Below are 56,778 nucleotides of genomic sequence, written 5' to 3'. Positions count from 1 at the left end.
CATCGAGCGGGCCGTCGAGGCCGTGTTCGCGGGCGGCGCCGTGCTGCCCTTCGAGTTCGGCGGCGGCGACGGCACGCGCGCGATCACCGAAGCGGTGCTGGAGCAGCTGCGCCATGCCTGAGGCGCGCGGCGGCACACGCCACCGGGTTGCAGTGGTCGGCGCCGGCTACTTCAGCCAGTTCCATCTGCGCGCATGGCAGGCGCTGCCCGGTGTCGAGCTCGTCGGGCTCTGCGATGCGCAGCCCGAGCGCGCGGCCGAGGCCGCCCGCAGCTTCGGCGTGCCCCGCGCCTTCTCGCGCCTCGACGAGATGCTCGACGCCACGGCGCCCACGCTGCTGGACATCGTGTCGCCGCCGGCCAGCCATGCGACGCTGCTGCCGCAGGCGCTCTCGCATGGCATCGCGACCATCTGCCAGAAACCCTTCTGCACCGACTACGCGCAGGCACGCGAGCAGAGCGAACGCTTCGCGCGAGCCGGCGTGCCCTTGGTCGTGCACGAGAACTTCCGCTTCATGCCCTGGTTCCGCGAGGCCCGGCGGCTGATCGACACGGGACGGCTGGGCCGCCTGCACGGCGCGAGCTTCCGGCTTCGGCCCGGTGACGGACAGGGGCCACGCGCCTACCTCGACCGGCAGCCCTACTTCCAGCAGATGCCGCGGCTGCTCGTGGCCGAGACCGCCATCCACCTGATCGACAGCTTCCGCTTCCTGCTCGGCGAGGTGGCCGATGTCTCGGCGCGGCTGCGGCGCCTCAACCCCGCGATCCAGGGCGAGGATGCCGCCACGATCGAACTGGGCTTCGCCGGCGATGCCATCGGCCTCATCGACGGCAATCGCCTCAACGAACACCCGGCCGCGAACCAGCGCCGCACCATGGGCGAGATGTGGCTCGAGGGCGAAGGCGGCGTGCTGCGGCTCGATGGCGATGCGCGCCTGTGGCTCAAGCCGCATGGCGAGCCCGAGGCCGAACTCGCCTACGACAGCGGGCCGTCCAGCGAATTCGGCGGCGGCGCGGTGGCCGCCCTGCAGGCCCATGTGCTCGACGCGTTGGAGCGCGGCATCGCGCCCGAGAACAACGCCTCGGACTATCTGCAGAATCTGCGCATCCAGGAAGCCGTCTACGAATCCCACCGCAGCGGCCGGCGCATCCGCATGAGCGACTTCGAGCCTGCGGCCGATGCGCATCTGCGGCCGGTCTTCTGATCCATCGAGAATCCATTCGCCATGCACATCGTCACCGTCCACTTCCACATCGCCCCCGAACACCGGGAAGACTTCCTCCGCGAGATCAAGGCCAACGCCTCGCGCTCGGTCGAGCACGAGCCCGGCTGCCGGCAGTTCGACGTCTGCGTGGCGCCCGAGGACGCGGGCCATGTCTTCCTCTACGAGGTCTACGACGACCGCGCGGCCTTCGACGCGCATCTGGCGAGCGCGCACTTCCAGAGCTTCAACAGCCTGACGACGGACTGGGTGGTCTCGAAGCAGGTGCAGAGCTTCGAGCGGGTCTGAGGCAGCGCCCTCAACCCTGCTTCGCGGCCGGCTCCTGGGCCGCGAGCACGGCCTTCAGCAGGCCGGGAAAGCGCTTGTCCACTTCCTTGCGGCGCAGCTCGTTCACATGCGCGGGGCCGTCGGTGCGCGTGCGCACGATGCCCGCCTCGCGCAGCACCCGGAAGTGATGCGACATGCTCGACTTCGCCCTGCCTCCGCCCAGCGCGGCACAGCTGGCCTCGCCGCAACCGGCCAGCTCGTGCACCACGCGCAGCCGCTCGGGATCGCTCAGGGCATAGAGGACCTGGGTCAGCGAGACATCGTCGAGGGCCGGATGGTTGAGGCTGCGCATCGCGCGACCATAGCACGGATCGCGATTTGTCCTATTGTTCGATATTTATCGAACTAGAGTACTATCGAATCCTGTCATTCACACGTTCACCGGGGATCCGATGTCAAGCCTCTTCTCGCCTTTCACCCTGAAAGACGTCACGCTGAAAAACCGCATGGTCGTCTCGCCGATGTGCCAGTACTCCGCCGTCGACGGCGTGGTCAACGACTGGCACCACGTCCATCTGTCGGGCCTCGCGCGCGGTGGCGCGGCCCTGGTCATCGCCGAAGCCACGGCCGTCTCGCCCGAGGGCCGCATCACGCCCGGATGCGCCGGGATCTGGACCGACGCGCAGGCCGACGAATGGCGCAAGATCGTCGCCTCGGTCAAGGCCGCCGGCGCCGTGCCCGGCATCCAGATCGCCCACGCCGGGCGCAAGGCGAGCGCCAACCGGCCCTGGGAAGGCGACGACCACATCGCCGCCGACGACGCGCGCGGCTGGCAGACCATCGCCCCCTCGGCCGTCGCGTTCGGCGGCGGCCTGCCGAAGGTGCCCGAGGCCATGACCCTGGCCGACATCCAGCGCGTCAAGGCCGACTTCGTGGCCGCGGCCCGGCGCGCGCTCGACGCGGGCTTCGAATGGCTCGAGCTGCATTTCGCGCACGGCTACCTCGCGCAGAGCTTCTTCTCGACCTGGTCCAACAAGCGGACCGACGCCTACGGCGGCGACTTCGAAGGCCGCGCGCGCTTCCTGATCGAGACGCTCGCCGCCGTGCGCGAGGTCTGGCCGGAGCGCCTGCCGCTCGCTGCCCGCTTCGGCGTGACCGAGTTCGCCGGCCAGGACGACCTCGAGGAGGGCATCGAGCTCGTGCGCAGGCTCAAGGCGGCCGGCCTCGACTTCATCGACGTCAGCATCGGCTTCTCGACGCCCACCGCGAAGATTCCGTGGGGCCCGGCGCTGATGGCGCCGATCGCGCAGCGCGTGCGCCGCGAAACCGGCCTGCCCGCCACCACGAGCTGGTTCATCAGCGAGCCCCGGCAGGCGGACGAGCTGGTCGCCGGCGGCACCGTCGACCTGGTCACGCTGGGCCGGCCGCTGCTCGCGAACCCGCACTGGCCGTACCGCGCCGCGCTCGAGCTCGGCGTGGACAAGGCGGCCTGGACGCTGCCGGCGCCCTACGCGCACTGGCTGGAGCGCTACCGGTCTTCGTGATTGCGGGGAGGATGGCCGCTGGCCGGGTTTGCGAGGGCGTGTTCGCGGCCATCAACGCGCCGACGAAGACAGCGCACGCATCCAGCGTTCGCGCTCTTCGTCCTCCAGCGCCAGCAAGCTCTCGGGCGAACCGCCTCCGCCGACCACCTGAAGGTCCTGCAGCTGCTTTCGCACCTCGGGCCTGGCGAGCACCTGGGCCACGGCTTCCTGCACGGTGCGATTGGACGCGGCATCCGAATTCGCCGGTGCCCAGAGGCTGAAATGGTCGTACGTTGCGTAGCCGCTCAAGGGCGCGCTCGAGGCCAGCGTCGGCCACGGCACACCGTCGAAGCTCTGCGGGCTCGCCGGATCGGCGGTGGTGCCGAGCACGCGCAACTGGCCGCGCCGCACCGCAACCGCCACGCCGTTCACGGGCGCGAACAGCAGGTCCACCGCATGCGCCTTCGTGATGACGTCCGAGTCGGGGTACATGCCCTTGAAGACCACGCGTTGCACGTCGACGCCGCTCAGCGCACGGAACTGGCCGAAGGCGAGATGACCGGTCCAGCCGTCCTCGCCCGTGCCGATGCGCAGGCTGCCGGGGTGGGCCCGCGCGTAGGCGAGCAGGTCATCGGTGCTGTGAATGCCCAGTGCGTCGGCCCTCGCGCTGTCGATGGCCAGCACCAGAGGCTGCGAAGCCAGCAGCGTGACGGGGCGAAGGGACTGCATCAGCGCATCGATCGGCGGGCCCTGGTGCACGCCTTCGATTCCTCCGCGCGGCAGCCTCAGCGCCGCGAGCAGAACCTTCTCGTTGCCGCCCTGCGTCATCAGCCGGCGGTAGTCGGCCTCGGTGGCTTGCGGCACATGATCGACCTGCACGCCGCGTCCCAGCAGCCTGGGCAGGTGACTCGCCAGCATCCCGGCATAGTGGCTGCTGCGGCCACCGGGCGGAAACGGCACGGTCACGTGCAGCGTGGGCTGCGGCACGACGGCCAGCCATTGCCCCGCATCGTCGAGCAGGCCGTAGCGAATCTCCCATGCACCGGCGGTGGACGTATTGCGCATCAGGGCTTCGGCCACCCAGTGGCGACCCATGCGATGGAATTGCCGAATGATCGGCTGCTCGTCCTGCCACCCGGGCGGCCGCCAGTCCTGGGGGAACGCGCCCGCGACGACGGCGTAGCCATGGCGGAACGCTCGCGCCTCCTGGAACTGCGGCGCGATCGCCCATTGGCCCTGCGCGTTCCGGTAGCCCCATCGACCGGTGTCCACGTCCTTGGCCGGCCGCAGTGCGGCGTCGGTGTTGCTGCCATGCAGCCGTTGCCAGCGGCACGCGCGCGGCGTGCTGGCGTTGCGCTGGCGATCGAGTCCGACGGCGGTGCACAGCCGGATGCGTCGCTGGGCCGTCGCGTCGGGCAGCCCGCCGAAGATGAACGGGATCACCATCCTGCCTCGCGCGTCGATGAGGCCCGAGCCTGTGGAGCCGGGTGTCGGCATCTGCCGCTGATAGTCCATCCATTGCGCGGTGGCGATGTCGCGCGGCGGCGGCGGCGTGCGCCACTGCCCCGCGGCATCGCGCAGGCCGGGCTGTGCGTAGACCGTGTCCACCTGCAGGTCGGAAGCCGCTGGCCTGGATTCGTCGGGCATCGGGTAGGAAAGAGCGGTGGGAGAGTCGATGGATGTCGTGTCCTTGCCATCGCAACTCACTGGCGGCACGGCCCACTGCCCTTGCGCATCGATGCGCCCGATGCCCACGGTGGTCCGTTGTCCGCCGCCGGGCTTTTGCTCCACCAGCCACACCTTGAACGCGGGCTGGAGCGCGGTGCCGACGCCGATGATGCCGATGCTTTCCAGCCACGCCGTCTGCCAGCGGCCATCGCAGAAGCTGCGCGCTGTCGGTGAAAGAAACAGCTCGCGCCCGTCGAGGGCGTCGAACAGCGCGGGCGCGCGCTCGCTGTTCTTTCCCGGATTCAGGCTCAGCCAGCGCACGCGTTCGATCCGGTCCGGGGCGATGCCGGTGGTGAACGCGAAGATGTCTTTCCAGGGCGGCGTTGATGCATCCACCGGCCGCAATTGCCAGGTCGGCTGCATCGGCACGGCGCCCGGATCGGCCTGCAGATCCTGGTAGCTCGGCGGCGCAGCGTTGGCCGAGCCGAGGGCGATGCAGAGCCACAGCAGGACTGCGAAGAGAGGCAGGCGCTTCATGAAGCTCACCTGGTCGTGGCAGACAGGGGGATCGGTCTTTCGCTCATGGCTTCCGGTTCTTTTACCGGTTGATTCTGCTTAAAAAACCAATGTATTCAACGCTTTATATGAAGTCCTTGCGTCATTCAGAAGGCTGGATTTTCCGGTTCGTTTTCCTGTTCGGTTGCCCCTGCCCGCCGCACGCGCTCCCCTCACCCATGCGTCCACCGCGCATGCAGCCACCGCGCCAACCCATCGAGCAGATAGCCCAACGCCCCGATCAGCACGATCACCGCCATCAGCTCCGAATAGGCAAGCCGGTCGCGCGTGTCGAGGATGAAGTACCCGAGCCCGGCCGACACACCGAGCATCTCGGCCGGCACCAGCACGATCCAGATGATGCCGATGGCCAGCCGCACGCCCGTGAGCAGGTGCGCGGTGATGCCCGGCAGGATCACGCGCAGCACGGTCTCGCGGCGCGTGGCCGACAGGCTGCGCGCGAGCGTGAGCCAGTGCGGGTCGAGCTGCGCCACGCCGGCCGCGGTGTTGAGCAGGATCGGCCACACGGCCGCGAAGGCCAGCAGGAAATACACCGGCAGGTCGCCCACGCCGAGCACCATCACGGCGATCGGCATCCACGACAGCGGCGAGATCATGCGCAGGAACTGGAACACCGGCGTGCTGGCTTGCGCGAAGCTGCGCCACAGCCCGGTGAGCACGCCCAGCGGCACGCCGAACACGATCGCCAGTGCGAGGCCAATGGCCACGCGCTGCAGGCTCAGCAGCGCGTGCTGCCAGATGTCGGGGCCAGCGACCAGGCGCACGAGCGCCAGCGCCGACGGCCCGGGCGCGAAGGCCGCGGCGATGGGCGTGCGCTGCGCGAGCCAGGCGCTGCCGGCCCACCACAGCACGAGCGCCAGCGCGAGGCCAGCCAGCGGCAGTCCGAGGCGGCGACCCACGTCAGACCGCGATGGTCTCGCGCCGCTGGTAGTCCGGCGCCACGCCGAACACCTGCGGCCCGCCCACGGCCTCGATCGCCTTGCGCACGAAACGGTCGTCGACCAGGTCGCGCGCCACGAACTTCGGATCGAGCGCGCGCAGGAAGGCGTTCTCGCCCTCGACCCGGGTGCCCTGCACGGCGCGCACCAGCTGCTCGGTGTAGGAGGCGAAGGGATAGGGCTGAAAATCGATGCGCCGCTGGCTCCAGCCCTTGTGGCGCACCACGCCGCTGGCCTCGTAGCTCGCGTAGTCGGTGGCGGCCAGCACCTTGGCCAGGGTCTGCGGCGGATGCGGCGTGTAGCGCCGCTCGCCAGCATTCGACAGCAGCCGCGCCGCGTCGAGCCGGTTGTCGCGCGTCCACAGCTGGGCCTTGACGATCGCGTGGGTCACGCGCTGCGCCCACTCGGGCTTCTCGGCGATGTCGCGCTCGGCCAGGAAGGTGACGCAGCAGGCATGGTCCTTCCAGACGTCGCCCGAGAAGCGCAGCACCTTGCCCACGCCCGCGATCTCGGCCGCCGCGTTGAAGGGCTCGGCCACGATGAAGCCCGCGATGGAGCGCGCGGCCAGTGCCGACACCATCTCGGCCGGCGCCAGCACCACGAGGTTGACCTCCTTCGAGCCCACGCCGCCGCCGGCGCCCGCGCCCTTGGTGACGGCGCCGAGGCCCTCGGCGCGCAGCATGTCCTGCAGCAGCACGTTGTGGATCGAATACCAGAACGGCACCGCCACGGTCTTGCCGCCGAGGTCGGAGAGCTTGCCGATCTCGGGCAGCACGGTGAGCGCCGAGCCGTTGATGTGGTTCCAGGCCACGATCCTGGCCGGGAACTTCGAGCCATAGCGCACCCACAGCGTGGCCGGCGTGAGCAGGTGGATCACGTTGACCTGGCCCGCGACGAAGGCCTCGACGATCTGCGCCCACGAACGGAACATGCGCGGCGCCTCGGCACGCAGTCCTTCCTTGTCGAACAGACCGCGCGCATGCGCGATCAACAGCGGCGTGGCATCGGTGATCGGCAGGTAGCCGATCTTCACGGGCTGGTCGTCGCCCTTGAAGCCTTGCGCCATCGCATCGCCGGCCGAGAGAAAGGGCGCCGCCACCGCCGCGCCGGCCAGGGCCGACAGCCGCAGCATGTCGCGCCGCGTGAGGCCGCAGTCGCAGGCGGACGAGGCGCAGACATGGGTGGCGCGCAACGCGGCGCCATGGGCGGGATTCGGGTCGGTCATTCGACGGGCTTTCTTTCTGGCATGCCGGGTGGCGATTCGATGGAGGAATGACGGCGCGTGGCCTGCAGCGCGGCGAGGATGTCTAGCCGCAGCGTGGTGAAGGCGGCGCCATCGCTGCGCGGGCGCGGCATGTCGACGCGCCACTCGCGCACGATGCGGCCGGGCCGCTCGCCCATCAGCAGGATGCGGTCGCCGACGAGGATCGCCTCGTCGATGTCGTGCGTGACCAACAGCGCGGCGGTGCGCCAACGGTGCACCACATCGACCAGCAGTTCCTGCATCTCGGTGCGGGTGATGGCATCGAGCGCCGAGAAGGGTTCGTCGGCCAGCAGCAGCACCGGCTCGCGCGCGAGTGCCCGGGCCAGCGCCACGCGCTGCGCCATGCCGCCCGACAGTTGCGACGGATAGAGCCCGCCCTGCCCCGCGAGCCCCACGGCCGCGAGTGCGTCGCGCACGCGGCGTGCGCGCAGCTCGCGTTCGAGCTTCGGCTGGCGCGCGAAGTCGAGGCCGAAGCCCACGTTGCGCGCCGCATCGAGCCATGGCAGCAGGCCCGGCTGCTGGAACACCAGTGCCGCGCGCGGATGCGGTGTGCTCGAGGCCTCGCCGAGAAATCGGATCTCGCCCTGGACATGGCCCACGCCGGGCACCTCGAGCCGCGCGAGCTGCCGCAGCAAGGTCGACTTGCCGCAGCCGCTGCCACCGAGCAGGCAGACAATCTCGCGCGGCGCGACCGCAAGCGACACGCCGCTGAAAACGGGTCGCGCCGCATCGAAGCCGAAGGCCAGATCGCGTGCCTCGAGCAACGGGTGCGGCGCGTTCGCGGCCTCGTCGAGGCCGATCTCGGCAGCCAGGGCGCTCACGATGCGGACTGCGCCGCGCGGCGCGCGAGTTCGCCACGCAGTTGCACCACGCTCGGCGTCACGATCGGCACGAACGCCACCTCGCGCCAGTGCCGCGCCAGGCTCAGCGGCTGGTCGCGGTGGTAGCCGCGGCCGCCGCTGGCCTGCAGCTCGAGCTGCACCGCGGCCTGCGCGATGTCGGCCAGCGCGAGCCGCGCGCGGAACAGCGCCTCGGGCTGGGTGCGGAAGCGGCCATCGGCGATGCCGGCATAGAGCCCGTCGACCGTGGCATCGAGCGCCTGCCGCTGTTCGACGAGCGATGCGTCGAGCACCGCGCGCCCGGCACCGCCGATCTGCGCCGCGGTCGCGAGCGCGGCGCGCGCAAGGCCGATCGACAGCCCGCACTGCAGGCCGAGGAACTCGGGCCGCGCCGTCGGCAGGAAGCGGTTGGCATCGTCGTGGATCAGTTCGTCGGCCGCGAGTCGCGCGCCTTCGATGCGCAGCGAGGCGGTGTTGCTGCCGCGCAGCGCGATCAGGTCGAGGTCGGCGCTGCGCTCCACGCCCGCCTGCTCACTCTGCAGCGCGGCCACGAGCGGCGCGCCGCCATCGGCACGCTGCACCACCACCGCAGCCACGAAGCCCTGCGGCCGCAGGTTGGTGCACCACGGCACGCTGCCGTCGAGCCGCCAGCCGGGCGCGCCCTCCTGCCGCGTGGCCGTGATCTGCAGCGCCTCGATGCCGCCGAGGAACTTCATCGCGTTCGACAGCCCCGAGGCACCGGCCAGCGAGCCGTCGAGCAGCGCGGGCAGCCAGCGCTCGCGCAGCGCCTGGTTGGGCGACTGCAGCAGGTATTCGATGAAGACGCGCTGGCCCCAGAAGGTGAAGGCCGCCGCCAGCGAATGGCCGGCCACGGCGGCGACGGCCTCGATGGCATCGCGCGTGTCGCCGCCCTGCCCGCCGATCGCGCGCGGCACGCCCAGGCCGAACAGCTGCGCGCCCGCGAGCCGCGGCAGCACCGCGTGCGCCTGCGCGTTGTCGCTGTCGAGCGCCTCGGCCTGCGCGTCGAGCCAGTGCCGGTCGGCCTCAGCCAGCATGGGCGGGCGCTGCGTCGGCGCGCAGGTTCTCGGGCAGGTAGGGCTGCAGCTGCGGGTTGACCGCGCTGCCGGCCAGGCTGTTGGCGAAGTTGCACAGCGTGGCCAGGCTCACGCCGAGTACCACCTCGAGCGCCTGGCGCTCGGAGAAGCCCGCGCCGCGGAAGGCCGCGAGCGCCTCGTCGCTCACCTTGCCGCGGCTCGCGATCACGGCCTCGGTGAAGGCGCGCACCGCATCGAGCCGGGCCTCGCCCGTGGCCTCGCCGCGCTGCAGCGCCACCACCGAGGAGGCCGGCAACTTGGCCTGCTTGAGCGCCGCGGCCGAATGGCCGGCCACGCAGAAGTCGCAGCCATGGATGCGCGCCGCCGTGATCTGCAGCACCTCGCGCTCGGCCAGCGTGAGTTCGCCGCGCGCGGTGGTCTGGGCCACGCCGAGGTAGGTCTCGAGCGCCTGCGGCGAATTGGCGAGGATGCCGATCAGGTTCGGCAGGAAGCCGTTGTTGGCGGCGGCGCGCGCCACCAGCGCGCGGCTGGCTTCGGGCGCGGAGGTCTCGGTGTGCAGGGTCAGGCGTGTCATGTCGGTGCGGCTCAGGTTGTGCGGAAACTGGCACCGATTCTTCGCGGCGCGCCCGCGGGCATCAATGACCGGGCGTCTCGGATCTGTGCCGGTTCGTCTCGCCGGCGGCTTCACTACGGTCGAGCCGGCGCGCACGCTGCCAGGCACCCGGCTGCTCGCCGATCACGCGCTTGAAGGTGCGCGAGAAGGCGGCATAGGAGTCGTAGCCCACGGCCTCGGCGGCCTGCGCGATCGACTCGCCCTGCGCCAGCTTGCGCGCCGCGATCTGCATGCGCAGCAACTGCAGGAACTGCAGCGGCGACTGGCCGCAGGCCTCGCCGAACTGGCGGAAGAAGGCCGCGCGCGAGAGATGCACGCGCTGCGCCATGTCGGCCACGCTCCAGGGCCGCTCGGGCGACTGCAGCAGCGCCGCCAGCAAGGGCGCGAAGCCGCGCCGGCGCAGCAGCCCCCAGAAGCCGCGCGCGTTCTCGTCGCTGCGCGCCACGTGGCGCAGGCCGTAGAAGAACAGCAGGCCGGCCAGCCGGTCCATCAGCACCGAGGGCTCGGTGCCAGCGCGCAGCGCCTCGCCACGCATCAGGTCGAACAGGGTGGCGGCCGAGGCCATCGCGAGGTCGTCGGCGCGCAGCACCAGGCAGTCGGGAAAGGACTGCGCGACCAGGTCGCGCAGCGGCCCGTCGAACGAGAAGAAGCCGCAGGCCAATGCCGTTTCGCCGAGCGCGGGGCTGGCCGACAGCGGCTGCATCGCGCGCGGCGCGCAGTCGATGCCGGGGTCGGCATAGGGCGAGAGGAAATGCGGCACGTCGCGCATCAGGAACACGCCGTCGCGCGGCGACAGCGCCACCGATTCGAGCCCCGGCCGGTGCAGCCAGCAACGGCCCTCGAGGATCAGATGGAAGCTCGCGCGCGCACGGCCCGCCGTCGAGGCGCGCCAGCGGCCGCAGTACTGGCCCACGTGGAACAGCGTGGCGTTCCATTCGAGGCTGCCGAGCAGCCAGTCGGCCACCCGGTCGGCCTGGGCATCGAACCCGGCATCGGCCGACGGGCTGGCAACGTCGGGAATGACGGAGAGGGAAGGCATGGGCCCGCCAGTGTGGCCGAGGCCGCGCGCGGCGCCAAAGAACGAATCGCTGTGAGCTTATGACCCGGAAACGATCCGTTCGCGCTCGTCCGCGGCCTGCGCCGTCGTCCGCGCACGACCGAGCTCCGCGCTCACCGCGCCGCTGAGCGTCTCGAGGTCGAAGGGCTTGCGCAGCACGGAATGCGAACCCACCACCTTCTGCACCTCCGCCATGTCGGCATAACCGGTCGCGACCAGCACCGGCATCTGCGGATAGAGCCGGCGCGCGGCCGCCACGAGCTCGGCGCCGTTCATGCCGGGCATCAGGTAGTCGACCATCAGCAGGTCGGGCCGGCGGCGCTGCAGCTCCTGCAGGCCGCTGTGACCATCGCTGGCCTCGCGCACGGTGTACTGCAGCAGGCGCAGGCCTTCGGCGATGCCCTGGCGGACCTCGGCATCGTCCTCCACCACCAGCACCTCGCTGCGCGGATCGTCCCGCGCGGGCGCGGCGCCCTCGCGCCCGGCCGGCGATGCGGCATCCTCCACCGGCTCGGGCTGCGACAGAGGAAAGCGCAGGGTCACGGTCGCGCCCTGGCCCGGCGTGCTGCGGATCTCGGCCTGGCCGCCCGACTGGCTCGCGAAGCCGTAGACCTGGCTCAGCCCCAGCCCCGTGCCATGGCCATTGGCCTTGGTGGTGAAGAAGGGATCGAACACCTTCGAGAGCACCGCGCTCGGTATGCCGCTGCCGGTGTCCCGCACGCTCACCAGCACCTGCGGGGAACCGTCGGCCGCGCTCGCCAATGCCGTGCCGATGACCAGCTTCCCGCCCTCGGGCATCGCATCGCGCGAGTTCACCGACATGTTCAGCAGCGCCATCTCGAGTTGCGCGCCGTCGAGCATCACCCAGAGTTCGCCGGGCCAGAGCTCGAAGCTCACCCGCACCTTCGAGCCCACCGAGACCTCGATGAGCTCGCGCAGGTTGGTGACCAGCGCATTCACGCCATGCAGCCGCGGCACCAGGCTGCGCGTTCGCGCGAACGACAGCAGCTGCCCGGTCAGGCGCGAGCCGCGCGCCACCGATTCCTTCGCGCGACGCGCGTAGTCGGCCAGCTTGCCCTCGGGCGCCAGCCGCGAGATGAATTCCAGGTTGAGGTTGACCACGTGCAGCAGGTTGTTGAAGTCGTGCGCGATGCCGCCCGTGAGGCGGCCGATGGCCTCGAGCTTCTGGCCCTGCACCACGTTGGCCTGCAGCCGTTCGCGCTCGGCGATCTCGCGCATCAGCCAGTCGTTGGCGCCCGCGAGCTCGGCCGTGCGGGTCGCGATGCGCCCTTCGAGCTCGGCGTTGAGCCGCTCGACCGTGGCCTTGGCGGCCTCGATGTCGTTCAGGTGGCGGCGCGTCACGTACTGCCGCTGGCGCGCGCGCAAAGCGGAGCGCGCGGCACTCGCGAGCGTCTCGGGATTGAGCGGCCGCTCGAGCAGCACCGAATTGCCCAGCTGCTGCAGCGAGGCCTGCGCGCTGGCCGAACGCCGCCCCGACTGGCGCATCGCCAGCACCACGAAAGGCAGGTCGGACCAGGCCGGTTGCCGCGCCAGGCAGGCGCCCAGCGCGCCGTCGAAGCCGCCCGAGAGCGACTCCTCGGTCACGATCGCCGCCGCGGCGGCAATTTCCAGTTCCGCCAGCAGCGATGCAGTGTCGGGGCAGACCAGGCAATCGATGCCCTGGCTCTCCAGCACGGCCCGGATCACCTGCGCATCCCGGCCGCGCGGCGCGAGGATCAGGATGCGGTCTTCCACGCCGCCCCTTTCATGCGGACGGCGTGGCGATATCGCTATCGCCCAGCAGCGGCTGCGTGCCGGTGTAGCGGGCCGCGCCCGACAGCACCCCCTGGAAGTCGCTGAGCGCCTTGCCGACCTCGACGCCGTGCGGCCCAAGGCGGAACTCGCGGATCGACTGCTCGTGCGCGTTGGTGCGGCTCTTGATCACCGAGATCGCCTTCAGCAGGTTGCCGCGCGCCTCGAAGTACCTGAAGTTCAGCATCGCGTCGCTGAGGTAGCTCAGGTCCACGTCGGCGCGCACCTCGCCCACGGTGCCGTGCAACGAAAGGATCAGCAGCGTGGTGAGCCCGCGCAGGTTCAGGTAGGCCAGCAGCTCGTGCATCTGCAGCACAAGGTACTTGCCGCCGGGCATGGCGTGCAGGTAGGCATTGAGGCTGTCGATCACCACCATCTGCACGCCGTCCTGCTCGACCGCCATGCGCACCGAGTGCGCGAACTGGCCCGGCGAGACCTCGGCCGGGTCCAGTGTGCGGATCGTGATGTGGCCCGAGCTCATGTAGGGCTCGACGTCGAGCCCCAGCGCCCGCGAGCGCTGCCGCAGCGTGCCCAGGCCTTCGTCGAACAGGTAATAGGCCACCTTCGCGCCGCGCCGCGCGGCCGCCACGGCGCAGCTGATCGCGGTGGTGGTCTTGCCCACGCCCGCAGGGCCCGCCAGCAGCAGGCTGCTGCCGGGTGTCAGCCCGCCGCCCAGCAGGGCGTCGAGCGCCGCGGTGCCGGTCGAGACCGAGCGCTCGTCGATCCGCTGCTCGTGTTCGCTGGCCACCAGCCGCGGAAACACCTGCAGCCCGCCGCGGTCGAGGTTGAAGTCGTGCTCGCCGCTGCGGAACTTCACGCCGCGCAGCTTCACCACGCGCAGCCGCCGCTTGTCGGCGCCATAGTCGTTGGTGTTCTGCTCCAGGTGCAGCACGCCGTGCGCGATGCTGTGCAGGTGCTGGTCGCCATCGCCGCCCGAGCGGTCGTCGAGCATCAGCACGGTGCAGCCGCGCTGCGCGAAGAAGCGCTTGAGCGCGAGGATCTGGCGCCGGTAGCGCAGCGCGCTCTGGGCCAGCAGCCGCATCTCCGACAGGCTGTCGAAAACCACGCGCTGCGGCTTCTGCTCGTTGACCAGGCGCATCACGTCGCGCGTGGTCTCCCCGAGCTCGAACTCCGAGGGATGCAGCACCGTCTGCTCGGCCTCCTCGCTGAGTCCCTCGTCGCTCACCAGGTCGTAGACCTCGATGCCCTCGAGCGACCAGCCGTGCGAGGCAGCCACCTCGGCCAGTTCCTCGGAGGTTTCGGACAGCGTGACGTAGAGCCCGCGCTCGCCCGCGGCGCGGCCGGCCTGCAGGAACTGCAGCGCGAGCGTGGTCTTGCCCGTGCCCGGCGTGCCCTCGACCAGGTAGAGGTGCTGCGCGGGCAGCCCGCCGCCGAGGATGTCGTCGAGGCCGGGGATGCCCGTGGAGGTGAGTGAGGATGGCATGACAGCGGGCGCGGTTTTTCTGGAAGCAAAGCCCTTTGGGGGCTCCTGCACGGATTTTCCCGTGCCGCCTGCGCCGCCAGAGGGGCGGTTCGGGCACTTCGCGTGTAAGCCGCCGCCTCGTGAAGGCGCCGCGCGGCGGCGCCGTGCCACCGCGATCGGTGGCGCTCAGCCGTGCGCGATCGCGGCCCAGGCCGCGGCGAACAGCGTCGAGCCCGCGGCAGCCAGCAGCCCGCCCACCAGCCATTTGAGCGTGCGCGGCTGCAGCCGGTTGGGCAGCCGGTGATGCAAGCGCGTGGCGGCATAGACCACCGGCATCGCGCAGGCCGCGAGCAGCGCCGCGTGCCACGAGAAGTGCCCGGTCGGCACCACGATCACGAGCCGCACCAGCGAGTTGAACGCGAACATCAGCAGCAGCGCGCGCCGCACCAGCTCGCGGTCCAGCGGCTGCCGGTACATGTGGAACACGATCGGCGGCCCCGAGCTCGAGAACAGCCCGCCGAGCACGCCCGACAGGCAGCCGACGATGGCGAAGCTCTTGCGCCCCGAGATCGCCGGCAGCGGCTTCGCCTGCAGCACCAGCAACACCGCGCAGCCCAGGATCGACACCCCCAGCAGCGCGCGCAGCCAATCGACCGCGCTGCCGCTGAGCCAGGTCAGCAGCATCAGCCCGACGATCACGCCCACCGTGCTGCCATTGAGCGCCGGCTTCATCAGCTGCCACGGCACCGGGCCGGGCCGCGCGCGAAAGTAGGTCCAGGCATTGATCAGGCTCAGCACCGTGGCCGCGTTGGCCGCGTCGCTGACGCTCGCGATGTGGAACACCGAGACCAGGCCCAGCAGGATCAGGCTGAAGGCGAAGCCGGTGAGGTTCTGGGCGTAGGTGGCGAGGGCGACGCAGGCCATGAAGGCCAGCACCGGGCCGGCGCCGGAGAGGAGGTCTTGCACGGGGCGGCCTTCAGCGGCGCGAGGCGGTCAGGCCTTGGCTGGCGTCGGAGGCTTTGCGAAGCGGCGGGAACGCGCGAGGGCGCCGAGACAGCGATCCGGCGGGATCGGGAACGAACGAGGACACGGGCGAAGACATGGGGAAAGCGGGGGGAGGCGCGGTCGCGGCATGGAGGCGCCTGCAGGCATGGCCGATGTCGGCGACGACATCGGCCCGCCATTATAGGTGGGGCACCTCGGGTGCCCTGGACGCCAAACCAAACGCCTCCTACGCGCCGCCGGCCTTCTCGCTCCCGGCCCCCTGCACCATGGCATCGAGGTACCCCGCCTCCAGCAACAGCCGCCTCACCTGCGAATCCACATGCGCATCCGACAACGCCGGATGCCACTCCCCGTCGCGCCTCCAGCGCCACAGCATCGCGACCACGGTCGAATCGATGTTCGGGAAGACCTCGAGCAGCAGCGAGCCGAAGTCCTGCCGACGGGCGACCAGCCCGCGCTGCAGCAGGTCCTCGAAGACCTGCGTGGGTCGTGCGTCCGACAGCAGCCGACGCAGCTCGACCTGCCTGAGGTCCAGTTTGCTCATGGTTCTGGAAAGGGGTCCATTGACGATGGGAAGGCCGGGGCCGCGACGGGCGGCGCACGGCGGCGTGCCTTTCAGGATCGCCCATCGATCGCGCATTCGCAAGCCGGTGGCGATTGCCATGGCGCGCGCCCCGGATAGATAGCTTCCCGAAAGCTTCGCTGCCTAGGCTGGTCGGCTCCTTCCTTCTCCGACGTCGTGCCCGCACGGTCGGTCCTTGCCGCCGCACCGATGAGCCTGCGTCCTCCCGCCTCCCGCCGCCGGGTCCTCCTGGTCCTTCTTGCCCTGCTGGCCGTCGCCGGCGGGGCCTTCCTCGCCTGGCGCGCGACACGGTCCGACGCCACGCCGCCCGCGCCGGCCACCGGCGCAGGCAACGCCGCGACCGCCACCGACCCCGAGCAGCTGCGCTACCCGAAGGGCGCGGCCCAGCTCGCCATGATCCGCGCCGAGGCCATGCCGCGCGTGCCGCTGCCGCTGGCCGAACCGCTGAGCGCGCGCCTGGTCTACGACGAGGACGCGACGGCGCGCATCGGCGTCGGCTTCTCGGGCCGCATCGTGGCGCTGCGCGTGGGCCCCGGCGACAGCGTGCGCGCGGGCCAGGTGCTGGCCGACATCGATTCGCCCGACTACGGCACGGCGCGCGCCGACCTCGGCAAGGCGCTGGCCGACGAGAAGCGCAAGCAGCTCGCGGCCGAACGCGGGCGCGAGCTGGCGCCGGGCGACGCGATTCCGCGCAAGGACCTCGAGGCGCTCGAGGCCGACCATGCGCAGGCGGCGGAGGAAGTGGAGCGCGCGCGCCGGCGGCTGCAGAACATGAATCCGCGCGGACTGCGCGGCGAGGGCCAGCGCCTGCAGCTGGTCAGCCCGATGGACGGGCTGGTCGCCGAGCGCACGGCCACGCCGGCACTCGAGGTCGCGCCGGGCATGGCGGCGCCGCTGTTCGTGGTGACCGATCCGCGGCGGCTGTGGCTGATGATCGACCTGCCGGAACGACTGCTGGGCCGGATCAAGCTCGGCAGCGCGGTGAGCGTGGAGTCGGATGCCTATCCGGGCCGGCGCTTCGCCGCCACGGTGCGCCAGGTCGGCCATGCGGTCGACACCAACACCCGGCGCGTGCCGGTGCGCGCGCAGCTCGACAACGCCGGGCTCGAGCTGCTGCCAGAGATGTTCGTGCGCGCGCAACTGCTGCAGGAAGACGGCAGCGGCGTGCGCGTGCCCAACGAGGCGCTGGTCAACCGCGGCGTGCACAACTATGTGTTCGTCGAGGAGTCGCCCGGTGCGTTCCGGCGCCGCCAGGTCGAACTGCTGGCACAGGGCAGCGACCGCAGCTACGTGCGCGAAGGCCTGGCCGGCAACGAGCGCGTGGTGACGGCGGGAGCGCTGCTGCTCGACGCCGAGCTCACGACCCGCGCGAGCGAGCGGCCGTGATGCAGCGGCTCATCGCCTTCGCGCTGACGCAGCGCGTCTTCGTGTTCGTGCTGGTCGCGGCGCTGGTCGGCTTCGGCGGCTACGCGGCCTCGAACCTGCCGATCGAGGCCTTCCCCGACGTGCAGGACGTGCAGGTGCGCGTGATCTCGCAGCGCACCGGCGCGGCGCCGCAGGACATGGAGCGCTCGGTCACGCTGCCGATCGAGCGCGAGGTGGCCGGCATACCGCGGCTGTCGAACGTGCGCTCGGTCACGATGACCGGGCTGTCGATCGTGACCTTGACCTTCGCCGACGGCACCGACGACTACTTCGCGCGCCAGCAGGTGCTCGAGAAGCTCTCGACCGTCGACCTGCCCACCGGCGTGCAGCCGCAGCTCGCGCCGCTGTCGACGGCCGTCGGCGAGATCTACCGCTACACGCTCGAGGCGCCGGGCCTGTCAGAAGTGGAGGCGCGCACGCTGCAGGACTGGACCGTGCGCCCGTTCCTGCGCATGACGCCCGGCGTGGCCGACATCGTCACCTTCGGCGGTGCGCTCAAGGAATTCCAGATCGAGGTCGACCCGGTGGCGCTGCGCAAGTACCAGGTGACGCTGGACCAGCTCGGCCAGGCCGTCTCGAACGCCAACGGCAGCGCGGGCGGCGGGCTGATGCGCCGCGGCGACACCTCGCTGGTGGTGCGCGCCAGCGGGCTGTTCGACAGCCTCGCCGACATCCGCGCGGCGGTGGTCGCCTCGCGCCAGGGCCGGCCCGTGACGGTGGCCGACCTGGCGCAGGTGCGCGAGGGCGAGCGCCCGCGCCTGGGCATCGCCGCGGCCGGCCAGCGCGACAGCATCGTCGAGGGCATCGTCTCGATGACCAAGGGCGGCGACCCGGCGAAGATCAATGCCGAGCTGCGCCAGCGCATCGCGCAACTCGAGCCACGCCTGCCGGCCGGCGTGAAGATCGTGCCGATCTACGACCGCACGCAGCTCGTGCACCACACGGTGGCCACGGTGGTCGAGAACCTGGTGGTGGGCGCGCTGCTGGTGGTGGCGGTGCTCGTGATCTTCCTCTCGAGCTGGCGCGCGGCGCTGGTAGTGGCCACCGTGATCCCGCTGGCCCTGCTGTTCGCCTTCATCCTGATCACCGCGCGCGGCGTGTCGGCCAACCTGATCTCGCTGGGCGCGGTCGACTTCGGCATCATCATCGACAGCGCGGTCGTGATCGTCGAGGCGCTGATGGTGCGGCTCGCGGCCAAGAGCGCGCTCGACGCCGATTCGCCCGAGGCGCGCCACCAGCGGCTGGGCGTGCTGCACCACACGGTCAGCGACCTCGCGCACCCGGTGCTGTTCTCGAAGGCGATCATCATCCTGGCCTTCGTGCCGATCTTCACCTTCCAGCGCGTGGAGGGAAAGATCTTCACGCCGGTGGCCCTGACCCTGAGCTTCGCGCTGCTCGGCGCGGTGCTGCTGACCTTCACGCACCTGCCCGCGCTGCTGGCCACGGTGCTGCAGCGCCGTACCCTGGCCGAGAAGCACAAGCCCTGGCTGGACTGGCTGCAGGCGCGCTACCGCGGCCTGCTCGCCGCGACCATGCGCCACGCCGGCCGCACGCTGTGGCTCGCGGCGCTGCCCGTGGCACTCGCGCTGGGACTGGCACCGCGGCTGGGCAGCGAGTTCCTGCCCAAGCTCGACGAGGGCAACATCTGGCTGACCATCACGCTGCCGACCTCGGCCGCGCTCGAGACCACCAAGCAGGTGGAACGCAGCGTGCGCGCCACCCTGCTGACGTATCCCGAGGTGGCGCGGCTGATCAGCCAGGTCGGCCGGCCCGACGACGGCTCCGACCCGAAGGGGCCGAACAACCTCGAGATCCTGGTCGATCTGCAGCCGCGCTCGGGCTGGCGCTTCGCGGGCAAGGAGGCGCTGATCGCCGACATGTCGGCCAGGCTGGAAGACATCCCCGGCATCAGCACCAATTTCTCGCAGGTAATCCAGGACAACGTCGAGGAGTCGCTATCGGGCTTTCGCGGCGAGATCGTCGCGAAGGTGATCGGCAACAACCTCGACATCCTCGACGAGCTCGGCGAAAAGGTGGCCACCACTTTGCGCGGCATTCCCGGTGCCACCGACGTGGACAGCACGCGTATCGGCGGGCAGAGCGAGCTGGTCGTCACGCCCGACCGCGCGCGGCTCGCGCGCTACGGCCTCACGGTCAACGACGTGGACAACGTCATCGGCCAGTCGATGTCGGGCAGCTCGACCACCAGCTTCTACGACGCCGACCGCCGCTTCGACGTGGTGGTGCGGCTCGCCCAGCCGCACCGCGACAGCGTGGACGCGGTGCGCGGACTGCAGCTCGCCGTGGCCGGCACGCAGGTCGGCAACGGCCCGGGCACCATCTCGCTGGGCGAGGTCGCGAACGTCGAGGTGCGCCAGGGCGCCTCGCGCATCTTCCGCGAGTCGGGCTCGCGCATGGTCATCGTCAAGGTCAACCTGCTGGGCCGCGACCAGGGCAGCTTCGTGGAGGAGGCCCAGCGCACCGTGGCGCGCCAGGTCGCGCTGCCGCCGGGCTACCAGCTGGTGTGGGGCGGTCAGTTCGAGAACTCGCAGCGGGCCGCGGCGCGGCTCGCGGTGATCGTGCCGTTCACGGCGCTGCTGATCTTCTCGCTGCTGTTCTGGGCCTTCCGCTCGGTGCGGCTGGCCTCGCTGGTGTTGGGCATGGTGCCGTTCACGCTGGTGGGCGGGCTCGCGGCGCTCGGGCTCGCGGGCCTGCACCTGTCGGTCTCGGCCGCGGTCGGGTTCATCGCGGTGGCGGGCATCTCGGTGCAGAACGGCGTGATCATGGTCGAGGAGATCATGGCGCGCGTGCGTTCGGGCGCGGCGGTCGCGACGGCGATCGTCGAAGGCGCGACGACGCGGCTGCGCCCGATCCTGATGACGGCGCTGATGGCGGGCCTGGGCCTGCTGCGGGCCGCGCTCTCGCACGGCATCGGCAGCGAGACGCAACGGCCCTTCGCCTGCGTGATTGTGGGCGGCATCGTCACCGGCACGCTGTTCACGCTGCTGGTGCTGCCGGTGGCGATCCGCCGCTTCGGCGATTTCTACGACGAGCCGCAGCAGGCGCGCGAGGCGCGCCCGGCGGCCGCGCCCTGATGCACCGGAGCCCGCGATGAAGCACGCCTCCACCTCCCCGTTCCGTCCCCGCGTTCGATCGATGCTTGCGCTGGCCTGCGCGGCGCTGCTGGCCGGCTGCACGGTCGGCCCCGATTTCCGGCGCCCCGATCCGCCCATGGCGAAGGGCTATGCCCCGTCGGCGCTGCCGCTCGACACCGTGTCGGCACCGGTGCCCGGCGGCGATGCGCAGCGCTTCGCGCCCGGGCGCGACATCCAGGCCGACTGGTGGACGCTGTTCGGCTCGCCGCGCCTCGACGCGCTGATCGCGCGCGCGCTCGCGCGCAGTCCCACGCTCGAGGCCGCGCAGGCGGCGCTGCGCGCGGCGCAGGAGAACGTCTACGCGCAGCGCGGCTTCTTCTATCCCACGGTCGGCATCGGCTACTCGCCCGCGCGCACCAAGATCGCGGGCAACCTCGGCGGCAACTCGCCGGGCGTGCAGGGCAACGGCAGCGTGATCTCCACCTATCAGGGCACGCCGGCCAGCGAGGGCGGCAGCGCGCCCTTCAACGCGCCGGTGATCTACAACTTCCACACCGCGCAGCTCACGGTCGGCTATGCGCCCGACATCTTCGGCGGCCAGCGCCGGCAGCTCGAGAGCCTCGAGGCGCAGGCGCGGATGCAGCACTACCAGCTCGAGGCCGCCTACCTCACGCTGGCCTCGAACCTGGTGGCGGCCTCGATCCAGGAGGCGCTGCTGCGCCGGCAGATCGCGATCGCCGAGGGCATCGTCGAGGCCAACGAGCAGGCGGTGGCGCTGCTGCAGCGCCAGCTGCGGGCCGGCTACGCGGCGCGGCAGGACCTGGCGCAGCAGGAGCTCGCGCTCGCGCAGGCGCGCCAGCAGCTGCCGCCGCTGCGCAAGCAGCGCGAGCAGACGCGCAACCTGCTGCGCGCGCTGGCCGGCGACGGCCCCGACGAGGACCTCGCGATCGACTTCGACCTCGATGCGCTGGTGCTGCCGCGCGAGCTGCCGCTGGCCCTGCCCTCGCGCCTGGTCGAGCAACGGCCCGACATCCGCGCCGCCGAGGAGCAGCTGCATGCCGCCAGCGCGCAGGTCGGCGTGGCGGTGGCCGACCGCCTGCCGCAGTTCTCCATCGATGCGAGCTGGGGCGGCGCGGCCAGCCGGCTCGGCGAGATGTTCCTGAAGTCGGGGCGCTTCTTCAGCCTCGCGGGCAGTGTCGGGCAGACCCTGTTCGACGGCGGCACGCTCGAGCATCGCCAGCGCGCCGCCGAGGAGGGGCTGCGCCAGGCCGATGCCCAATACCGCGCGACCGTGATCGCGGCGCTGCAGAACGTGGCCGACACGCTGCAGTCGATCCAGGCCAACGCGCAATCGCTGCGGGACGCGGCACTGGCCGAGGAGAAGGCCCGCGTCGCGCTGGACCTCACGCGGCGCCGACTCCGGCTCGGCGACGTCGATCGCCTCGCGCTGCTCAACGCGCAGCAGGCCCACGACCAGGCGGTGCTCGCGCGCGTGCAGGCGCAGGCCGCGCGGCTGGGCGACAGCGCCGCGCTGTTCCAGGCCTCGGGCGGCGGCTGGTGGCAGCGCACGCCGAAGTCGTGAACGCGCCGCCGCTGGCCGACAATGGCGGCCCACCCGCTCGCCCGCCCCGCCGCCTCGCACCGCGATGCTCCTGCTGCTGATCGAAGACGACCCCGTGATCTCGCGGGAACTGCAACTGCGCTGGCGCCAGCGCGGCTGGGTGGTGCGCGGCTGCGGCGACCTCGCCGAGGCCGACCGCGCGCTCGCCGAGCGCGAGGTGCAGGATTTCGAGCTCATCGTGCTCGACCTCAACCTGCCCGACGGCGACGGCCTGGACTGGCTGCGGCGGCTGCGCCAGCGCGACCGCCTCACGCCCGCGCTCATCCTGACCGCGCGCAGCCGCGTGGCCGACCGCGTGCTGGGCCTGCAGGGCGGTGCCGACGACTACCTGGTCAAGCCCTTCGCGCCCGAGGAACTCGACGCGCGCATCGAGGTGCTCGGCCGCCGCGCCCAGGTGGCGCGCGGCGACCACCTGCACTACGGCCGGCTGACCTGGCGCGGCGACCTGGGCCGGGCCTATGTGGACGACCAGGCGCTCGACCTGGCGCCGCGCGAGTTCGAGGTGCTGGGCCTGCTGATGCAGCGCGCGCCGCGGCTGGTCGCCAAGCGCGCGCTGATCGATGCGCTCGCCGAACGCAACATCGAGCTCGGCGACAGCGCCTCCGAGATCTACGTCTCGCGCCTGCGCCGCAAGCTGGTCGACGCGGGCGTGCAGGTGCGCACGATGCGCGGCTTCGGCTACATGCTGGTGCTCGACACGGCCGCCCCCGGCGCGCCGCAGGCCTGATGGAAGCCTTGCCGCCGCAACCGCCGCGCCGCATCCGCTGGTTGCGGCGCGAGCTGCTGCTGCGCCTGATGCTGCCGCTGATCACGATGATGGCCGTGGCCGGCGGCTTCGGCCTCCACTACACGCACGAGGTCATCGAGCGCGTGTTCGACCGCTGGCTGCTCGATGCCGCGCGCTCGAGCATCGCGCTGCTGCGCTACGACGACCGGGGCGTCGCGACGATCGACATGTCGCCGCAGCTCAAGGCCATGCTGCTGTTCGACGAGATCGACCAGAACTGGTTCAGCGTCACGCAGTCCGGCCGGCTGCTGGCCGGGCAGCCCGGCCTGCCCGACGGCGGCACCGCGCGCGTGCACTACCGCCGCGGCGAAGCCTTCGATGCCGCCTACCTGGGCCAGCCGGTGCGCGTGGTGCGCGTGGAGTTGACGCGCCCCGGCGCCGCGCCGGTCACGATGCTGATGGGCGAGACCCTGACCAAGCGCCATCGCGCCGAGCAGGAGCTCTGGGTGCTGCTGTGGCCCGTCGTCGCGCTCGTGGTGGCCGCCGCGCTGGCCATCGCGATCGCGGTGCGTCGCACGGTGCGGCCGCTGCAGGCCATCGCCACGCGCTGGAACGAGCGCTCGCATGCCTCGCTCGACCCGATCGGCGTCGACGAGGTGCCGCGCGAGCTGCAGGCCTTCGCGAGTTCGCACAACGAGCTGCTCGCGCGCATCCGGACCATGCTGGCGCGCGAGCGGCAGTTCGCCGCGACCGCGGCGCACCAGCTGCGCACCTCGCTGACCGGCCTGCAGCTCGGTCTGGCGCGCGCCACCGAGGCGCCCGATCCGCAGGCGATGCGGCGCATCGTCGACGAGCTCGGCGGCTCGATCCAGCGCTCGGGGCGGCTGGTGCAGCAGCTGCTGAGCTTCGGCGCGCTCGACCCCGAGGCGCGCGCCGATCTCGACCGGCGCCGCATCGATCTCGTCGCGCTCGCGCAGGACGTGGGCGCCACCCACATCGAGCAGGCGTCGGCGCGCGCGATCGAGCTGGAGCTCGCCGCGCCCGAGCGGCCGGTGTGCGTCGCGGTGCAGCCCGAGCTGATCGCCGATGCGCTGAGCAACCTGCTCGACAACGCGATCCGCTACACGCCGTCGGGCGGACGCGTGCTGGTCGAATTCGAGACCGAGCCGCCGGCGCTGCGCGTGAGCGACTCGGGGCCGGGCATTCCCGAGGACGAGCGCGAGGCGGTGCTCGAGCGCTTCGTGCGCGGCCGCGACGCGACCGGCGACGGCAGCGGCCTGGGGCTGGCCATCGTGCGCGACATCGTGGCGATGCACGGCGCCACGGTGACGCTGTCGGACAGCGCCTGGGGCGGCCTCGCGGTCACGCTGCGCTTTCCGGCCGGCGACTGAGTACGGGCTCAGGGCCCGCGGCCGCAGGCGATGGCGGGGGCTGCCCGCTCGTCGTCGGGCAGCACGATGCCCCAGCGCATGCGCACGCTGCGTTCGGGGCCCTCGCCGGCCCAGGGCAGCTCGATCGCCCCGCCGCAGTCCACGGTCTGCATCAGGGGCTGCAGCGGCGGACCTTCGGAACGGAAGGCCGGCGTATCCAGCATCAGCACCATGCCGCCCTCGCGCGCCAGCGTGCCCGGTGCCAGCCACGGCGAGGTGCGTTCGTCGCCATCGATCAGCAGGCGCACGCCGGGATCCATGCGCAGCGCGATGGCGCCCGCGAACCAGGTGTCGCCGACCAGCAGCCGCAGCGGCCGCTCGCCCCGGTGCGCGCGCCAGGTCGCCTCGACCGCGTCCGCGATGCGCTGCGTCGGCAGGTTGGCGCGCGTGACGTGGCCCAGCCGCGTGCTCCCCACGCCGTCGACCCAGGCACAGGCCCAGGCGGCCGTGACGTGCAACAGCGCTGCGACTGCCAGCATGGCGCTCCAGCGGCGCCGGCTCCAGCGTTCCGCGTCGAGCCAGGGCAGCGCGGCCGCCACCCATACGCCGGCCGGCAGGAAGAAGGTGGTGAGCCAGGCCGGCACCAGCCGCGAATGCAGCAGCACCGAGGCCGCCAGCACCAGCGCGGTGGGACCGAGGGTCGCCCAGGCGAGGAAGCGCCGGTCGAAGGCCGCGGGCATCGGTGCCGTTGGCCCCGCCGCCGCCTCGCGCCGCTGCGCGATCCAGGCCCAGCCGACGAACAGCAGCATCGGCGACAGCCGCGCGAGCTGCACCAGCAGCACGCGCAGCGGCCGCGGCAGCAGGTGTCCGCCGCCCGGGCCATGGACCGCATGCACCGAATGGCGCGCATAGGCCACCGTGGTGTCGCCATGCTGCAGCACCCACCACAGGTGCGGCGACAAGAGCAGCAGCGCGAGGCCGGTGGCCAGCAACAGGTCGCGCCGCACGCGCGCGTCGCGCCACAGGCCCTGGCGGACCACGAAGCCCAGGCCCACGGCGAACTGCACCGCGGCGCTGTACTTGGTGAGCATCGACAGCGCCGCGAACAGCCCGAGCCAAACCCAGTCGGCGCGCCCGCTGCCGGCCGGCCGCAGCACGCGCCACAGCATCCACCAGTAGCCCGCGAGCGGCAGCAACTGCACCGTGTTGTGGTTGTAGACCACCGCGCGCTGCACGTGGTAGGTGACCAGCGTGCCCAGCAGCAGCGCGAAGGCGGCGCGCGCCGGCGTCATCATCTCGCGCGACCAGCGCCACAGCAGGTAGAGCGCGCCCACGCCGCAGCCCACGCCGGCCACGTAGGTCAGCCACGGCTGGCGGCCGAACAGCGCCAGCGGCAGGCTCAGCAGCCAGCTCGGCAGCGGCGGATGCTTGTAGTAGCCCCACTGCAGGCTGCCGCTCCAGAACAGCTCCTCCACGTTGTCCCACGGCGGCGTGAGGTCGAGCGCGACCATCGGCCAGGCCCAGGCGAGCACCAGCGCGACGAGCAGCGCGGGCACCCAGCGGTCCAGCGGCGGGCGAGCCGTCTCGACGGCAGGAAGAAAGCGGCCCGGCACGGGCGTCGATCCAGGATTCATGGGCGGGATTTATAGGGGCCGCACCCCACCGGCGCCTGACTTCGCGTGGTGCTCACCACGCGTCGGCGGGCGCCGGCCACGAGAGCGGCCGCAGCGGCGCCTCGCAGTCGCGCACGTCGACGCGCACGGTGTCGCCGACCCGCAGGTCCGGCGGCAGGCGCGTGGTGCCGAGTGCGCGCGTGCGCAGCCCGCCGTCGTGGTAGCGCACGACCGCATAGGGCTCGTTCGCGCCCGCCTGTGGCGCGCAGTCGCGGTACATGGCATGCGCGAGTTCGCCGGCGCGGCCCAGGGCCTCGACGCGCCCGGTGCGCCAGCCCGCCACGAAGTCGGCATGGCTGGTCCCGAGCCCGGCGCAGCCGGCCAGCGCGAGCAGGCCGGGCGCCAGCGCGCAGGCGATGCCACGCATCAGCCGCGTGCCCCCACCGCGGCCGTGGCCTGGATCTCCACGCGGTACTCCGAATCGATCAGCCTGGCCCCCACGGTGGCGCGCGCGGGCGTATGGCCGGCGGGCACCCATTCGTCCCACACCGCGTTCATCGCGGCATAGTCGCCCACCGTGCGCAGGTAGATCGTGACGCTGACCAGGTTCTCGCGCGTGGCGCCCTCGGTGCCGAGCAGGTCGTCGATCTGGCGCAGCACCTGGCGCATCTGGCCGGTCACGTCGAGCGAGGGGTTCTCGGCCACCTGCCCCGACAGGTAGAGCAGGCGGGCGGTGCCGAGGTCGACGGCCACCATCTCGCTGAAGCGGGGGCCCATCTCGTGGCGGACGATGTTCATGGCGTTGCGGACGAAGAGGATGCGATGGAGGAAAGCGTCGGCGACGCCGGATCGGCGGGTGCGTTCCACCAGCCGCCGCCGAGCGCCTGGAACAGCGCGGCCGCGTCGGTGAACCGCTGCGCGCGCGCCTGCACGAGGTTGATCTCGGCCTGCGCCTGCTGCTGTTGCGCGAGCAGCAGCGCGAGCGCGCTGGCATCGCCCCACTGCAGCTGCGCGCGGGTGCGCGCGAGCGCCTGCGCGGCGGTGCGCTCGGCCCGCACCGATGCCTGCAGCGCGCGCGTGTCGGCATCGATGGCAGCCAGCGTGTTGGCCACGTCCTGGAAGGCCGCGAGCACGGTCGCGCGGTACTGCGCGGCCGCCTCGTCGAACGAGGCGCGCGCGGCCGCCTCGCGGTGGCCGAGCGCGCCGGCGTCGAACAGCGGCTGCGCGACGCCGGCCGCGACGGTCCAGAACATCGCGGGCGAACGGAACAGCTGCGACAGCGTGTAGGCCGAGGAGCCGAGGTTGGCGCTCAGCGTCACGGCAGGCAGCCGCGCGGCCACTGCCACGCCGATGGCCGCGCTCGCGGCCTTCAGCTGGGCCTCGGCGGCGCGCACGTCGGGCCGGTGCTCGACCAGCAGGGCAGGCAACGCGAGCGGCAGCTCGGCGGGCAACTCCAGCGTATCGAGCTCGAAGCGCGCCGCCACCTCCTCGCTCGGGTAGCGGCCGCCGAGCACCGCCAGCTGGTGGCGCTGCTGCGCGAGCTGCTTGTCGAGCGCGGGCACGGCGGCCTCGGTCGCGGCCAGCAGGGCGGCCTGCGCCTCCACGTCGGCCTGCGCGACCTGCCCCAGCGCGAGCTGGCGGCGATAGGCCTGCAGTACCTGCGCCTGGCTCTCGGCGATCGCCAGCGTGGCGCGCCGCTGCGCCCGCAGCGAGGCCTCGGCGATCGCCGCCGCCACCACGTTGCTGCTGAGCGTGAGCCGCGCGGCGAGCGCCTGGAAGCGCTGCGCCTCGGTCTGCGCGCGCGCGCCCTCGACCTGCCGCTGCGTGGCGCCGAACACGTCGGGCGCATAGCTCACGTTGAGCTGCGCCGTGTGCAGCGTGTAGAGGCTCGCGTTCGACGACACCGGGCTCGCGACCGCGTTCGCCACCCGCTGGCGCGTGGGCGCGAGCCCGGCCGTCAGCACCGGCCAGAAGGCCGCGCGCTGGGCCGCCTCGTTCTCGCGCGCCGCGCGCAGCGCCGCCTCCGCGGCCTCGACACCGGGATTGCCGGCCAGGCTCTGCGCCACCAGCGCATTGAGCGGCTCGTTGCGGAAGGCGGCCCACCACTGGGCCGGGATGTCGAGGCCGGGCGACAGCCGCGGCAGCGGCACGCCCTCGCCTTCCTCGGCCACGGGCGGCGCGGCCGTGTAGCGCGCGGGCAGGTCCAGCGGGGGACGCGCGTAGTCGGGGCCCACGGCGCAGCCGGCCAGGCACAGCGCGACGGCCAATGCAACAGGGATGTTCTTGTTCATCGTTCTCCCCCTTCAGCGATCGCGCCGCGGGCGCAAGCCCCAGCCCTTGCGCTCGAACAGCCGTTCCATCGCGTAATAGAAGGCCGGCAGGATGAACAGCGTGAGCAGGGTCGACACCACCAGCCCGCCGACCACCACCGTGGCCAGCCCGCGCTGCACATCGGTGCCCACGCCCGTGGCCAGCGCCGCGGGCAGCATGCCGACCGAGGCCACCGAGGCCGTCATCAGCACCGGGCGCAGCCGCTCGGTCGCGCCCTCGAGCACCGAGGCCCGCAGCGCCAGCCCCTCGCCGCGCACGCGGCGGAAGTTCGCGACCATGATGATCCCGTTCTGTATCGACACGCCGAACAGCGCGATGAAGCCCACCGCGGTCGCCATGTTGAGCGTCTCGCCCGCGAGGTGGACCGCGATCAGCCCGCCGAGCGTGGCCATGGGCACCACGCCGAGGATCAGCGCCACGTGGCGGATCTTGCCGAACTGGAAGAACAGCAGCACCGCCATGATCGCGACCACGATCGCGAGCGACACGCCCAGGCGCGCCTGCGCGCGCTGCTGGTTCTCGAACTGGCCGGCCCATTGCAGCCGGAACTTCGCCGGATCGAAGGGCACCTCCTTCGCGATGCGCGCGCGCGCCTCCTCGAGGTAGGAGGCCAGGTCGCGGTCGCGGTTGTCCACGCGCACCGTGATCTGGCGCTCGTTCATCTCGTGCGAGATGGTGCTCTCGCCGGTCTGCAGCCGGATGTCGGCCACCTGCGCCAGCGGCACCTTGGTGCCGTTGGAACCGTTGAGCAGCAGCGCGCCGAGGGCTTCGGTGCCGCCCTTGGCGCTGCGCGGCAGCTTCACCGACACGTTGTAGGTGCGCGCCCCCTCGTACACCGTGATGACCGGCGCGCCGCCGATGCCGGTCTGCACCAGGCTCGCGACGTCGGCCGCGCTCACGCCGCGGCGCGCGGCCGCCTCGCGGTCGAGCCGGATCACCACCTGCGGGATCGGCGGCTCCTGGAACAGCGAGGCCGAGGCCGTGCCGCGCACCGTGCCCAGCAGCTCGACGATGCGGTTGCCGATGCGCCGGCTCTCGGCGAGGTCGTCGCCGTAGATGCGCAGCACCAGCGGGCTGTGGGCGCCGCCGACGGCATCGTTCACGCCGTCGATGATCGGCTGGCTGATGCCCACGTCGAAGCCCGGCATGCGCGCGAAGCGCTCGCCCAGCATGCGCACGAAGTCGGCCTTGTGCATGCCCGCGGGCCATTCGGCGTAGGGCTTGAGGCCCACCGGCACCTCCATGTGCGAGGGCGTCCAGGGGTCGGTGCCGTCGTCGTTGCGCCCGAGCTGCGTCACCACGTACGAAACCTCCGGGTACTCGAGCAGCACATGGCGCAGCTCGGTGGCCATCTCGCTGGCCTTGTCGAGCGACAGGCCCGAGGGCAGCTGCACCTGCAGCCACAGCGCGCCCTCGTCGATGTCGGGCAGGAACTCGCGCCCGGCCGTGGCGCCGAGCACGGCCACCGCCAGCAGCGCGGCCACGCCCAGGCCGTAGGCGATGGCGGGCATGCCCAGCAGCAGGTCGAGCGCACGCCGGTAGGCCGAGGTGAGCCACAGCAGCGGCCGGTTGACGAAGGGACGCCGCGGCTTGCGCAGCGCCACGTAGGCCAGGCTCGGGATCAGCGTGAGCGCGCACAGCAGCGCGCCCACGAGTGCGTAGCCGACGGTGAAGGCCATCGGCCGGAACAGCTTGCCCTCGGCGCGCTCGAAGGCGAACAGCGGGAAGTAGGCCGTGATGATGATCAGCGTGGCGAAGAAGATCGGCCCCGAGACGTGGCTCACGGTCTCGAGGATGTTGCCCTCGGTGAGCGTGGCGTCCGGCTCCTCCTCGCGCCGCCGCAGGATCGCCTCCATCACCACGATGGCCCCGTCCACGATGATCCCGAAATCGATCGCGCCGAGCGAGAACAGGTTGGCCGGCATGCGCGTGAAGTGCATCACGATGAACACCGTCACCAGCGACATCGGGATCGCCATCGCCGCGACCACCGCGCTGCGCGGGCTGCCGAGGAACAGGATGAGCACGAAGCACACCAGCGCCATGCCCTCGAGCACGGTGTGCGTCACCTTGTCGACCGTGAGCTTCACGAGGTCGTCGCGGTCGATGTAGGGCACGATGCGCACGCCCAGCGGCGCGAGCTCGGCCTGCAGCGCGTCGATCTTGCGGTGCACGCCCTCGAGCACGCGCGAGGGGTTCTCGTACTTGAGCATCAGCACGATGCCCTCGATCGTGTCGGGGTCGGTGTTCTTGCCGAGGATGCCGCCGCGCTCCTGGTGCCCGAACTGCAGCCGCCCGAGGTCGCGCACCAGCACCGGCGCGCCGCCGCTGTTCGACACCATCACCGCGCCCAGGTCGTCGAGCGAGCGGATCTGGCCGATGCCGCGCACCACGTAGCTCTGCTCGCCGCGCGCGATGCGCCCGCCGCCCGCGTTGGCGCTGCCATTGTTGATCGCCGTCACCACGTCGTTGAGCACCAGCCCGTGCGCCTGCAGCCGCGCGGGATCGAGCTCGAGCTGAAACTCGCGCGTGAAGCCGCCGAAGTTGTTGACGTCGACCACGCCCGCCACCTGCTTGAGGGCCGGGATCACCTTCCAGCGCTGCAGCTCCGACAGCTGCATCAGGTTCATGCGGTCGGACTCGAGCGTGTAGCGGTAGATCTCGCCGGCCGGCCCCGCCACCGGCCCGAGGCCCGGCTGCGCGCCCGCGGGCAGGCTGACCTGGCCGATGCGCTCGGTCACGCGCTGGCGCGCGAAGTAGTCGTCGGTGCCGTCCTTGAAGGTCAGCGTGATCAGCGACAGGCCGAAGGTGCTGCTCGAGCGGATCGAGGCCAGCCCCGGCGTGTTGCTCAGCGCGCGCTCCAGCGGCGTGGTGATCTGCTGCTCCATCTCCTCCGAAGCCAGGCCGTTGACCTGCGTCGTCACCTGCACCGTGACGTCGCCGAGGTCGGGGTAGGCCTCGACGGTCATCTGCGTCCACGACCAGGCGCCGAACAGCACCAGCGCGACCGACAGCGCCCAGGCCAGGTGGCGACGGCGCAGGAACTGGGAGATGACGAGGTTAATCATTGAGCAGCACGCCGCCCTGGACCACCACGCGCTCGCCGGCCGCGAGGCCGCCGCGGATGCGCACCCGCTCGCCGTCCTCGCGTCCGAGCTCGACCGGGCGCCGCTCGAAGGTCCATGGCTGCACCTCGACGAACACGCTCACGCTGTCGTTGTTCATCAGCAGCGCCGAGCTCGGCACCTGCGGCTGCGCGGCCTGCGGCAGCTCGATCTGCGCGGTCGCGAACATGTTGGGCCTGAAGCTGCCGTCGGCGTTGTCGAAGGCGATCCGCGCGCGCGCGCGGCGCGTGTCGGCATCGAGCAGCGTTCCGACGAAGCCGACCGTGCCCGCGAAATGGCGCCACGGCTGCGAGGCCAGCGTCACCGTGGCCTTCTGGCCCGCGGCCACCTGCCCCAGCAGGTTCTCGGGCACGCCGACGCCGACCCAGACCCGCTCGAGGTTGGAGACGGTCATCAGCGCCGCGTTGGTGTCGTTGAGCACCGCGCCGCTCGCGACATTGAGCGCGGTGACGGTGCCGGCCATGGGCGCGACGATCCGCAGCACCCGGCCGTCGCCGCCGTCGCCGGCACCGATGCCGCGCAGGCGCGCCTCGCTGCGCCGCAGCTCGGCCGTCTGCTGCACCACTGCGCTGCGCGCCGCCTCCACGTCCTTGGCCGCGTTGGAGCCGGCCTCGTTGACGCCCTGCGCCCGCGCGAGCGCGCGCTCGGCCAGCGCGAGCGCGTCGCGTGCCTTCTGCGCGTCGGCCACGGCCTGGGCGAGGTCGGGCGAGCTCATCGTCGCGAGCAGCTGGCCCGCGCGCACCGTGTCGCCGAGGCGCACCTGGAGCGCGAGCAGGCGCCCGGCCAGCGGCGGCAGGATGTTGACGGTGCGCGCCGGGTCGGCCTCCACCGTTGCCGGCAGGCTCAGCAGGTGCGAGCTCGTGCTTTCGCCGATGGCGTCGACCCGCAGCCGCTCGCGCAGCGGGGAGCCGGCGGGCACGCTCAGGCGGTGGCCTTCGCGCACCAGCAGCGGCGCGGGCGCGGGCACGGCGGGCGCACTGTGCGCCGCGGCATGGAACCAGCCGGCGTACAGGGCCGCGCAGGCCAGGGTGCCGGCAATGGCATGCGCGAGGATGATCTTGTGGGGAGGCTTCTTCATGGCGTTGGATACGTCGCGGCGCGGCTGGCTGCCGGCACCGGCGCGAGCGTAGGAAAACGCGGCTGAAGATTTCCCAAAGAAATCCTGAAGACGGCTTCAGGATCGTGGCAGCGGGCGGTCAGGTTGCGACCCGATGATGGCGCGCCATGCGAATCCTGTTGATCGAAGACGACCGCAAGGCGGCCCGGCTGCTCGCGCGCGGCCTCGAGGAGGAAGGCTTCGTGGTCGACGCGGTGCACAGCGCCGAGGAAGGCGACGAGCGGGCCTTCGTGCAGGCCTACGACCTGCTGGTCCTGGACTGGATGCTGCCGGGGGGCGACGGCCTCTCGCTGTGCCGCGAGCTGCGCCGGCGCGGCTGCGCGACGCCGGTACTGATGCTCACGGCGCGCGATGCGCTGCGCGACCGCGTCGAGGGCCTGAACACCGGCGCCGACGACTACCTGACCAAGCCCTTCGCCTTCGACGAACTGCTGGCGCGCGTGCGCGCACTGCTGCGCCGCCCGGAGAGCATGCGACCGGCGATCCTGTCGCTGGCCGACCTGAGCCTCGATCCGCAGCGCCAGCGCGCGCAGCGCGGCGGCGCGGCGCTGGACCTGACGCACAAGGAGTTCGCGATCCTGCACATGCTGCTGCGGCATGCCGGCGAGGTGGTGAGCCGCGCGCGCCTGGCCGAACAGGTCTGGAAGGACGACCTGATCGGCATCGACAACCTGATCGACGTGCATGTGGGCAACCTGCGCCGCAAGGTCGACGCGGCACCGGCGCCGCCGCTGATCCGCACGGTGCGCGGCCGCGGTTTCCGGCTCGCGGCGGACGACGGCCATGCTTAGCCTGCGCCGGCGCCTGGTGCTGGTGCAGGTGGGCGTGACCGTCGCGGTCATGGCCATCGCGGCCTTCGGCGCCTATGCGGTGTTCGCGCGCAACGTGCACCGCGAGCTCGACGCCGCGCTGCTCGCACTGGCCGAGACCGAGCTCGGCATGCTGCTGTCGGCCGACGCGGGCAGCGCGGCCACGGTGCACGAGGCGCCCTCGGGACCGGGCGCGCCCTCTTTCGTGCGGCTCGACCGGCTGGTGCAGATCGTCGGCCCCGATGGCCGCGTGCTCGCGCGCAGCACCAACCTCGGCGAGGCCCAGTTGCCGATACCGCCGCTGCTGCGCGAGCGGCTCGCCGCGGGCGAGACCGTGTTCGAGACGCTCGAGGGCTTCGGCGAGGAACCCACGCGCATGGTCTCGGTGCCGGTGCCCGGCCGCGCGGCGACGCTGGCGGTGCAAGTGGCCGGCTCGCTCGACGACGTCAACCGCACGGTCGCGATGGCCAGCGTGCTGTTCCTCGTGCTCGGCGGCGCGCTGCTGCTGGCGCTGGGACTGGCCGGCACGCTGATCACGCGGCGCGCCTTCCGCGCCATCGACGAGGTGGTGCAGCAGGCGCACCGCATCAGCGACGCCAACCTCAGCGAACGGCTGCCGAGCCCTGGCACGGCCGACGAGGTCGGCCGGCTCGTCGAGACGCTCAACGCGATGCTGGCGCGCATCGAGCACGGCATGGAGGCGCAGCGGCGCTTCACCGCCGATGCCTCGCACGAGCTGCGCTCGCCGCTGTCGCGGCTGCGTACCGAGCTCGAGCTCGCGCTGCGCCGGCCGCGCGAACCCGCGGCTTATGTCCAGACCCTGCGCTCGGCGCTCGACGAGGTGGAATCGCTCTCGCTGCTGGTGGAGGAACTGCTGGTGCTGGCCCGCATCGACGCGGGCCAGGAGCGCGAGGCCGCGGAGACCGTGGCGCTCGACCGGCTGGCCGAGGAAGCGGTGCGGCGCCTCGAGCCGATGGCGCGCGAGCGCGGCATCCGGCTGCGGCTGGAGCTGCTCGCGCCGGTGGCGGTGCGCGTGGCGCGCGGCGCCGCGAACCTCGCGCTGGCCAACCTGCTCGACAACGCCCTGAAGTTCTCGCCCGATGGCGGCACCGTGCACGTCGACGTGTTCGCGCCACCGGGCAGCGGCGAGGCCGTGGTGCGCATCGCGGACCACGGTCCCGGCATCCGCAGCGACGAACTGCCGCACCTGTTCGAGCGCTTCTACCGCGGCGCCGGCGCGCGTTCGGACGAGACCACGCCGGGCCTGGGCCTCGGGCTCGCGCTGTCGCAGGCCGTGGTCCAGGGGCATGGCGGCCGCATCGAGGCGATGAACGCACCGGGCGGCGGCGCGCGCTTCGAGCTGCGGCTGCCGCTGGCCGCGGCGTGGCCGGAGCCGCCGATGCTGACCCCGCACTGACCGCGCGCAAAGGGTCGCGTCGCGCACATGGAATTGAGTGCTTTCCTATGCACAAGCTCGTAATCTCCAGCTCATTCTTCGTCACGGCATCCGAGGTGCCGCCGATCCATCCATGAACGCCCCCCTCTCCGAATCGAGGCTGCAGAGGCCGCAGGTCGCCCTACCGAGCATCTCGTGCGTCGTTCCGTGCTTCAACGAGGCGCGGAACCTGGGCACGCTGTTGCCGGAACTCGAGCGCATGCTGCGCGCCACCGGGTTGCGTTGGGAGGTGATCGTGGTCAACGACGGCAGCACCGACGACACCGACCTCGTGCTCGGCGCGTGGTGCGAGCGGCCCGGCATCCGCGGCCTCTCGCTGTCGCGCAACTTCGGCAAGGAAGCCGCGCTGACCGCCGGCCTGGGCGCGGCCCGTGGCGACGCGGTGGTGCTGCTCGACGGCGACATGCAGCACTCGCCCGCGCTGGTGCGCGCCATGATCGACCAATGGCGCGCGGGCGCCGAGGTGGTCTACGCGGTGCGCGAGGACCGCCGCGACGAGGGGCCGCTGAAGACCTGGAGCACGCGCCTGTTCTACCGGCTGCTCAACGCCTCCGACCGCTTCGCGGTGCCCGAGAACGCGGGCGACTTCCGCCTCATGGACCGCAAGGTGGTCGATGCGCTGCTGAAGCTGCCCGAGCGCAGCCGCTTCATGAAGGGCCTGTACGCCTGGGTCGGCTTTCGCGCCGTGGCGCTGCCCTACACGCCGGCGCCGCGCGCCGAGGGGCGCAGCCGCTTCAACGCGCGGCGCCTGTTCAAGCTCGCGCTCGACGGCCTGACCTCCTTCACCACCTGGCCGCTGCGCATGGTCAGCGTGGCCGGCCTGATGCTCGCGGTGCCGGCCTTCGGCTACGGCAGCTACGTCGTCCTCGACTACATGTGCTTCGGTAACGAGGTGTCGGGCTGGTCGACCATCGTCGTGAGCCTGATGTTCTTCATCGGCGTGCAGATGATCTCCACCGGCATCCTCGGCGAGTACGTCGCGCGCATCTTCGAGGAGGTCAAGGGCCGGCCCGTCTACGTGGTGCGCGAGCAGCGCGGCCACGGCCTGGAAACCGAGGAGCCATGACCGCCCCCGCGGCCGTAACGCAACGGCTTTGCATCTGCGCCGACGACTTCGGCATGAGCGCGGGCATCAATGCGGCGGTGCTCGACCTGATCGCGCGGCGCAATCTCTCGGCCACCGGCTGCCTGGTGCTGCGCGAGGCCTGGCCATGGGGCCTGCCCGCGCTGCGGCGCGTCGATGCCGCGCGCGTCGACGTCGGCCTGCACCTGGACCTCACGCCGCCGCGGGCACCGGGCGCCGAGGAGCCCGGCCTGTGCCCGCTGGTGCTGCGGTGCTACGCACGGTCGATGCCGCGGGAGCGCCTGCGGCAGACCATCGCCGAGCAGCTCTCGCGCTTCGAGGAGGGCGTGGGCCGCGCGCCCGCCTTCGTCGACGGGCACCGGCATGTGCACCAGCTGCCGATGGTGCGCGAGCTGCTGCTCGACGAGGTCTCGCGCCGTTATGCGGCGGCGCCGCCGTGGCTGCGCAACACGCGGCCCGGCGGCATAGCGCTCAAGCCCCGGGTGATCCACGCGCTGGGCGGCCGTGCGCTGGTGCGCGACGCCGCGCGGCGCGCGATCCCGACGAGCCGGGGACTGCTGGGCGTCTACGACTTCGCGGGCGGGGTGGCGGGCTACCGGCGGCGCCTGCTCGCCTGGCTGTCCGCCGCGCGCAGCGGCGATGTGCTGATGTGCCATCCCTCGCTGGCCGAGGATGCGGGCACGCCGCACCAGGAGGCCCGGGCGGCGGAGTACACGGTGCTGGCGGGCATGGCGTTTCCATGGCGCGATCCCCGCGGCGGGCAGGTCGAGCTCGCGGCGTTGTCGGCGGGCGGCCTGCGGACAGGCGCCTGAGATCCGGCCAGGGCGCCGTCGCCGCGCGTCATGCAGTTTGATCGGCCCGGTCATGCCGTGCGCCGACCCGGCTTCGTATCCTCGGACCATTAAACGAGAGACAAGGTCCGCGCCACCCGAGGTGGCCAGGGCCCCACGGAGACCGTCTTGCCACCGAAAGAACCTGTCCTTGACGGCCTGGCGCGCTTCGCCGCCGAGGCCCCCGCACGACCGGCCGCCATCCTGGCCGAGACCGGCGAAACGCTGGACTACGGGCGCCTGCACGAACGCTCGGCGCGGCTCGCGCGCTTCCTCGCGGCCCGCCTCGAGGCCGGCGAGGTGGTGGCGATCCTGCTGGGCAACCGGCTCGAATACTTCGAGCTGACCTTCGCCGCGCGCCGCGCGGGCCTCTATTACGTGCCGATCAGCACGCACCTCACGCTGGGAGAGATCGACTACATCCTGCGGGACTCGGGCGCGCGCATCCTCCTGACCGAGACGGCGCTGCGGCCCTGGGCCGAGCGCGCGGCCTGGCCGGAACAGCTCGACGAGGTGCTCTGCATCGACGCCGACGATCCGGTCGACGGCGCCGCGAGCTACCGCGCGCTGGTCGAGGCCGACGGCCCGGTGCCGCCGCTGCCCGACCGGCCTTTGGGCCTGGACTTCGCCTACTCCTCGGGCACCACCGGCCGGCCCAAGGGCATCAAGCACAAGCTCGAGGACCAGCAGCTGCGCAAGGCGCTCGCGGGCGACTGGCTCTCGTTCTTCGCCTTCGATCCGGCGAGCGTCTATCTCTCGCCCGCGCCGCTCTACCATGCGGCGCCGCTGCGCTTCAGCGTGCGCTGCGTGGCCTTCGGTGGCACGGTGGTGCTGATGCGCCGCTTCGATGCCGAAGGCGCGCTCGCCGCGATCGCACGCTGGCGCGTCACGCATTCGCAATGGGTGCCGACGATGTTCATCCGCCTGCTCGCGCTGCCGGCCGAGCGCCGCGCGGCTCACGACCTCTCGAGTCACCGGCTGGCGCTGCATGCGGCCGCGCCCTGCCCCATCGAGCTCAAGCGCCGCATGATCGACTGGTGGGGCCCGATCGTCTGGGAGTACTACACCGGCTCGGAGCGCGCCGGCGCCACCGCGATCTCGGCGCCCGAATGGCTCGCGCACCCCGGCTCGGTGGGCCGCGCGAAGCAGGGCGTGCTACACATCGTCGGCGACGACGGCGGCGAATGCGCGCCGATGGTCGATGGCCTGGTCTGCTTCGAAGGCGGCCCGAGCTTCGCGTACCACAACGATCCAGTGAAGACCGCCGAGACCCACACGCCGCAGGGCTGGGGTACCTTCGGCGACATCGGGCACGTCGATGCCGAGGGCTACCTCTACCTCACGGACCGGCGCGCCAACATGATCATCTCGGGCGGCGTGAACATCTATCCGCAGGAGGCGGAAAACCTGCTGCAGGACCACCCGCTGGTGCACGAGGTGGCCGTCATCGGCGTGCCGCATGCCGAGTTCGGCGAGGAGGTGAAGGCCGTGGTCCAGCTCAAGGACCCCGCGCTCGCCGATGCCTCGACCGCGCAGCAGCTCATCGAGCACTGCCGCGCCCACCTGTCGGCCATCAAGTGCCCGCGCAGCGTGGACTTCGCGACCGAGCTGCCGCGCACCGAGACCGGCAAGCTGCTCAAGCGCGTGGTGCGCGACCGCTACCGCGCGCTCGCGGCACCCGCTTCCCAACCGTGACGGAGACCCGACCATGACGATCGACATCGGACGCAGGCACTGGACGATGGCCCTGCTGGCCTCGCTGGCCGGCCTGCCCGAGCTGGCCGGTGCGCAGCCGGAAACCCGGCCGCTGACGCTGCTCGTGCCCTATGCCGCCGGCGGCGCGGCCGACCCCGTGGTGCGCCCGCTCGCGCAACGCCTGCAGGAGGTTCTCGCGCGCACCGTGCTGGTCGACAACAGAGCCGGCGCCAACGGCCTCATCGGCACGCAGTACCTGCTGCGCCAGCCCCCCGACGGGCTGACGGTGCTGTTCCACATCACGAGCCTGATCCAGAACATCGCGCTGTCGCGCGGCAAGCCGCCCTACGACTTCGCGAAGGACATCGAGCCGCTTGTGCTGCTGGGCCGCCAGGCGGTGGTGCTGGTGGTGCCCGCGTCGAGCCCCTACCAGAATCTGGCCGAGCTCGCGCGCGCGGCCAAGGCCAACCCGGGCAACTTCTCCTTCGGCTCCTATGGCGCGGGCTCGACCTCGCACATCTACGGCGAGCAGCTGCGCGCGGCCTGGAACATCGAGATGCCGCACGTGGCCTTCCGCGGCACCAGCCCGCTGCTGCAGGACATGCTGGGCGGACGCGTGCCGATGGCCTTCGTCTCGGCCGCCACCGCGATCGAGCGCCCGGGCGCCAAGGGACTGCGCTCGATCGCGGTGGCGCACAGCAAGCGGCTGACCGCGCTGCCGCAGGTGCCGACGCTGCACGAGCTCGGCTATGCAGGCTTCGACTACACGGGTTGGTGGGGCCTGTTCCTGCGCGCGGGCACGCCGGCGCCGGTGGCCGAGCGCCTGCGCAACGCGATCCGCGCCATCCTGCAGGAGCCAGACATGGTCGGCCGGCTGCAGCTGGCCGGCCTCGAGCCCAGCAGCGAGACGCCCGAGCAGATCACCGCCGCGATGCAGAACGAGTACCGCCACTGGGAGGCGCTGAGCCGGCGCTTCAACATCACGGCCGATTGACGGCGCCGCGCGTGCGGGCGGCGCGACAATGCGAAGCGCATGCCCGCGCCTTCCCGCACCAGTCCGCACCCGCCCGCTTCATGACCGCCGCCCCCGGCCCCTCGCCGAGCGCCACGCCGCCGCCGATCGCCGGCTGGTTCGTGCAGCTGTTCCTGCGCAGCGCGGCCCTGCCGCCGGCGCAGGCCGAGGCGGTACTGCGCCGTTCGGGCATCGATCCGCGGCAGCTGGATGCGCGCGGGTTGCGCGTCAGCGAACAGGCCTTCACGCGCTTCCTGATCCTGCTGGCGCGGCGCGCGCGCGACGAGGCCTGGGGCATCGCCTCGCGGCCGATACCGCCGGGCACCTTCCACACCCTGTGCCGGCTGATCGTCAATTGCCGCACGCTCGGCGAGGCGCTGGTCGTCATCGGCCGCTTCTATGCGCTGGTGGTCGACGACTTCTCGATCAAGATCCGCCGCGAAGGCGGCGAGGCCATCGTCTGGCTCAAGCCGCTGCGCGCGCTCTCACCCGAGCGGCATGTGGCGCTGCATGGGGCGACCATCTTCCTGCTCTACCAGTTCATGTGCTGGCTGGTCGACCGCCGCATTCCGCTGACCGCGGTGGAGTTCTCGTATCCGCGCCGGCCGGCCAGCGCCGAGACGCTGCGCACCTACGACACGCGCGAGATCCGCTTCGAGCAGCCGTTCACCGCGCTGCGGCTCGAATGCCACCTGGCCTCGCTGCCGATCATCGGCGGCGAGGAGCGCCTGAGCCGCTTCCTCTCGGAAGCGCCGCGCATGCTCATCACCCGCTACTACGACCAGAGCCGCGTCAGCGACCGCGTGAAGTCCATCCTGCGCGCGCAGGTGGGCACGCCGATGAGCCTGGACGACGTGGCGGCCCGCCTCCACATGACGCCGGTGACCCTGCGACGGCATCTGGTCGACGAGGGCTGCGGCTTCTCCGAACTGCGCGACGACGTGCGCCGCCGCGCGGCGCTCGACATGGTGCGCCAGGGCCATGTGAAGCTCGAGACCATCGCGCTGCGGCTGGGCTTCGCCGAGTACAGCACCTTCCATCGGGCCTTTCGGCGCTGGACCGGCACGGGGCCGACCGAGTACCGGGCCAACCCGCCGGCCTCCTGATTCAGGGTCCTGGCCGCGCCCAGTCCGCCAGCCAGTGCGCATCGGCCACCACCGATGTCGCGGGGCGCGGCAGCGAAGGTGAATGGCTGAAGCGCGGCGCCGGCGCGGGCTGCAGTTCGCCTTCGAGTTCGACGAAGGTGCCGCGCGCCACGAGGTGCGGATCGCGCGTGCTCGCGCCGAGGCTGTGGACGGGCGCGATGCAGGCATCGCCGCCTTCGAACAACGCCTCCCAGTGCGCGCGTGGCTCGCGCGCGAACAGCGCCTCGAGCGCGCGCGCCTGCTCGGGCCAGCGATCGCGATCGTGCTGCGCGAACGCCTTGGCATCCAGGCCCAGGCGCGCGAGAAATTCGGCATGGAACTGCGGCTCGATCGCGCCCACCGCCAGGTGCAGCCCGTCGGCGCAACGGTAGCTGCGGTAGTACGGCGCGGCGCCATCGAGCACGTTGGCCTGCCGCTCGTCGCGCCAGCGCGAGGCGGCGCGCAGGCCATGGATCAGCGACAGCAGCGACACCGTGCCGTCGCAGATCGCGGCATCGACCACCTGGCCGCGCCCGCTGCGCGCCGCCTCGTGCAGGGCCGCGAGCACGCCCACGGCCAGGTAGAGCGCGCCGCCGCCATAGTCGCCGACGAGGTTCAGCGGCACGCTGGGCGCCTCGACGGGACCGATGGGATGCAGCGCGCCGGCGACCGCGAGGTAGTCGATGTCATGGCCTGCCTGGTGGCTGCGCGGGCCGTCCTGTCCCCAGCCGGTCATGCGGCCGAACACCAGCGCGGGCCGCAGCGCGAACAGCTCGGCGGGGCCGAGCCCCAGCCTTTCCATCACGCCGGGACGAAAGCCCTCGATCGCCACGTCGGCATGGCGCAGCAGTTCGCGCGCGGTCGCGAGTCCTTCCGCCGCGCGCAGGTCGAGCGCGAGGCGTTCGCGGCCACGCATCGTCGCGCCGCGCTCCATCTGCGCCGCGCCAGGCCGCTCGATGCGCGCGACCCGCGCGCCCATGTCGGCGAGCAGCATCGCGGTGAAGGAGACCGGGCCCAGGCCCGCGAACTCCACGACCCGCAGGCCGCGCAAGGGGCCGGCGGGCGATGGTGGCGTGTTCTTCGACGTGTCGTGCATCGCCGCATGGTGCCGTCGCGCTTGCACGGCCGCGATGACCGCCGCGCTCGTTCCCCATGACCCCCTGCGCGCCGCGCCATGCGGGTTGCGCGCGGCGGTCATGGCGCGGGCCGGACCGGCCTTTCATCATGGCGCTAACCAAAGGAGCCGAACATGAAAGCATGGGTGAGTCATCGCCCCGGGGGACCGGAGACGCTGGTGTGGCAGGAGCTGCCCGATCCGGTGCCCGCCGAGGGCGAGGTGCTCGTGAAGATCGCCGCGGTGGGCGTCAACTATCCCGACGGCCTGTTGATCCGCGACCTCTACCAGGTCAGGCCCGAGCGGCCCTTCGTTCCGGGCAGCGAGTTCTGCGGCGTGGTGGAGCAGGCCGGCCCGGGCGTGTCGGGCCTGCGCGAGGGCGACCTCGTCATCGGCCGCTGCGGCTGGGGCGCCATGGCCGATCGCATCGCGGTGGCGGAGCAGCGATGCGTGCGCGTGCCGGCCGACACGCCGCGCACGCAGGCGGCCGCCTTCATGTTCGCCTATGCCACCGCCTACCACGCACTGTGCGATGCCGCCCAGCTGCGTGCGCAACAGACGGTGCTGGTGCTCGGCGCCGCGGGCGGCGTGGGATCGGCCGCGGTCGAGGTCGCGCATGCGCTCGGCGCGCGCGTGGTGGCCGCCGTGTCCTCGCCGTCCAAGCTGGCCTTCGCGATGGCGCGTGGCGCTTCGTGCGGGCTGGTCTACGAGCAGCAGGTCGAAGGCCGGGAGGCGCAGCAGGCGCTCGCGCGCCGCCTCAAGGAGGCGGTGGGCGGCGACGGCTGCGACGTGGTGTTCGATCCGGTCGGTGGCGGCTACACCGAACCCTCCTTGCGCAGCCTGCGCCGCGGCGGCCGCCACCTGGTGGTGGGCTTCACCGCCGGCATCCCGAGCGTGCCGCTCAACCTGGCGCTGCTCAAGAGCCGCCACATCGTCGGCGTGGACTGGCGCAGCTTCGTGCAGCAGGACCCGAAGCTCAACGACCGCAACGTGCACTCGCTGCTCGCGATGTGGCGCGAGGGCCTGCTGCAGCCCGAAGTGACCGAGACCTTCGCGCTGGCCGACGCGCCCGCGGCCATCGCGCGGCTCGATGCGCGCGGCGCGCTCGGCAAGATCGTCGTGGTCGCGTGAAGGCGACGGCCGCCCGGGCCGCCTCCTTCCCTTTCAGTTGAGTTAGCCCGACAGGATCTCGCGCGCCATCACGATCTTCATGATCTCGGTCGAGCCTTCCATCTGCTTGCACATGCGCAGCAGGTTGTGGAAGTCGAAGAAAGGATAGTCCTCGATCGCGAGGCCGCGCCCGCCCAGCACCTGCATCGAGCGGTCGATCACGCGCAGCCCCGCGTCCACGCAATAGGCCTTCACCATGGCCGCCTGCAGCCGCGAGGCCGAGTAGCCGCCGCGCGCCACCATCCAGGCCGCGTAGTAGGTGTTGAGGCGGATCGATTCGATGTCGTACTGGTTGTCGGTCAGCATCCACTGGATCGCCTGGTTGTCGCCGAGCGCCTTGCCGAACACCCTGCGCTCGCGCGCGTACTCGACCGCCAGTTCCTGGCTGCGCTCGGCCATGCCGAGCGCGGTGCCGCCCAGGCGCAGGCGGAAGCGGTTGAACTGGTGCTGCGCGATCGAGAAGCCCTCGCCCTCCGCGCCCAGCAGGTTCTCGGCCGGCACGATCACGTTCTCGAGCCGCACCTCCTGCTCCGTGCCCCATTGCCGCGCGATCACCGGGATATCGCGCGACTTCGTGAAGCCCGGCGTGTCGTTGTCGACCAGGAACACGCTGATGCCCTTGGGCCCCTTGCTCGGATCGGTGACCGCCGCGACCGCCGTGTACGACGCGAAGTGATGGCCGGTGCGCCACATCTTCGTGCCGTTGAGCACCCAGTGGTCGCTCTTTCGCACCGCCGTCGTGCGGATGCCCGCGAGGTCCGAGCCGGCCTCGGGTTCGGTGAAGCACATCGACCAGCCGGTCTTGCCCTCGAGCACCGGATAGAGGTACTTCTCGCGGATCTTCTCGGGTGCCTGGTAGAGCACCGGCCACGGCGCGAACGGCCCGCCGGGCATGCGTCGCGGCGACTTCGAGAACTCGGCCAGCACGATCACGTCCTCCATCGGCCCCAGGCCCTGCCCGCCGAATTCCTTCGGCACGATCAGCTTGGCCAGGCCGTACTCCGCCAGCTTGGCCTTCAGGTGGGCGTTGAGTTCCGGGCTGTAGTCGCAGTTGGCGACCGGCCATTCGCGGTAGTGCGGCAGGACGACCGTCCCGATGAAGCTGCGCGCGCGCTGCTGAAGATCGCGTTGCGCGGGGTTGAGTTCGAAATCCATGGTGTGCCTCTCGTGTTCGGACATGCGCCCGATGGCATGTCAACGCAATGGATTGGATCGGCGCGGGCGTGTGGCTTCCATGGCACCGTCGTTCAAACTGCATGACATTGCCGCCCGGTCCGTGGCGAATCGCAGTGTGTCGCGTACGCGGCGCGGATACACGGGCATACGAAGGCCGCGCCATGGCGCGCGGAGGCGCCGAAGAATCGCGGCGCCCCCACTTCAAGGACGCCTTCGATGAAAACCTTCCGCATGGAAATCGCCGCCGTGACGCTCGCGCTCGGCGCCTGCGCGTTCGCAGCCGTGTCGCTCGCCGCGGACGGCAAGCCCGCCGTGCCCGCCACGTCCGCCGCCTCGCCGATCTATGGCGTGACGATCCCCAAGGGCTACCGCGAATGGCAGCTGATCGCGCCCGCGCTGGAGTCCGAGCCGCTCAACGAACTGCGCGTGGTGCTCGGCAACAAGACCGCCGTCGATGCCTACAAGAAGGGCACGCTGCCTTTCCCCGACGGCACAGTGCTGACCAAGCTCGCGTGGAAGCACGTGCAGTCGCCGGATTTCGAGCCCGCGCTGGTGCCGGGCATGGCGACCACGGTGCAGGTGATGGTCAAGGACTCGAAGAAGTACGCCGCCACCGGCGGCTGGGGCTTCGGCCGCTTCGTCGACGGCAAGCCGGTGGACATCGCGCAGCACCAGACCTGCTTTGCCTGCCATGCGGCGCGGGTGAAGGACAGGGACTATGTGTTCACGCGGCTGGCGCCTTGAGGGGGAATCTCCTGACGGGAAAGACATGCGGACTGCCCCGGCCGAGCGAAAAGAAGCGGCACGAACGATCGCGTGGTTCGCTACGAGCGTGGAGTCCGGCCACTCGGCCCGCGTCTGGAAATGCACTCAGCGCACACGCGGCAACTGCGCGCGAGCGCGCGCGCCATCTCGCTCGACCCTTCGGACCGCCGGACCCTGCAGGACTGGGCCGCCGAGACCGGCACCAGCGAGCGCACCCTGACCCGGCTGTGCACGGCGCAGACCGGTCTGAGCTTCGGCCGCTGGCGGCGCCAGCTGCACATGATCGTCGCGCTTCGCGAACTGTCGGGCGGCGCGACCGTGCAGCAGGTGGCCTATGGCCTGGGCTACGAGTCGCCGTCCGCCTTCATCACGATGTTCAAGAAAGCCTTCGGCAAGCCGCCGGCCACCTACATCGCCGAACGCTTCAAAGTGGGCGCGTGAGCATCCGCTGCGTCGAGCAACGCACGCTCGCTACATCGTCGCCCCCTGAAAAGCCTCGACCAGGAAGTCGACCATCACCCGCACCTTGGCGCTGAGATGGCGACGGCTGGCGTAGATCGCCAGGATGTCGATGGGGGGCATGTGATAGCCCGGCATGACCTCGACGAGCCGGCCGGCCCGCACGTCCTCGCCGAGCACGAAGCTCGGCTGCCAGATGACACCGGCGCCGGCGAGGGCCGCGGCACGGGCGGTCTGACCGTTGTTCGCGCGCAGGGCCCAGCGCACGCGAACCGATTCCAGCGTTCCGCCGGGCCCGGCGAACTGCCACTCGTCCGAGGTCGCGCCATAGGTGTAGCCCAGGCACGGGTGCCGTGACAGGTCCACGGGAACCTCGGGCATGCCGTGCCTCGCCAGGTAGTCGGGCGAGGCGCACACGAGGTTCTGCGAGCGGCCCAGGTGGCGCGCGATGTGATTGCCCGAGGTGGTCCGCGAGATGCGGATGGCGAGGTCGTAGCCCTCCTCGACGATGTCGACCACGCGGTCGATGAGCGCGATGTCGAGTTCGACATCGGGGTACTTCGCCATGAACTTCGGCCACAGCGGTGCCAGCACGAGGCTGCCGAAGCTCAGCGGCGCGTTGAGGCGCAGGCGGCCTCGCGGCTGGAGCGACGCGGTGGTCGCGAGCGCCTCGGTCTCGGCCACCTCCTCGAGGATCGACTTCGCCCGGTCGAACAGGGCTTCGCCGCCCTCGGTGAGCGACAGGCGGCGCGAGGTGCGGTTGATCAGCCGCGTGCGCAGGTGGGCTTCGAGTTCGTTGACGTAGCGCGTCACGTTGGCCGGGGAGGTGTCGAGCGCGTCGGCCGCCTTGACGAAGCTGCCGCGCGCGACCACGGTCACGAACACCTCGTACGCACGCAATCGGTCCATGGCCCTGGGCTCCAATCATTCATGAAAGCTGAATGAGTAAACCACTTTTGGGGCCTTTCTGGAAGTGAAGCTGAATCATAAATTCGCTTCACCCCAAAACACAGACCGAAAGGCCTAGACATGAACACCACCCATCCCGCCCCCACCCGCCGCGCGCTGATCGCCGGCGCCGCCGCATTCGGCGCCGCGCTGAGCTTCGGCTCCGTGGCGCACGCCGCGCCCGCAGTCGACGCGGTGCCGGGCTTTCGCGCAGGCAGCGCCGAGGTGAACGGCACCCGCATCGACTACCGCATCGGCGGCACCGGGCCGGCCATCGTGCTGCTGCACGGCTACGCCGAGACCGGCCACATGTGGAACCCGCTGATGCCGCTGCTGGCGAAGACGCACACCGTGGTCGTGCCCGACCTGCGCGGTGCGGGCAATTCGTCGAAGCCCGAGACCGGCTACGGCAAGAAGAACATGGCCGTCGACATCCACGAGCTCGTCAAGTCGCTCGGCATCCGCAACGTGAGCATCGTCGGCCACGACATCGGCCTGATGGTGGCCTATGCCTATGCCGCGCAGTTCCCGTCGGAGACCGACAAGGTGGTGCTCATGGACGCCTTCCTGCCCGGCATCGGCGCCTGGCAGAACGTCTGGCTGCTGCGCGACCTCTGGCATTTCCATTTCCACGGCGCGACGCCGCTGGCGCTGGTGCACGGACGAGAGCGCATCTACTTCGAGCATTTCTGGAACGACTTCGCGGCCGACCCCAAGCGCTCGGTGCCCGAGGCCGATCGCCGCTTCTATGCCAAGGCCTACGCGCAGCCCGGCGGCATGCGCGCTGGCTTCGAGTACTTCAAGGCCTTCGAGCAGGACGCGGCCGAGTTCGCCGAACTGGGCAAGACGCCGCTGCCGATGCCGATGCTGGTTCTCTCCGGGGAAAAGGCCGGTGGCACTTTCCTGATCGACCAGGGCAAGATGGTCGCGACCCACGTGCAGGGCGTGATCGTCAAGGGGTCCGGCCACTGGCTGATGGAAGAGGCGCCCGAGCAGGTCATTCCCGCGCTGGTCAATTTTTTGGGCTGACGCCCGTCTGGTCATCGACACAAGGAGCATCGACATGGATCTACAACTGAAGGGCAAGCTGGCCCTGGTCAGCGGCAGCACCGCCGGCATCGGCTACGCGATCGCGCACACGCTGGCCCGCGAGGGCGCCAGCGTCATCGTCAACGGCCGATCGCAGGCATCGGTCGACGAGGCCGTGGAGCGCATCCGCTCGGAGACGCAGGGCACGGTGGTCGGCTACGCCGGGGACCTCAGCCAGGCCGACGCCGCCGAGGAGGTCGTGCGCCGCCACCCCGGCATCGGCATCCTCGTCAACAACCTCGGCATCTTCGAGGCCAAGGCCTTCGAGGACATCCCCGACGCGGATTGGCTGCGCTTCTTCGACGTCAACGTGCTGAGCGGCGTGCGGCTCGCGCGCCTGGTGCTGCCGGAGATGAAGCGGGCGAACTGGGGTCGGATCATCTTCATCTCGAGCGAAAGCGCGGTGCAGATACCGACCGAGATGGTCCACTACGGCATGACGAAGACAGCGCAGATCGCGGTGTCGCGCGGGCTCGCGGAATCGATGGCGGGCACGAACATCACGGTGAACAGCGTGCTTCCGGGCCCGACGAAATCGCGTGGCGTCGGCGACTTCGTCGAGGGCATGGCGCGATCGAGCAGCAAGAGCTTCGAGCAGGTCGAGGCGGAGTTCTTCGAGCAGATCCGCCCGACCTCGCTGATCAAGCGCTTCGCCACGCCGCAGGAAGTCGCTTCGCTCGTGGCCTATGTGGCGAGCCCGCTCGCGTCGGCGACGACGGGTGCTGCGCTGCGCGTGGATGGTGGCGTGGTCAAGAGCGCCTTCTGACGACCTCGCGGTGAATGCCCGGGAGCCGCCCCGCGGAAACACTACCGCCCTCGCGGTTTATGGGCATATACCCATAATTGCGCATGACCTCCGCCCATCACCACCACGGCATGTGCTGCAGCACCGCGCTGCGCAAGGCCACGCGCCGCGTCACGCAGCTCTATGACGAAGCGCTGGCACCCGTGGGGCTGCGCTCCACCCAGTACTCGATCCTGATGGAGTTGAGCCGGCGCGCCAGCGAGGCGCCCAGCCTCCAGGTGCTGGCGGATGCGCTGGTGATGGACCGCTCCGCCCTGGGCCACACCTTGCGCCCACTGGAACGCGATGGCTTGCTGGCACTGCAGCATGGCGAGTCGGACCGCCGCCAGCGGCAGGTCGTGCTGACCCGCAAGGGGCAGGCGCTCGTCGCCCGCGCGCAGCCGCTGTGGCAGCGCGCGCAGGACCGCTTCTGCGAGGTGTTCGGCGAAGCGGAAGCGGCGATATTGCGCACCACCTTGCTCGATATTGCCGCGGACGAGCGGCTGAGCTCGCGGGCGTCCTGATTTCCGGGTTTGCATTCACCTCGTTCTTCATTGGCCTAAATATGGGCATATGCCCTCAAATCCATGAACACCCTTCCTCCATCCCCTGCCGCCGCGCAGGATTCGCGTCGACAGCGAGCCGTCCTGCTGGTGGCCTCCATGGTGTGCTCGCTGGTGATGCTCGACACCAACGTGGTGGCGGTCGCCCTGCCCACCATCGCGCACAGGCTCGATGCCGAGTTCGCGGACATGCAATGGGTGATCACCGCGTACATGCTGCCCTTCGCGGCCCTGCTCATGGCCGCGGGCTCGCTGTGCGACCGGTATGGCCGGCGACGCATCATGGTGATCGGGCAGGTGCTCTTCGCCGGCGCTTCGCTGTTCTGCGGCACGGCGCCGGCAGCCTGGGTGCTCAACGTGTCGAGGGCCTTCCAGGGCATCGGCGCGGCCCTGCTGCTGACGGCGGCGCTGGCGGTGATCAATCACAGCTTCCAGGGACCGGCGCGCGCACGGGCCTATGCGTTCTGGGGCGCCTGCCTCGGCATCGCCATCACCTGCGGGCCCATCCTCGGCGGCGTGATCTCGAGCACCATCGGCTGGCACTGGGTGTTTCTCATCAACCTGCCCATCGGCGTGGTGCTGATCGCCGCCACGCTGCGCGTGGTGGAGGAATCGCGCGACAAGGAGGCCGTGCGGCTGGACTATAGGGGCGTCGCCACCTTCAGCGGTGCGCTGTTCCTGCTGACCTGGGCAGCCATCGACGGCAACGCGCTGGGCTGGTCCTCGCCCGCGGTGCTGTGGCGACTGATCGGCGGCGTGCTGCTGCTCGAGGCCTTTGTCGTGATCGAGGGCCTGCAGTCGCGGCCCATGGTCGACTTCAGGTTGCTGCGCTCGCCGGCCTTCGTCGGCAGCGCTTTCGCCATGGTGGGCTATGCGGCGGGGGCGCAGGTCATGCTGTTCTACCTGCCGCTGTATCTGCAGAACGCCTACGGACTGTCGCCCGCCAGCGCCGGCCTCTCGATGCTGCCGTTCGCGCTGCCCATGTTCCTGGTGCCGCGCATCGCCGCTTACTACACGGCCGGGTGGACGCCGCGCGCCTTGCTGTGCCTGGGCCTGGGATTGAGCGGCGCGGCGAATGCGGCCATGGCGCTGCTGGCCACCGGCGGCTCGGCTTACCTTGCCTTCGCCTGTGCGATGGCGCTCGCCGGCACCGGCGCGGGCCTGCTCAACGGCGAAACGGCCAAGGCCATGCAGGGCGCGATCCCGCCGCAGCGCGCGGGCATGGCCTCGGGGCTGGCAGGTACCACGCGCTTCAGCGGCCTGCTGGCGGGCGTAGCCGGATTGGGCGCGGTGCTGGTGGCGGTGGCCAGCGCGGACTTCCAGCGCGCGGCGGCGCAGTGGCCGTTGGCGCCCGCGCTGGCGCGGGATGTGGCGAAGCGCTTCAGCGCGGGCGATGTGGCAGGGGCGCTGCATGAGTTGCAGACCCTGCCCGCTGGCGCGGCGGACGCTGCCGCCACTGCGTTGCGATATGCATTCAGCAACGGATTCGCGGCGGCCGCCTGGTCCGCCGCCGGCGTGGCCGTGGTCGCGCTGGCGCTGACACGGCTGCTGATGCCCGGCCGCGATGCCCATGCGGTGAACGGCCCGCAGGAGGCGCACTTGGTCGCGCCAAGCGAGTGATCGTCCATCCACGAAGGAGAAATTCCATGCGCTATCGTCTTCTCGGCCGCAAGTCCGGCCTCCGGGTTTCCGAATTCGCACTCGGTGTCGCCCTGTTCGGCACGGGCTGGGGCTACGGCTCCGAGCATGCCGAGGCGCACCAGGTCCTCGACCGCTACCTCGAGGCCGGCGGCAACTTTTTCGACACCGCCGACGGCTACCAGTTCGGCCAGTCCGAATCCATGCTGGGCGAGTTCATCGCGCCGATCCGCGACGACATCGTGGTGGCGACGAAGTACAGCGGCGGCGCCTCGAAGGAGCCGACGCTGGCGAAGACCGGCAACAGCCGCAAGAACCTCGTCTACTCCGTCGAACAGAGCCTGCAGCGGCTCAAGACCGACCGTATCGACCTGCTGTGGGTCCATCACTCCGACAACGTCACGCCCGCGGAAGAAATTCTCCGGGGGCTCGATGACCTCGTGCGCGCGGGGAAGATCCTTTATGCAGGCTTCTCGAACTTTCCGGCCTGGCGCATCGCGCGCGCGGATTTGCTGTCGGAATTGCGTGGCTGGTCGCCGCTTGTGGGCGTGCAGTTCGAATACAGCCTGATCGAACGCAGCGCCGACAGGGAGCTGATGCCGATGGCCGAAGCGCTGGGCCTGGCGGTCGTCGTGTGGTCGCCTCTGGGAGGCGGCCTGCTCACGGGCAAGTACCGCAACGGGGAACAGGGCCGGCTCCAGGGCATGGGCCGGGTCATCCGAACCGAGAAGACCGAGCGCGACGCGGCCGTCGTGGATGCCGTGATCGAAGCGGGCGCGCAGCTCGGGCGATCGCCGGCTGAAGTCGCGCTGGCATGGCTCGGCAGCAAGGCGCGGAACTCCACCACGTCGATCATTCCGATCATCGGACCGCGGACGGTAGAGCAGCTCGACAACAACCTTCTGGCGCTCGATCTGAAGCTGCCGCGGGACCTGGTGAACCAGCTCGATCAGGTCAGCCAGATCGCTCCAGGTGTGCCGTTCGAGGTCAATGCGGAGACGCTTCCGCGGATGCTGGGCGGACGTCCTCAGTTGGTGGATCTGCCTCCGATCAAGGCGGTCTGATTGAATTGCCAATTAAAAAAGCGCATCGTTTTGGACAATGCGCTTTTTGTTTTTTGCTTCTGCTTTGCTTTTGCTTGCGCAAAGAAAAAAGCCCCAACCGATTGGTTGGGGCTTTTTTGGCTGTAATAGCCTGACGATGACCTACTTTCACACGGGAACCCGCACTATCATCGGCGCTGAGTCGTTTCACTGTCCTGTTCGGGATGGGAAGGAGTGGTACCAACTCGCTATGGTCATCAGGCATAAAGGGTTGCTGGGCTGATCGAGTGATCAACCTGGCGAATTCATAGAGTTTTGAATCAGCACGCGCGGAGGCGTTATTTGAATGTATTTTGAATGCGTCAACTTGGCATAACACCTTGATCTTCTTGATCAAAGTTATAGGGTCAAGCCGCACGAGCAATTAGTATCAGTTAGCTTAACGCATTACTGCGCTTCCACACCTGACCTATCAACGTCCTGGTCTTGAACGACTCTTCAGGGGGCTCGAGGCCCCGGCAGATCTCATCTTGAAACGAGTTTCCCGCTTAGATGCTTTCAGCGGTTATCTCTTCCACACTTAGCTACTCGGCAATGCCACTGGCGTGACAACCGATACACCAGAGGTGTGTCCACTCCGGTCCTCTCGTACTAGGAGCAGGCTTCCTCAAATCTGCAGCGCCCACGGAAGATAGGGACCAAACTGTCTCACGACGTTTTAAACCCAGCTCACGTACCTCTTTAAATGGCGAACAGCCATACCCTTGGGACCGGCTACAGCCCCAGGATGAGATGAGCCGACATCGAGGTGCCAAACACCGCCGTCGATATGAACTCTTGGGCGGTATCAGCCTGTTATCCCCAGAGTACCTTTTATCCGTTGAGCGATGGCCCTTCCATACAGAACCACCGGATCACTATGTCCTGCTTTCGCATCTGCTCGACTTGTCAGTCTCGCAGTTAAGCACGCTTATGCCATTGCACTATCGTCACGATGTCCGACCGTAACTAGCGTACCTTCGAACTCCTCCGTTACGCTTTGGGAGGAGACCGCCCCAGTCAAACTGCCTACCATGCACTGTCCCCGATCCAGATAATGGACCTAGGTTAGAACCTCAAACACACCAGGGTGGTATTTCAACGTTGGCTCCACAAGATCTAGCGACCCTGCTTCAAAGCCTCCCACCTATCCTACACAGATCTGTTCAAAGTCCAATACAAAGCTACAGTAAAGGTTCATGGGGTCTTTCCGTCTTTCCGCGGGGAGATTGCATCATCACAAACATTTCAACTTCGCTGAGTCTCAGGAGGAGACAGTGTGGCCATCGTTACGCCATTCGTGCAGGTCGGAACTTACCCGACAAGGAATTTCGCTACCTTAGGACCGTTATAGTTACGGCCGCCGTTTACTGGGACTTCAATCAAGAGCTTGCACCCCATCATTTAATCTTCCAGCACCGGGCAGGCGTCACACCCTATACGTCCACTTTCGTGTTTGCAGAGTGCTGTGTTTTTAATAAACAGTCGCAGCCACCGATTTTTTGCAACCCATTCATGCTCCGTTGTTCACTTCACACTAATAGGGCACACCTTCTTCCGAAGTTACGGTGTCAATTTGCCGAGTTCCTTCTCCTGAGTTCTCTCAAGCGCCTTAGAATACTCATCTCGCGCACCAGTGTCGGTTTGCGGTACGGTCGTATACAGCTGAAGCTTAGTGGCTTTTCCTGGAACCTCGTTCAGTCACTTCGCGAGCAAGCTCGCTCGATCGTTGGCCTCGGTATATGTGCACCGGATTTGCCTAATGCACGCCTACATCCAACTAAACCGGGATATCCAACACCCGGATGACCTATTAAGATCCGTCCCCACATCGCACTGTATATCGGTACAGGAATATTGACCTGTTTCCCATCAGCTACGCATCTCTGCCTCGCCTTAGGGGCCGACTCACTCTACGCCGATGAACGTTGCGTAGAAAACCTTGCGCTTACGGCGAGGGGGCTTTTCACCCCCTTTAACGCTACTCATGTCAGCATTCGCACTTCTGATACCTCCAGCACGCTTTACAACGCACCTTCACAGGCTTACAGAACGCTCTCCTACCACTTGCAATAAATTGCAAATCCGCAGCTTCGGTAACTGGCTTAGCCCCGTTACATCTTCCGCGCAGGACGACTCGATCAGTGAGCTATTACGCTTTCTTTAAATGATGGCTGCTTCTAAGCCAACATCCTGACTGTTTTAGCCTTCCCACTTCGTTTCCCACTTAGCCAATTTTAGGGACCTTAGCTGGCGGTCTGGGTTGTTTCCCTCTTGAGTCCGGACGTTAGCACCCGGTGCTCTGTCTCCCAAGCTGTACTCTTCGGTATTCGGAGTTTGCCTTGGTTTGGTAAGTCGCCATGACCCCCTAGCCAAAACAGTGCTCTACCCCCGAAGGTAATACTTGAGGCACTACCTAAATAGTTTTCGGAGAGAACCAGCTATTTCCAAGTTTGTTTAGCCTTTCACCCCTATCCACAGCTCATCCGCTAGTTTTGCAACACTAGTCGGTTCGGACCTCCAGTACCTGTTACGGCACCTTCATCCTGGCCATGGATAGATCACTTGGTTTCGGGTCTACACCCAGCGACTGATCGCCCTATTCGGACTCGATTTCTCTACGGCTTCCCTATTCGGTTAACCTTGCCACTGAATGTAAGTCGCTGACCCATTATACAAAAGGTACGCAGTCACCCTTGCGGGCTCCTACTTTTTGTAAGCACGCGGTTTCAGGATCTATTTCACTCCCCTCCCGGGGTTCTTTTCGCCTTTCCCTCACGGTACTAGTTCACTATCGGTCGATGATGAGTATTTAGCCTTGGAGGATGGTCCCCCCATATTCAGACAGGATTACACGTGTCCCGCCCTACTTTTCGCTAGCTCAGTACCACACAAGTCTTTTAACGTACGGGGCTGTCACCCACTATGGCCGGCCTTTCCAAGCCGTTCTGATAAGTCTTGTGCTATCACTAGCAGGCTCTTCCGATTTCGCTCGCCACTACTTTCGGAATCTCGGTTGATGTCTTTTCCTCGAGCTACTGAGATGTTTCAGTTCACCCGGTTCGCCTCGCATGACTATGTATTCATCATGCGATACCTTTCGGTGGGTTTCCCCATTCGGAAATCTCCGGATCAAAGCTAATTTGCCAGCTCCCCGAAGCTTATCGCAGGCTATCACGTCCTTCGTCGCCTATCATCGCCAAGGCATCCACCACGTGCTCTTATTCACTTGACCCTATAACTTTGACGTTTCTTCACAGAAACCAAAGTCAATCAAGGAATCGCCAGGTCTTTCACCTGGCGCGTTATGCCGTCTTCATAAATCGATTTCTCGAAATTGAAGTTCATATTGACGCAATCAAAAATTCAAGTTGCTGACGGCACGGTGAGCCATGAAGCTCTTTCCGTCAGCAACGCTGATTCAACTCTATGAATTTTTAAAGAACAGCCGATTGATCAGGAGATCCCGATCAACAACAAAGAAGCCTCATGCTTTCGCAGGAAGCCGCTTTGGTGTTGAAACGTTCCGAGGGGAACCGATGATTGGTTGTGGTGGAGGATGACGGGATCGAACCGACGACCCCCTGCTTGCAAAGCAGGTGCTCTCCCAGCTGAGCTAATCCCCCAAATCCCTCAGTTTTCTCTCACACGAGGTATCAGAAGATTTGGTGGGTCTAGTTGGGCTCGAACCAACGACCCCCGCCTTATCAAGACGGTGCTCTAACCAGCTGAGCTACAGACCCATTCGCCAATTGCCTTCAAAACCGAAGACAACCGACTTCTTCCAACAACCGATAAGTGTGGGCGTTTAAATTAAATTGCTTGTTTCCAGAAAGGAGGTGATCCAGCCGCACCTTCCGATACGGCTACCTTGTTACGACTTCACCCCAGTCACGAACCCTGCCGTGGTAATCGCCCTCCTTGCGGTTAAGCTAACTACTTCTGGCAGAACCCGCTCCCATGGTGTGACGGGCGGTGTGTACAAGACCCGGGAACGTATTCACCGTGACATTCTGATCCACGATTACTAGCGATTCCGACTTCACGCAGTCGAGTTGCAGACTGCGATCCGGACTACGACTGGTTTTATGGGATTAGCTCCCCCTCGCGGGTTGGCAACCCTTTGTACCAGCCATTGTATGACGTGTGTAGCCCCACCTATAAGGGCCATGAGGACTTGACGTCATCCCCACCTTCCTCCGGTTTGTCACCGGCAGTCTCATTAGAGTGCCCAACTGAATGTAGCAACTAATGACAAGGGTTGCGCTCGTTGCGGGACTTAACCCAACATCTCACGACACGAGCTGACGACAGCCATGCAGCACCTGTGTTACGGTTCTCTTTCGAGCACTAAGCCATCTCTGGCGAATTCCGTACATGTCAAAGGTGGGTAAGGTTTTTCGCGTTGCATCGAATTAAACCACATCATCCACCGCTTGTGCGGGTCCCCGTCAATTCCTTTGAGTTTCAACCTTGCGGCCGTACTCCCCAGGCGGTCAACTTCACGCGTTAGCTTCGTTACTGAGAAAGTGAATTCCCAACAACCAGTTGACATCGTTTAGGGCGTGGACTACCAGGGTATCTAATCCTGTTTGCTCCCCACGCTTTCGTGCATGAGCGTCAGTACAGGCCCAGGGGATTGCCTTCGCCATCGGTGTTCCTCCGCATATCTACGCATTTCACTGCTACACGCGGAATTCCATCCCCCTCTGCCGTACTCCAGCAATGCAGTCACAGATGCAGTTCCCAGGTTGAGCCCGGGGATTTCACAACTGTCTTACATTACCGCCTGCGCACGCTTTACGCCCAGTAATTCCGATTAACGCTTGCACCCTACGTATTACCGCGGCTGCTGGCACGTAGTTAGCCGGTGCTTATTCTTACGGTACCGTCATTAGCCCTCTTTATTAGAAAAGGCCGTTTCGTTCCGTACAAAAGCAGTTTACAACCCGAAGGCCTTCATCCTGCACGCGGCATGGCTGGATCAGGCTTGCGCCCATTGTCCAAAATTCCCCACTGCTGCCTCCCGTAGGAGTCTGGGCCGTGTCTCAGTCCCAGTGTGGCTGGTCGTCCTCTCAGACCAGCTACAGATCGAAGGCTTGGTGAGCCTTTACCTCACCAACTACCTAATCTGCCATCGGCCGCTCCATTCGCGCAAGGTCTTGCGATCCCCTGCTTTCATCCGTAGATCGTATGCGGTATTAGCACAGCTTTCGCTGCGTTATCCCCCACGATTGGGCACGTTCCGATGTATTACTCACCCGTTCGCCACTCGCCGCCAGGATTGCTCCCGCGCTGCCGTTCGACTTGCATGTGTAAGGCATGCCGCCAGCGTTCAATCTGAGCCAGGATCAAACTCTATAGTTCGATCTTGATTTGCGCCTGATCTCGCGACCAGGCAAAACTCATAAAAAAAGAAATTGAAGTGAACTTCACTTCTATTCTCATGAGCGTTTTAAGTCTTGCGACTTGTTCCGAAGAACTTACGCAATTACCTTCAAACGCCCACGCTTATCGGCTGTAATTTTTTAACGATCACCGAAGCAACTTATCGCCTGCTTCGTCTTGCTCGCTGCGATCAGCGAAGCCTTGTAGTCTAACACGGTTTTTAAAGAACCGTCAAAACTTTTTTCATCCTCTTCACCATCCAACCCCGCAGCAACAACTTTCGTCATCACCGCCGAAGCCAGTCAGCGAAGCCCTCGATTATGCA

45 protein-coding genes, 2 tRNA genes and 3 rRNA genes (1 of these 50 only partly in view) are annotated in these 56,778 nt (G+C 69.3%); 24 read left to right on the top strand and 26 right to left on the bottom strand.

The genetic code is table 11. The features are described from left to right. The 3 genes in view from ACEN9J_RS31435 to ACEN9J_RS31425 are tightly spaced (at most 21 nt apart) and all read left to right on the top strand, a layout consistent with a single transcriptional unit that may run on beyond the window. A protein-coding gene (locus tag ACEN9J_RS31435) for an isocitrate/isopropylmalate dehydrogenase family protein (RefSeq protein WP_413765231.1) crosses the window boundary here: on the top strand, positions 1-121 show its 3' end. The gene continues 986 nt to the left of window position 1, outside the view; 121 of the gene's 1,107 nt are visible here — the last part of the coding sequence; the start codon falls outside the window, past its left edge; it ends in the stop codon at positions 119-121. Then, a complete protein-coding gene (locus ACEN9J_RS31430) occupies positions 114-1,202 on the top strand; it encodes a Gfo/Idh/MocA family protein (RefSeq protein WP_413765230.1) in 1,089 nt (362 codons plus the stop codon). Before ACEN9J_RS31435 ends, ACEN9J_RS31430 begins: the two co-directional genes overlap by 8 nt. Before the next feature lie 21 nt (positions 1,203-1,223). Then, the gene (locus ACEN9J_RS31425) at positions 1,224-1,508 is read left to right on the top strand and encodes a putative quinol monooxygenase (RefSeq protein ID WP_296736069.1); all 285 of its coding nucleotides are present in this window, start codon (positions 1,224-1,226) and stop codon (positions 1,506-1,508) included. 10 nt (positions 1,509-1,518) lie between these two features. Here the strand turns inward: ACEN9J_RS31425 and ACEN9J_RS31420 are convergent, their stop codons facing one another. After that, positions 1,519-1,839, bottom strand: coding sequence for an ArsR/SmtB family transcription factor (locus ACEN9J_RS31420; RefSeq protein WP_093345369.1), 321 nt, complete (start codon positions 1,837-1,839; stop codon positions 1,519-1,521). 100 nt (positions 1,840-1,939) lie between these two features. Between ACEN9J_RS31420 and ACEN9J_RS31415 the strand changes: the two genes are divergently transcribed. Further along, positions 1,940-3,031 (top strand): NADH:flavin oxidoreductase/NADH oxidase, encoded by a 1,092-nt coding sequence (locus ACEN9J_RS31415; RefSeq protein WP_296736064.1) that lies wholly within the window; start codon positions 1,940-1,942, stop codon positions 3,029-3,031. Between the two features lie 51 nt (positions 3,032-3,082). Here ACEN9J_RS31415 and ACEN9J_RS31410 read toward each other — a convergent pair whose 3' ends face one another. The 11 genes from ACEN9J_RS31410 to ACEN9J_RS31360 all read right to left on the bottom strand — a co-directional run bounded on the left by ACEN9J_RS31410 (position 3,083) and on the right by ACEN9J_RS31360 (position 15,804). After that, positions 3,083-5,215: a tripartite tricarboxylate transporter substrate-binding protein gene (locus ACEN9J_RS31410; RefSeq protein WP_413765229.1), complete on the bottom strand. Its 2,133-nt coding sequence runs from the start codon at positions 5,213-5,215 to the stop codon at positions 3,083-3,085. Positions 5,216-5,406: 191 nt separating this feature from the next. Next, the gene (locus ACEN9J_RS31405; RefSeq protein ID WP_413765228.1) at positions 5,407-6,153 is read right to left on the bottom strand and encodes an ABC transporter permease; all 747 of its coding nucleotides are present in this window, start codon (positions 6,151-6,153) and stop codon (positions 5,407-5,409) included. A gap of 1 nt (position 6,154) precedes the next feature. Beyond that, complete coding sequence (locus ACEN9J_RS31400) at positions 6,155-7,417, bottom strand: ABC transporter substrate-binding protein (protein WP_413765227.1); 1,263 nt, start codon at positions 7,415-7,417, stop codon at positions 6,155-6,157. Then, positions 7,414-8,277, bottom strand: a complete 864-nt coding sequence (locus ACEN9J_RS31395; RefSeq protein ID WP_413765226.1) for an ABC transporter ATP-binding protein — start codon at positions 8,275-8,277, stop codon at positions 7,414-7,416. The genes ACEN9J_RS31400 and ACEN9J_RS31395 overlap by 4 nt, the downstream gene beginning before the upstream one ends. After that, positions 8,274-9,350 (bottom strand): acyl-CoA dehydrogenase family protein, encoded by a 1,077-nt coding sequence (locus tag ACEN9J_RS31390; protein ID WP_413765225.1) that lies wholly within the window; start codon positions 9,348-9,350, stop codon positions 8,274-8,276. The genes ACEN9J_RS31395 and ACEN9J_RS31390 overlap by 4 nt, the downstream gene beginning before the upstream one ends. Then, entirely contained in the window at positions 9,340-9,924 is a 585-nt protein-coding gene (locus tag ACEN9J_RS31385; RefSeq protein ID WP_413765224.1) for a carboxymuconolactone decarboxylase family protein, read from the bottom strand. The genes ACEN9J_RS31390 and ACEN9J_RS31385 overlap by 11 nt, the downstream gene beginning before the upstream one ends. A 61-nt stretch (positions 9,925-9,985) precedes the next feature. Next, positions 9,986-11,002, bottom strand: coding sequence for an AraC family transcriptional regulator (locus ACEN9J_RS31380; RefSeq protein WP_413765223.1), 1,017 nt, complete (start codon positions 11,000-11,002; stop codon positions 9,986-9,988). A 57-nt stretch (positions 11,003-11,059) separates the two neighbouring features. After that, complete coding sequence (locus ACEN9J_RS31375) at positions 11,060-12,775, bottom strand: response regulator (RefSeq protein ID WP_413765222.1); 1,716 nt, start codon at positions 12,773-12,775, stop codon at positions 11,060-11,062. 10 nt (positions 12,776-12,785) lie between these two features. Next, positions 12,786-14,276, bottom strand: a complete 1,491-nt coding sequence (locus ACEN9J_RS31370) for an ATPase domain-containing protein (RefSeq protein WP_261216814.1) — start codon at positions 14,274-14,276, stop codon at positions 12,786-12,788. Between the two features lie 165 nt (positions 14,277-14,441). Then, positions 14,442-15,221: a sulfite exporter TauE/SafE family protein gene (locus ACEN9J_RS31365; protein WP_296736033.1), complete on the bottom strand. Its 780-nt coding sequence runs from the start codon at positions 15,219-15,221 to the stop codon at positions 14,442-14,444. A 265-nt stretch (positions 15,222-15,486) separates the two neighbouring features. Continuing rightward, complete coding sequence (locus tag ACEN9J_RS31360) at positions 15,487-15,804, bottom strand: hypothetical protein (protein WP_057597541.1); 318 nt, start codon at positions 15,802-15,804, stop codon at positions 15,487-15,489. A gap of 228 nt (positions 15,805-16,032) precedes the next feature. On the opposite strand from ACEN9J_RS31360, the gene ACEN9J_RS31355 reads away from it, so the two are divergent. From ACEN9J_RS31355 to ACEN9J_RS31335, 5 genes are all read left to right on the top strand, one after another. Continuing rightward, on the top strand, positions 16,033-17,229 hold the full coding sequence (locus ACEN9J_RS31355) for an efflux RND transporter periplasmic adaptor subunit (protein WP_261217598.1): 1,197 nt from the start codon (positions 16,033-16,035) through the stop codon (positions 17,227-17,229). Beyond that, on the top strand, positions 17,229-20,363 hold the full coding sequence (locus ACEN9J_RS31350) for an efflux RND transporter permease subunit (RefSeq protein ID WP_413765221.1): 3,135 nt from the start codon (positions 17,229-17,231) through the stop codon (positions 20,361-20,363). The genes ACEN9J_RS31355 and ACEN9J_RS31350 overlap by 1 nt, the downstream gene beginning before the upstream one ends. 16 nt (positions 20,364-20,379) lie before the next feature. Continuing rightward, positions 20,380-21,945, top strand: coding sequence for an efflux transporter outer membrane subunit (locus ACEN9J_RS31345; protein ID WP_413765220.1), 1,566 nt, complete (start codon positions 20,380-20,382; stop codon positions 21,943-21,945). A 64-nt stretch (positions 21,946-22,009) separates the two neighbouring features. Continuing rightward, positions 22,010-22,711 carry a response regulator transcription factor gene (locus ACEN9J_RS31340; protein ID WP_261217609.1) on the top strand — a complete coding sequence of 234 codons (702 nt, stop codon included), beginning with the start codon at positions 22,010-22,012 and terminating at the stop codon, positions 22,709-22,711. Continuing rightward, positions 22,711-24,102: a sensor histidine kinase gene (locus tag ACEN9J_RS31335; RefSeq protein ID WP_413765219.1), complete on the top strand. Its 1,392-nt coding sequence runs from the start codon at positions 22,711-22,713 to the stop codon at positions 24,100-24,102. Before ACEN9J_RS31340 ends, ACEN9J_RS31335 begins: the two co-directional genes overlap by 1 nt. Before the next feature lie 8 nt (positions 24,103-24,110). Here the strand turns inward: ACEN9J_RS31335 and ACEN9J_RS31330 are convergent, their stop codons facing one another. From ACEN9J_RS31330 to ACEN9J_RS31305, 6 genes are read right to left on the bottom strand one after another with little or no spacing between them, the layout of a single operon-like run. Then, complete coding sequence (locus tag ACEN9J_RS31330; protein WP_413765218.1) at positions 24,111-25,715, bottom strand: ArnT family glycosyltransferase; 1,605 nt, start codon at positions 25,713-25,715, stop codon at positions 24,111-24,113. Between the two features lie 52 nt (positions 25,716-25,767). Next, entirely contained in the window at positions 25,768-26,121 is a 354-nt protein-coding gene (locus ACEN9J_RS31325; RefSeq protein WP_413765217.1) for a hypothetical protein, read from the bottom strand. Then, a complete protein-coding gene (locus ACEN9J_RS31320) occupies positions 26,121-26,492 on the bottom strand; it encodes a RidA family protein (protein WP_057595081.1) in 372 nt (123 codons plus the stop codon). The genes ACEN9J_RS31325 and ACEN9J_RS31320 overlap by 1 nt, the downstream gene beginning before the upstream one ends. After that, positions 26,489-27,985, bottom strand: a complete 1,497-nt coding sequence (locus ACEN9J_RS31315; RefSeq protein ID WP_413765216.1) for an efflux transporter outer membrane subunit — start codon at positions 27,983-27,985, stop codon at positions 26,489-26,491. The genes ACEN9J_RS31320 and ACEN9J_RS31315 overlap by 4 nt, the downstream gene beginning before the upstream one ends. 12 nt (positions 27,986-27,997) lie before the next feature. Then, positions 27,998-31,093 (bottom strand): efflux RND transporter permease subunit, encoded by a 3,096-nt coding sequence (locus ACEN9J_RS31310; RefSeq protein WP_413765215.1) that lies wholly within the window; start codon positions 31,091-31,093, stop codon positions 27,998-28,000. Next, the gene (locus ACEN9J_RS31305; protein ID WP_413765214.1) at positions 31,086-32,228 is read right to left on the bottom strand and encodes an efflux RND transporter periplasmic adaptor subunit; all 1,143 of its coding nucleotides are present in this window, start codon (positions 32,226-32,228) and stop codon (positions 31,086-31,088) included. Before ACEN9J_RS31305 ends, ACEN9J_RS31310 begins: the two co-directional genes overlap by 8 nt. A gap of 146 nt (positions 32,229-32,374) precedes the next feature. On the opposite strand from ACEN9J_RS31305, the gene ACEN9J_RS31300 reads away from it, so the two are divergent. The 7 genes from ACEN9J_RS31300 to ACEN9J_RS31270 all read left to right on the top strand — a co-directional run bounded on the left by ACEN9J_RS31300 (position 32,375) and on the right by ACEN9J_RS31270 (position 40,259). Beyond that, positions 32,375-33,058: a response regulator transcription factor gene (locus tag ACEN9J_RS31300; RefSeq protein WP_413765213.1), complete on the top strand. Its 684-nt coding sequence runs from the start codon at positions 32,375-32,377 to the stop codon at positions 33,056-33,058. Then, positions 33,051-34,493, top strand: coding sequence for a sensor histidine kinase (locus ACEN9J_RS31295; RefSeq protein ID WP_413765212.1), 1,443 nt, complete (start codon positions 33,051-33,053; stop codon positions 34,491-34,493). Before ACEN9J_RS31300 ends, ACEN9J_RS31295 begins: the two co-directional genes overlap by 8 nt. A 112-nt stretch (positions 34,494-34,605) precedes the next feature. After that, positions 34,606-35,598 (top strand): glycosyltransferase family 2 protein, encoded by a 993-nt coding sequence (locus tag ACEN9J_RS31290; RefSeq protein ID WP_057595087.1) that lies wholly within the window; start codon positions 34,606-34,608, stop codon positions 35,596-35,598. Further along, entirely contained in the window at positions 35,595-36,428 is an 834-nt protein-coding gene (locus ACEN9J_RS31285; protein ID WP_413765211.1) for a ChbG/HpnK family deacetylase, read from the top strand. The genes ACEN9J_RS31290 and ACEN9J_RS31285 overlap by 4 nt, the downstream gene beginning before the upstream one ends. Before the next feature lie 147 nt (positions 36,429-36,575). After that, positions 36,576-38,141, top strand: a complete 1,566-nt coding sequence (locus ACEN9J_RS31280) for an AMP-binding protein (protein ID WP_413765210.1) — start codon at positions 36,576-36,578, stop codon at positions 38,139-38,141. A gap of 13 nt (positions 38,142-38,154) precedes the next feature. Continuing rightward, on the top strand, positions 38,155-39,135 hold the full coding sequence (locus tag ACEN9J_RS31275) for a Bug family tripartite tricarboxylate transporter substrate binding protein (protein WP_413765209.1): 981 nt from the start codon (positions 38,155-38,157) through the stop codon (positions 39,133-39,135). 80 nt (positions 39,136-39,215) lie between these two features. Then, positions 39,216-40,259, top strand: a complete 1,044-nt coding sequence (locus tag ACEN9J_RS31270) for an AraC family transcriptional regulator (RefSeq protein WP_057595090.1) — start codon at positions 39,216-39,218, stop codon at positions 40,257-40,259. 1 nt (position 40,260) lies between these two features. Here the strand turns inward: ACEN9J_RS31270 and ACEN9J_RS31265 are convergent, their stop codons facing one another. Next, complete coding sequence (locus tag ACEN9J_RS31265; protein ID WP_413765208.1) at positions 40,261-41,373, bottom strand: CaiB/BaiF CoA transferase family protein; 1,113 nt, start codon at positions 41,371-41,373, stop codon at positions 40,261-40,263. Between the two features lie 153 nt (positions 41,374-41,526). Between ACEN9J_RS31265 and ACEN9J_RS31260 the strand changes: the two genes are divergently transcribed. Then, on the top strand, positions 41,527-42,522 hold the full coding sequence (locus ACEN9J_RS31260; RefSeq protein WP_057595092.1) for an NADPH:quinone oxidoreductase family protein: 996 nt from the start codon (positions 41,527-41,529) through the stop codon (positions 42,520-42,522). Positions 42,523-42,564: 42 nt separating this feature from the next. Here the strand turns inward: ACEN9J_RS31260 and ACEN9J_RS31255 are convergent, their stop codons facing one another. Further along, positions 42,565-43,716 (bottom strand): acyl-CoA dehydrogenase family protein, encoded by a 1,152-nt coding sequence (locus ACEN9J_RS31255; protein ID WP_057598463.1) that lies wholly within the window; start codon positions 43,714-43,716, stop codon positions 42,565-42,567. Between the two features lie 237 nt (positions 43,717-43,953). On the opposite strand from ACEN9J_RS31255, the gene ACEN9J_RS31250 reads away from it, so the two are divergent. Continuing rightward, a complete protein-coding gene (locus tag ACEN9J_RS31250; RefSeq protein WP_261217640.1) occupies positions 43,954-44,481 on the top strand; it encodes a cytochrome P460 family protein in 528 nt (175 codons plus the stop codon). Positions 44,482-44,601: 120 nt separating this feature from the next. Continuing rightward, on the top strand, positions 44,602-44,943 hold the full coding sequence (locus ACEN9J_RS31245) for a helix-turn-helix domain-containing protein (protein ID WP_261217642.1): 342 nt from the start codon (positions 44,602-44,604) through the stop codon (positions 44,941-44,943). Positions 44,944-44,973: 30 nt separating this feature from the next. On the opposite strand, the gene ACEN9J_RS31240 is transcribed toward ACEN9J_RS31245, so the two are convergent. Next, the gene (locus ACEN9J_RS31240; RefSeq protein ID WP_261217643.1) at positions 44,974-45,870 is read right to left on the bottom strand and encodes a LysR family transcriptional regulator; all 897 of its coding nucleotides are present in this window, start codon (positions 45,868-45,870) and stop codon (positions 44,974-44,976) included. A gap of 120 nt (positions 45,871-45,990) precedes the next feature. Here ACEN9J_RS31240 and ACEN9J_RS31235 point away from each other — a divergent pair, with 120 nt between their 5' ends. The 5 genes from ACEN9J_RS31235 (at position 45,991) to ACEN9J_RS31215 (ending at position 51,047) form a co-directional block, all read left to right on the top strand. Continuing rightward, complete coding sequence (locus ACEN9J_RS31235; RefSeq protein WP_261217645.1) at positions 45,991-46,938, top strand: alpha/beta fold hydrolase; 948 nt, start codon at positions 45,991-45,993, stop codon at positions 46,936-46,938. 34 nt (positions 46,939-46,972) lie between these two features. Beyond that, a complete protein-coding gene (locus tag ACEN9J_RS31230) occupies positions 46,973-47,764 on the top strand; it encodes an SDR family NAD(P)-dependent oxidoreductase (RefSeq protein ID WP_261217646.1) in 792 nt (263 codons plus the stop codon). Positions 47,765-47,847: 83 nt separating this feature from the next. Further along, positions 47,848-48,306 (top strand): MarR family winged helix-turn-helix transcriptional regulator, encoded by a 459-nt coding sequence (locus tag ACEN9J_RS31225; RefSeq protein ID WP_261217647.1) that lies wholly within the window; start codon positions 47,848-47,850, stop codon positions 48,304-48,306. A 63-nt stretch (positions 48,307-48,369) separates the two neighbouring features. After that, positions 48,370-49,965: an MFS transporter gene (locus tag ACEN9J_RS31220; protein ID WP_261217648.1), complete on the top strand. Its 1,596-nt coding sequence runs from the start codon at positions 48,370-48,372 to the stop codon at positions 49,963-49,965. Between the two features lie 26 nt (positions 49,966-49,991). Then, entirely contained in the window at positions 49,992-51,047 is a 1,056-nt protein-coding gene (locus ACEN9J_RS31215) for an aldo/keto reductase (RefSeq protein WP_261217649.1), read from the top strand. A 128-nt stretch (positions 51,048-51,175) separates the two neighbouring features. Here the strand turns inward: ACEN9J_RS31215 and rrf are convergent. The 5 genes from rrf to ACEN9J_RS31190 all read right to left on the bottom strand — a co-directional run bounded on the left by rrf (position 51,176) and on the right by ACEN9J_RS31190 (position 56,432). Then, positions 51,176-51,288: ribosomal RNA gene (gene rrf / locus ACEN9J_RS31210) — 5S ribosomal RNA — on the bottom strand. Positions 51,289-51,429: 141 nt separating this feature from the next. Next, positions 51,430-54,300: ribosomal RNA gene (locus tag ACEN9J_RS31205) — 23S ribosomal RNA — on the bottom strand. A gap of 315 nt (positions 54,301-54,615) precedes the next feature. Next, positions 54,616-54,691 (bottom strand) — tRNA-Ala (locus ACEN9J_RS31200). A gap of 40 nt (positions 54,692-54,731) precedes the next feature. Next, positions 54,732-54,808 (bottom strand) — tRNA-Ile (locus ACEN9J_RS31195). An 89-nt stretch (positions 54,809-54,897) separates the two neighbouring features. Then, positions 54,898-56,432 (bottom strand): 16S ribosomal RNA (locus ACEN9J_RS31190). Together the 16S, 23S and 5S rRNA genes with 2 tRNA genes alongside form the textbook arrangement of a ribosomal RNA operon. Positions 56,433-56,778 lie beyond the last annotated feature (346 nt).

This window comes from Variovorax sp. Varisp41, assembly GCF_047325085.1.
In the GTDB taxonomy this organism is placed as follows: domain Bacteria; phylum Pseudomonadota; class Gammaproteobacteria; order Burkholderiales; family Burkholderiaceae_C; genus Variovorax.
Note: the sequence above shows the minus strand (reverse complement) of the source record. Positions and strands in the feature narration are given on the sequence as shown.

Bases quoted from the DNA above. Each gene is read 5' to 3' on its own strand.
- ACEN9J_RS31430 (WP_413765230.1), top strand. From the start codon at position 114: ATGCCTGAGGCGCGCGGCGGCACACGCCACCGGGTTGCAGTGGTCGGC.
- ACEN9J_RS31425 (WP_296736069.1), top strand. From the start codon at position 1,224: ATGCACATCGTCACCGTCCACTTCCACATCGCCCCCGAACACCGGGAA.
- ACEN9J_RS31420 (WP_093345369.1), bottom strand. From the start codon at position 1,839: ATGCGCAGCCTCAACCATCCGGCCCTCGACGATGTCTCGCTGACCCAG.
- ACEN9J_RS31415 (WP_296736064.1), top strand. From the start codon at position 1,940: ATGTCAAGCCTCTTCTCGCCTTTCACCCTGAAAGACGTCACGCTGAAA.
- ACEN9J_RS31410 (WP_413765229.1), bottom strand. From the start codon at position 5,215: ATGAAGCGCCTGCCTCTCTTCGCAGTCCTGCTGTGGCTCTGCATCGCC.
- ACEN9J_RS31400 (WP_413765227.1), bottom strand. From the start codon at position 7,417: ATGACCGACCCGAATCCCGCCCATGGCGCCGCGTTGCGCGCCACCCAT.
- ACEN9J_RS31390 (WP_413765225.1), bottom strand. From the start codon at position 9,350: ATGCTGGCTGAGGCCGACCGGCACTGGCTCGACGCGCAGGCCGAGGCG.
- ACEN9J_RS31385 (WP_413765224.1), bottom strand. From the start codon at position 9,924: ATGACACGCCTGACCCTGCACACCGAGACCTCCGCGCCCGAAGCCAGC.
- ACEN9J_RS31380 (WP_413765223.1), bottom strand. From the start codon at position 11,002: ATGCCTTCCCTCTCCGTCATTCCCGACGTTGCCAGCCCGTCGGCCGAT.
- ACEN9J_RS31370 (WP_261216814.1), bottom strand. From the start codon at position 14,276: ATGCCATCCTCACTCACCTCCACGGGCATCCCCGGCCTCGACGACATC.
- ACEN9J_RS31360 (WP_057597541.1), bottom strand. From the start codon at position 15,804: ATGAGCAAACTGGACCTCAGGCAGGTCGAGCTGCGTCGGCTGCTGTCG.
- ACEN9J_RS31355 (WP_261217598.1), top strand. From the start codon at position 16,033: ATGAGCCTGCGTCCTCCCGCCTCCCGCCGCCGGGTCCTCCTGGTCCTT.
- ACEN9J_RS31350 (WP_413765221.1), top strand. From the start codon at position 17,229: ATGCAGCGGCTCATCGCCTTCGCGCTGACGCAGCGCGTCTTCGTGTTC.
- ACEN9J_RS31345 (WP_413765220.1), top strand. From the start codon at position 20,380: ATGAAGCACGCCTCCACCTCCCCGTTCCGTCCCCGCGTTCGATCGATG.
- ACEN9J_RS31340 (WP_261217609.1), top strand. From the start codon at position 22,010: ATGCTCCTGCTGCTGATCGAAGACGACCCCGTGATCTCGCGGGAACTG.
- ACEN9J_RS31335 (WP_413765219.1), top strand. From the start codon at position 22,711: ATGGAAGCCTTGCCGCCGCAACCGCCGCGCCGCATCCGCTGGTTGCGG.
- ACEN9J_RS31330 (WP_413765218.1), bottom strand. From the start codon at position 25,715: ATGAATCCTGGATCGACGCCCGTGCCGGGCCGCTTTCTTCCTGCCGTC.
- ACEN9J_RS31325 (WP_413765217.1), bottom strand. From the start codon at position 26,121: ATGCGTGGCATCGCCTGCGCGCTGGCGCCCGGCCTGCTCGCGCTGGCC.
- ACEN9J_RS31320 (WP_057595081.1), bottom strand. From the start codon at position 26,492: ATGAACATCGTCCGCCACGAGATGGGCCCCCGCTTCAGCGAGATGGTG.
- ACEN9J_RS31315 (WP_413765216.1), bottom strand. From the start codon at position 27,985: ATGAACAAGAACATCCCTGTTGCATTGGCCGTCGCGCTGTGCCTGGCC.
- ACEN9J_RS31310 (WP_413765215.1), bottom strand. From the start codon at position 31,093: ATGATTAACCTCGTCATCTCCCAGTTCCTGCGCCGTCGCCACCTGGCC.
- ACEN9J_RS31305 (WP_413765214.1), bottom strand. From the start codon at position 32,228: ATGAAGAAGCCTCCCCACAAGATCATCCTCGCGCATGCCATTGCCGGC.
- ACEN9J_RS31300 (WP_413765213.1), top strand. From the start codon at position 32,375: ATGCGAATCCTGTTGATCGAAGACGACCGCAAGGCGGCCCGGCTGCTC.
- ACEN9J_RS31295 (WP_413765212.1), top strand. From the start codon at position 33,051: ATGCTTAGCCTGCGCCGGCGCCTGGTGCTGGTGCAGGTGGGCGTGACC.
- ACEN9J_RS31290 (WP_057595087.1), top strand. From the start codon at position 34,606: ATGAACGCCCCCCTCTCCGAATCGAGGCTGCAGAGGCCGCAGGTCGCC.
- ACEN9J_RS31285 (WP_413765211.1), top strand. From the start codon at position 35,595: ATGACCGCCCCCGCGGCCGTAACGCAACGGCTTTGCATCTGCGCCGAC.
- ACEN9J_RS31275 (WP_413765209.1), top strand. From the start codon at position 38,155: ATGACGATCGACATCGGACGCAGGCACTGGACGATGGCCCTGCTGGCC.
- ACEN9J_RS31270 (WP_057595090.1), top strand. From the start codon at position 39,216: ATGACCGCCGCCCCCGGCCCCTCGCCGAGCGCCACGCCGCCGCCGATC.
- ACEN9J_RS31265 (WP_413765208.1), bottom strand. From the start codon at position 41,373: ATGCACGACACGTCGAAGAACACGCCACCATCGCCCGCCGGCCCCTTG.
- ACEN9J_RS31260 (WP_057595092.1), top strand. From the start codon at position 41,527: ATGAAAGCATGGGTGAGTCATCGCCCCGGGGGACCGGAGACGCTGGTG.
- ACEN9J_RS31255 (WP_057598463.1), bottom strand. From the start codon at position 43,716: ATGGATTTCGAACTCAACCCCGCGCAACGCGATCTTCAGCAGCGCGCG.
- ACEN9J_RS31250 (WP_261217640.1), top strand. From the start codon at position 43,954: ATGAAAACCTTCCGCATGGAAATCGCCGCCGTGACGCTCGCGCTCGGC.
- ACEN9J_RS31245 (WP_261217642.1), top strand. From the start codon at position 44,602: ATGCACTCAGCGCACACGCGGCAACTGCGCGCGAGCGCGCGCGCCATC.
- ACEN9J_RS31240 (WP_261217643.1), bottom strand. From the start codon at position 45,870: ATGGACCGATTGCGTGCGTACGAGGTGTTCGTGACCGTGGTCGCGCGC.
- ACEN9J_RS31235 (WP_261217645.1), top strand. From the start codon at position 45,991: ATGAACACCACCCATCCCGCCCCCACCCGCCGCGCGCTGATCGCCGGC.
- ACEN9J_RS31230 (WP_261217646.1), top strand. From the start codon at position 46,973: ATGGATCTACAACTGAAGGGCAAGCTGGCCCTGGTCAGCGGCAGCACC.
- ACEN9J_RS31225 (WP_261217647.1), top strand. From the start codon at position 47,848: ATGACCTCCGCCCATCACCACCACGGCATGTGCTGCAGCACCGCGCTG.
- ACEN9J_RS31220 (WP_261217648.1), top strand. From the start codon at position 48,370: ATGAACACCCTTCCTCCATCCCCTGCCGCCGCGCAGGATTCGCGTCGA.
- ACEN9J_RS31215 (WP_261217649.1), top strand. From the start codon at position 49,992: ATGCGCTATCGTCTTCTCGGCCGCAAGTCCGGCCTCCGGGTTTCCGAA.